Here is a 48,363-nt window from a genome sequence, read left to right as displayed (position 1 = left end):
TTTAATAAATGTTGTAATAATAAAAAGTTATCATTATTTATTTGTTCTTTATAATCATATAGAACAAAATATTTTTTTTTATCTAAAAAATATGTTTTAAATAAATAAAAATATGATTGCTGAATGTTATTTTTATTATGATAACAATTAAAATTAACTTTTTTAACATTAACATTGTCATTGTAAAAATTGTACTTTTTATTCATTTGATATAAATCAAAAAAAATTTTTTTTTTATTTAAAAAAACATTTTTGTGATAAAAAAAAATATTTTGATTAATATTTTGTTTTCTCATAAAATGATTTTTGTTTCTTAATACTTTGTTATTTATATTATTATTTTGATTTAATTGTTTAAGATTCTCATTATAATGTTTTAAAACAAATTTATTTTTTTTTATTTGATTCGTTGTTTTTTTTAAATAATGTTTTTCATGATACTTTTTATTTATATTATAAATAATTTCTTGAAATGTTTTTGATTTATCTATTAATGTTTTAATATTATCTTCTTCTTTTTTTTCAATATAATCTAAATTTTTATTTTTTATAATATTTACAACAAAAGTTTCATCTTGATAACAAATAGTTTTATTCATAGCTTCAATCTTTTATACATAAAAATTTTATTTTAATTAATTTAAAAACAATATTATTGTTGTATAACATTACATAACATTTTTAACACAAAATAATAAATTCATCTCTTCTAATTGTTCTTGTTCTTGAATTTCATTGTTTAATAAAAATGTGTCCTTCATTTTTTTTAACAAAAATTTCCATATCATCTCATTTTTTTTTACAAATATAAGTTGTTTTAAATAAATATCAATTTTTTTTTGTAACAAATTTTTATTTTTTTTTTGTAATCGAATATTTTTTTCCAACATAATTAAAAAATCATTTAAACTATGCCATTTTATATTTGTTATTCCATTTTTTTTTTCTTGAAAAGAAATATTGTGATATTCTAATTGATATTTTTCTAAATTTACAATAGAATTGCAACAATTTTTTTTATGCAAAGAAAAATAATTTATTTTTTTTATTATATTAAAAATTTTTTTTATATTTATATTATTCAAAATCTTTAAACATTTTTTCGTAATCATATTATTTCCTGAATTTAAAATTAAAATTATAATAAAAATCATTATTTATCCAATAATTTTTATTAATTGTTGATAAGAACTATGATATGAACTTTTTTCATGCATATTTTGTGTTAAAAAAGTTAATAATTTAGGCCACAATTTTATTGAATGATCTAATATCACATCAGTTCCGTGAACATATGCTCCAATATTTATTAAATCAATATTACGATTATATGAAGATATTAATTGCTTTATATAACAAGCTTTTTTAAAATGTTCCTTATTAACTAAATTGAACATAGTCCGACTAATTGATTTTTCAATATTAATTGCTGGATAATAACCAGATTCAGCATAACTCCTAGAAAGAACAATATGACCATCTAAAATAGATCTTGCTGTATCAGCCACTGGATCGATTAATCCCTCTTCTTCCGTTAAAATAGTATAAAAAGCACTAATAGTACCAGTTTCATTATGTTTACCAGTGCCACATCTTTCTATAAAAAATAACAATTTAGAAAGTACTGAAGGAGGATACCCTTTAGAAGATGGAATTTCTCCTAAAGATAAAGCAATTTCTCGATGTGCCATAGCAAACCTTGTTAAAGAATCAAAAATTAATAAAACACTTTTTCCTCTATCTCTAAAATATTCTGCAATACAAACAGTATACAATGCAGCTTGTATCTTAGATACAGATGGAGCACTAGCAGGAGCTACTACAACAATAATTTTGTTCATATTCACACTATTGATTAAATCATCTATAAATTCTTTAACCTCTCGACTACGTTCTCCAATTAAACCAATTACTACAACATCAGAATCAGTAAATTTGGATATCATCCCTAATAACACACTTTTTCCTACGCCAGATCCTGCAAATAAACCTATTCTTTGACCTTTACCAATAGTTAACAATGCATTAATAGATCGAATTCCAGTATCCAAAATACTATCAATTGGGGCTCTTTTGAATGGATTAATAATGTGAAATTGATTAATATCAGTATATACTTCTGTTTTTATTTTATTTAATCCATCTAATGGATTACCAAAACAATCAATCACTCTTCCTAATAAATTATATCCTATTGGTAACATTTTTCCTAAAAAATGTATATTATTATCTGTACATTTAGGATAAACTTTAGCCCCAAAAAATAAACCGGAAACATCTTTTAAAAGTATTGCAAACATCGTATTTTTTTTAAATCCTATAATTTCTGCTAATACATAACATATTTCTTGCGAATGACATTGTACTTCTATCATACATTGCGAACCAACAGGAAAAAAAATACCTTCAATTTCTAATACTGAACCAGTATAACTTGTCACATATCCATATTGAGAAATTTTAGAAAAATTTTTAATTCTATGAGAAAAAGCACGTATTTTATACATCCATTTATCAAATCGATGCAACATAATTATTCCTCAAATTGAGCAATACGATACAGTTCTTTCCATAAACTAGATAATGTTTTATCTTTACAACCTAAATTAGTTACCGCTTTACAACCTTCAACATCAATACTCATATCATATTCAATATTCCAATTATATAATTTTATTAAAGAATTATATTTTTCTTCAATTAAGACTTTATTTTTAGGATGTAAGATAATTTTTTTATGTAATGCATTTGTAAATTCATGAAAAATCACTTTTTTTATAGTATTTAATAAAAAATCCCGATTAGAAATCGGAGTAATACCTATAATTTCTTTGAAAACTACCAAAGATAATTCTAATAAAAAATCTGCAAAAGTAGAATCTAATTGATCTAAAGATTGTTGAAAATTCAAGAATATTTTTTCTATTTTGCTATACTTTTTTTGTTCTAATTGTACTAAATTTTGTATTCCTGCTTTTTTACCTTTTTCAAAACCAATAATTTCCCCCTCTTTTAAACCTTCTTGAAATTGTTTTTTCATTGCTTTTAATATTTTTTTTTCTTGAAAAATATTTTTATTTAACTCTATTTGATCTATTTTTTTTTTATGTAATATAAAAATATTATTGTTTTTTTTACAATCACTATTATTAGTACAATCATTTAAAATGTTCAATTCTTCTGGACACCATTGTTTCCATTTATTATCATAAATATCCTTCATGATTTTTCTCCAATTCTATAATTTTAATTTCATTAGAAATAATCATATTTTTCATACATGTAACAAATAAATTTTGTTTTTCTTTAATTAATTGAGGAGTATAAACATTTTTTTTATAAAAAAAATCTTGAAATACAGAATATTGATGTTTTGTTAAAAATTGCATAATATAATTTTTATAATCTTGTTTCTGGTTATATAAAGATATATATAAATCTTCTATTGTTAGAAGATCAATAATTTTATTAATATGTTTTTTTTGTAACACAAAAAAATCATCAAATGTTATTAAATTAATCATTAATTTTTTTGACAATTCTTCATTTTTTTTTTCAATATTAATTAAAGAAATTTTATTATTTTTTAATTTAATAATTTTTAAGATTTCTAAAACGATATTAAGTCCTTTTTGTTTTAATAAATAAGATTGATGATATTCTAACAAACATTCCACAATTTCATTAAATTCTTTATTTAAATTAATACTTAAACTATTATATTCAGTAATATGAATAATAATATCAGATTGTTTTGATGTAGGGAAAAGTAATAATATTTCTGCTGCTATTGCGCGATGTAATTTTACTAAAATTATAGAAACAATTTTTAAAGGTTCATTTTTAATAAGATTAAAAAGAACATTAATATTCATTTCATTTAATGATGTAATATTTTTTTTAAATCGAATATCATATTCTATTTCTTGATATGATTTCAATAAATTTTTTGTCAACATTTTTTTCTTTAATTTGTTAAGATAAAAATCTTTTTTTTCTTTATTAAAATCAAAAAATGTATCAAATAAAAATTTATATTGAACAAATATTTTTTTTAACTTTTCATATTCCATATAATGCATAGATAAACTATATAAAACTAAATGATCTATTTCTTTTAAATTTAATTTTTTTAATACTTTTAAACTTTTTTTAATATCCATTGATAAAAGTAAAGCTATACATTTCTGTATTCCATTAAGATTCATTGTTGTCATTCATCCATTGTCGAATAATTTTTGTAACCTCATCAGTACTATTTTTTGATATTAAATCATCTTTTTTTGAATAATGAAAATTATTAACTGTGTCATGTTCTCTTTTAGAACTATCCTTATTTAAAATGATATCTTTTTTTTGATTCACAACTACATTTTTATCTTTTTGAGGTTGTATCATTAAATTATTATTAATTAAACTATGAACATTTGAAAAAAACAATTTTTTTATAAAAAACATCAAAATAATAAAAAAACAAAAATACAAAATTTTATTAAAAATATCATGAATAAACTCATTATGTTGTATTAATAATATTTTATCATTTATCTTGGAATTCTTATCAACAAAAGAAGCATGAACAATACTAAAAGAATCACCTCTTTTTTTAGAAAAACCAATAGAATCTTGAATTAAATATTGAATATCTTTCAATTGATTTTTATCATAATTCATCATTACACTATTTGTACTTTTATTTGAATTAATAATTACAGCTACAGATAATTTTTTTATTTGACCAATATTAATTTTAGTACGCATCGTACAACGATTTAATTCATAATTAATCATATTATTATTATTAATATTTGTATGATATAACAAATCACTATTGTCAGATTCATTATATTTAACATTTTTTTTTTGATTACTGTTTACGATATTTTTTTGATATTTTGTTTTCATTATTTTATTATCATTAGATACAACATCATTTAAAGTATTTGTTTGTTCATTGGGATTAAAATTTTGAATAATTTGTTCAGATCTTATAGCTTTATCTGGAGTGAAATAATTAGGCTTATATTGTTCTTCAAATTTTTCTTGAGTATTAAAATTAATATCAGCATTAATTTTTACTTTAAAATTATCAACTCCAAATAATGGAATTAACAATGCCTCTACTTTACTACTTAAAAAATTTTCCACAGTGTTAGAATATTTTAAATAACTATTATTCACCAAATTCAAATCATTATTTGAAGAATGTAGAAGATGACCATGTTGATCAATCACTGTAATTTTCTCTGGTTTTAATTCAGACATAGTACCTGAAACTAAATGTATTACTGAATTGACTTGATAATCTGTTACTAACTCTCCATTATCTGTTGATAAAAATATAGCAGCTGAATATGCTAATTTTTCATTTTCAAATATTGATTCTTTTGGTTTTGATAAATGTACACGTGCAATTTTGATACCATCAATTAATTGAATAGTGCGTTCCAATTCACCTTCTATCGCTCTGTAATAATTTATATTTTCATGAAATGCACTAGTATTAAACTTTTCTTTATCAAATAATTCGAAACCTGATTCGTGATATATATTAGAATATATAGGTACAGTATAAAAAAAAGCTTTTTCTAACTGATTACGTGGAACTAAAATCGATTGTGACTCATGATTAAAATGATAAGGAATATTTTTATTAATTAATTTATTAATTATTTGACTCGATTTCTCTTGAGAAAGATGAGAATACAATTCTTTATAACTTGTATTATTAACACTAAAAATCAAATAAAAAAAAATTGCTAATATGGTTGACGATAACAATAAAAAAAATTTAAGTTGTTTATTTATAATCAAAAAAATATTTTGTATAAAACTACTTGTAACATCTTTGAACTCTTTTGTATTCATAAATAATCCTAAAAAAGAATTTATATTTTATAAAAAATAAATCCTATTTTTTTAAAAAACATATATTTTAATAAAAAAAATTTATTTAATGATTTTAATATATTTTCATACATGATATAAACATTAAACTACTTATAATAAATCATACATCATGTAATTTAATATAAATAATTTTTTTTAATACAATTAATACACTAAAAAAATAAAAAAATTAAATTCTATAAAAAATAATTTTTATTATTAAAATAAATCATTTGGAGAAAATTGTCATGTTTCAAAAAGTTTGGAATAATATTGAAAATTTAATACATAATACATACTTTAAAATAAAAAACAATAATATAAAAAATATACAATCATCTAAAAAAATGTCACAAGCTTCAAAAATTAAAATAGATAATTTTAAAAAAGCTTTACTAATTAAAAAAGATGCATTAAAAACAAATAAATCTAACAAAGTAAAAAAATATACAAAAATGGAAATTCAAGAAATAATTAATAAAATGAGAAATAAAAACAAAAAACATGCAGCAACAGTACAACATACATTAAATATTAGTCAACTTTTTATAGAACTAGAAAAAAAAGCATTATCCTTAAGTATCATTAGTTCTGTTAAGAAAAAAATTATTGATGCTTATCAAGAAATACAACATACATCAATATAGCTGAAGAAAAAAATTGTTTTTCTGTTGAATATTAAAAACATATATAATCAATAAAAATTACTTAAAATAAAAATCTACATACAGTCATAAAATTATTTTAGTTTTATGACTGTATATTTTATAATATTATATTAATATATTTGTATATTTATGTTTATTCTAAATAATACTAGAATCAAAAATAATAAGCGCTGAAAATTATATATTTAATAAAAACTTTATATAAAAATAATCATTATATATTAATTATTCTTAATGAATTGAATACAATTCTTAATCCTTTTTAAAGTAAGTGTTTTACCTAAAATAAAAATAATTTCAATTATACTAGGAGATATATCACTACCAGTTAAAATTATACGCAAATTCATATACACATCTTTCGTAAAAAAACATTGTTCTACTATTGTATTTTTTATACATCTTTGAATATTTAATATACTCCAATTTTGTAAAAGATAAAATTTTTTAAAAAAAATACATGTAATATTTTTACATAATTTATGTACATAGTTTTGTGATAGAAGAATAAAATTAATATGAAAATCAGAATAAAAAAATTTACTACCATCTATAATTTCATTTATAGTAGAACATCTTTTTTTTAATAATCTAATAATATTTATTTGATTAATATCAAAATGAATATTTATTTTCTTTTTTTTTAATAATTTTTTAAATTCAATAACGACATATTTTTCTGGTAAAGTATTTAAATAATAATGATTTATCCATAATAATTTACGTGTATTAAAAATACTCGGAGCTTTATTTACTTTTTTTAAAGAAAACAATTTAATCATCTCATTTAATGAAAAAATTTCTTGATTTCCATGTGACCAACCTAATCTTACTATATAATTTAACAATGCTTCAGGAAAAAAACCTTGATTTTGATAATATGTCATTTCGTAATTTTTATTACGTTTTGATAATTTTTGTTTATTTTTATCTATAATCATTGATACATGAGCATATTGTGGAATTTTAAAATTTAAAGATTTATAAATATTAATTTGTCTCGGTGTATTATTAATATGATCTTCACCTCTAATAACATGAGTAATATTCATCCTATGATCATCAATTACAGAACAAAAATTGTATGTAGGTATACCATTTGTTCTTTGTATTATTAAATCATCTAACTCCTCATTATTTACAGAAATATTACCTCTAATACAATCTTGAAATATAACCCGCCCTCTTTCAGGATTCTTAAAACGTACAACATATGGTTTACATAAATCTTTAGTAATATTTTTACATGTCCCATCATATTTAGGTTTATCTCCATTAATAATTTGTACATCTCTAATTTTCTTTAAATGTTCAGAAGAACAATAACATTTATATGCTTTTTTTTGAGTAATTAGTTGTAAAATTATGTCGTTATAGAATTTTAAATTATGACTTTGAAAATATGGACCTTCATCCCAAGATAAACCTAACCAATTTAAAACATCCAAAATAGATGAACTATATTTTTGATTCGAAGTATTAAAATTAGTATCTTCAATTCTTAAAATAAATTTACCACTATAATGTTTAGCAAATAACCATGCATATAAAGCTGTTCTGATATTTCCAATATGTAATAAACCAGTAGGACTAGGAGCAAAACGCGTTACTACTTTCATCTTTAATCCTTTTTTTTAACATCAGAAATTTTAAATACACATTTATATATCAAAATTTAGATAAAATAAAACAAATTTAAATTAAAAATACAAAAAAAAATTTTTATAAAAAAAAGATTGACTATGTTGATTTAACCTTTACAATATATAAATTAGGGTGATTAGCTCAGAGGTTAGAGCTCCTCTTTTACAAGGAGGAGGTCGGCGGTTCAAATCCGTCATCACCCAAATTTTGTATTCAATATTAGGGTCGTTAGCTCAGTTGGTAGAGCAGTTGACTTTTAATCAATTGGTCGCAGGTTCAAATCCTGCACGACCCATAAAAAAAATACTATATTTTCTTCATTAAACTATCTTCATTAATCATTAACATCTTCATTTTTTTTGCTTTTAAAAATTTCATACCTGGATTTTCTCCATATATCAATATTTCAGTATTTTTAGAAATATTTGAATACAATCTTGCTCCTTTTTTATATAAAACTTGTTTTATTTTATGTCTAGAAAAATTTCTTAATCGACCAGTCAGCACAACTTTTTTTTTCCAAAAAAAATTTTTTGGAATTTCTTCTAAAGATTCTAATGGTTGTATACAAACATAACTAACTAAATTTACAATATTTTCTTGAAAAGAAATATTCTGAATGTAACGAAAAATACGATTTGCAACAATATTTCCTATTTTAGGAATACTTGTTAATTCACTAATAGAAGAATGTATAAAACAATCAATTTTTTTAAAAAAAATAGCTAAATTATTTGCAGTAACAATTCCAATATCTTTTATTCCTAAAGCATAAATAAAACGATGTAAAGATATGTTTTTAGATCGTTTTATTTCTAAAAGAATTTTTTCTGCTTTTTTTTTATTTATATATTTTAGCATCATTAAACTAGATAAATCTAATTTAAAAAAATCTATTGGTTGACTAACTAATTGATGAGTTAATAATTGATTAACAATTTTTTCTCCTATTCCTTGAATATTAAATGCTTCTTTAGAAACAAAATGTAATAATATTTTTTTTTTTTGACCAAAACAATTTAATTCATTCGTACATCTCATCGTTTTTCCATCATTGAACTCAATAATTTTTGAAGTACACATAGGACAATATATTGGAAATTCAATAATCTTTTTTACAGCATGAATATGTGTTGAATATAAATTTTCATTAAATACCTGAACTATATAAGGTATAACGTCTCCTGCTCTATGCACAATAACTTTTGCTCCAATAAAAACACCTAACCTTTGTATTTCGTATTTACTATGTAAAGAAGCGCTTTTAATTATTACACCTCCTATTTTTATTGGAGCTAACTTAGCTACTGGAGTAATTATCCCAGTCCTACCTACTTCAAAACTTATTCCAATAATTGTAGTAACATTTTCAGAAGGTGTAAATTTTACAGCTATAGCCCATTTAGGATATTTATTAGTATTACCTAAAATTGTTTGATCAAAAATATTATCTACTTTTACGACTATCCCATCAATTTCATAATCAAATTTTGTTCGATTATTTTGTATATTTAAAAAAAATTTTTTTATATCATTAATATTCTTAGATAACACAATATTTGAATTGATAGGAAAACCATATTTCTGCATTTTTTGCAAAAAATTAAAATGACTAACAAAATTATTTTTTGGAACACATAATCCAAAACCATAACAAAAAAACATTAAATTCCTATGTAACGTAACTTCTGGATTATTATGTCTTAAAGAACCGGCAGCAACATTTCGAGGATTAGAAAAAGTAAATTTTTTGTTTTTTAATAATACATTTAATTTATAAAATTCTGATAACGGAATATAGACTTCCCCTCGTATTTCTAAAATATCAGGAATATTAAAATTTTGATTTAATATTTTTGGAATATTTTTAATATTAAACGCATTTAAAGTAACATCTTCTCCTTGAACACCATCCCCACGAGTTAAAGCACGTATTAAAATTCCTTTCTTATACAATAAACTAATTGCTACACCATCAATTTTTAACTCACAACAAAAATTATGTTGCTTATTTAAAAAGAAACGTTTATTAATTTTTTTTTCAAAATTACTTAATTCATTAATATTATAAATATTATCTAATGACAACATAGGAACAAAATGTTTTTTTATTTTAAAATTTTCTAACATTAAACTACCTACCTTTTCAGTAGGAGAAATATCCTTAAAATCTTGTGTTTTTTTTTCTAACAAAATTAGTTCTTTAATTAAATTATCATATTCAAAGTCTGATATTATTGGAGAATCTAATGTATAATATAGATATGCATGATAACAAATAACATTTCTAAGTTGATTTAAATCAACATTTTTTTTTTTCATAAAATTACAACCAACTATTTTAAAAATAAGTATATATTTCTTTATATATACTATATTTTGTGTTTTAAATACTTTTTGATATATAAATAAATATGAAACGGTGCCATTAAAACAATCAAATATCTTTAATATATCATCGCTGATGATAAAATTAATACTTTAAATTGTTACATATTAATTTATGTATAATTGTATTATAAATAAAAATATACACAATTTATATTACATATTCATGTATAACATTTATCCAGATTTTTCTATAATTATTTATATCAAAAGGTACAATATCATGCATAAAATATACCAAGATAATTCTTTTACTATAGGAAATACCCCTTTAGTTCAATTGAATCACATTGGAGAAAAAAAGATATTTGCAAAAATTGAATCTCGTAATCCTAGTTTCAGTGTTAAATGTCGAATTGGTTCCAATATGATTTGGGAAGCTGAAAAGACAGGATTATTAACTAAAAAAAAAATTTTAGTAGAAGCAACAAGTGGTAATACTGGAATTTCTCTTGCTTATGTAGCAGCAGCACGAGGTTATCAACTAATTATTACTATGCCCGAAACTATGTCAAACGAACGAAAAAAATTATTAATTGCATTAGGAGCACATTTAAAAATCACTGAAGGAAAATATGGAATGAGAGGGGCAATTGAAGCAGCACATACAATTACACAAAAAAACCCTCATACACATCTTATGTTAAAACAATTCGAAAACCCTGCAAATCCAGAAATTCACAAAAAAACAACAGGTCCTGAAATTTGGAATGACACCAATGGAGAAATAGATATACTAGTTTCTGGAATAGGAACTGGAGGTACTATTTCCGGTATTAGTCAATATATTAAACTCATTCAAAAAAAACAAAACTTAATCAGCGTAGGAGTAGAACCAATTAAATCACCTGTTATTACACAGTTTTTATCTGGAAAAAAAATACGTAGTCAACCTCATAAAATTCAAGGCATTGGTGCAGGTTTTATTCCAAAAAATTTAGATCTAAATATATTAGACAGAATTATTACCGTTTCTGAAGAAGATTCTATAAAAATGGCTAAAATACTTATGAAAAAAGAAGGAATTTTATCTGGCATTTCTTCAGGAGCAGCAGTAGTTGCAGCATTACAAATACAAAACGAACGTCAATTTAAAAATAAAAAAATAATAGTAATTCTTCCTTCTTCTGGAGAAAGATATTTGAGTACTGAATTATTTCAATAAAAAAATACTAAAAATTTTTAAAAAATTTGTAATTTAAATCACAAAATATCATTTATTTAAGGAATAAATATATGTTTTCCACAGATATTACAATCCTTTCCCCAAATGGATTGCATACTCGTCCAGCTGCTCAATTCGTAAAAGCAGCTAAAGAATTTTCATCTGAAATTACTATTACTTTTAATAATAAAACAATTAATGCAAAAAGTTTATTTAAAATTCAAACATTAGGATTAACATATGGAACAAAAATAAAACTATCCGCCAACGGAGAAGATGAACAAAAAGCTATAAAAAATCTTTCTCAACTTATACAAAACTTAGTTTAAAATATTTTAAAATTTTGTATGTTAATTCATTTATCAACTTCAAATAAATATGTCATTCAATTATCATGTATTACATTAAATTAAATTATTATGAATATTAAAGGTAACATTATGATTTCAGGTATTTCAGTATCACCAGGGATCGTTATTGGAAAAGCGTTGTTAATACAAGAACAACAATTTTTTATTAACAATAAAAAAATATTAAAAAAAAATATCGATCAAGAAATCAAAAAATTTTTTGAAGCTCGAAAAAAAACAATTAAAGAAATTGAATTAATACAAAAAAAAAATTCAAAAAAAATAGAAAAACATCAATGTTCTATTTTTGAAGGACACATCATGCTTATTGAAGATGAAGAATTTGAACAAGAAATTCTACTTTTAATTCAAAATAAACATTATTCAGCAGAATACTCTGTTAATCAAGTCATCGAAAAACAAGCATTAGAATTAGAAAAATTAAAAGACGAATATTTAAAAAATAGAGCAATAGATATACAAGATATCGGAAATCGATTAATAAAAAATATTTTAAATATTGAAAATATTAATTTAGAAAATGTTGACCACAATACTATTTTAGTTAAAAGAGATTTAACTCCATCAGAAACAGCTCAAATTAATTTAAAAAAAATTATTGGATTAATTACTGATTTAGGCAGTCATACTTCCCATACTTCTATCATTGCTTGTTCATTAGAAATACCTACTATTGTTGGAACAACTAATGCTACTCAAAAAATCAAAAATGGAGACATTATCATACTAGATAGTATTAATAATGAAATACATATTAATCCTGAAGATACTACAATTACATTAAAAAAAGAGATTAAAAAAAAATTTTTATATCAAAAACAACAATTAAAAAAAATAAAAAACTTATTTGCTATTACTCTTGATAAACATAGAGTAGAAATTGGCGCTAATATCAGTACTCCTCAAGATATTGAAGGAGCAATCAACAATGGTGCAGAATGTATTGGATTATATAGAACAGAATTTTTATTCATGGGAAGGCAACACCTACCTTCAGAGAATGAACAATTTGAAGTATATAAAATGGTTGCTACAAAAATGGAAAAAAAACCAGTAATTATTAGAACAATGGATATTGGAGGAGACAAAAACTTACCATATATAAAACTACCAAAAGAAGAAAACCCTTTTTTAGGATGTAGAGCAATACGTATTTCTATGATGAAAAAAGAAATATTATATGATCAAATTAAAGCTATTCTTAGAGCATCTATTTTTGGTAAATTAAAAATTATGTTTCCCATGATAATTTCAGTAGAAGAAGTAAAAATTTTAAAATTAGAAATAGATAAAATTAAACAACAATTATATGAAAAAAAATGTTTATTTGATGAATCTATTAAAATAGGTGTAATGATAGAAACTCCTGCAGCAGCAATGTTGTCACATCATTTAGCAAAAGAAGTAGACTTTTTTAGTATTGGAAGTAATGATTTAACACAATATACTTTAGCGGTTGACCGCGGTAACGATTTAATTGCAAATTTATACGATCCAATGAGCCCTTCTGTACTGAACTTAATTCAAACAGTCATACATTCTGCTCATAAAGAAAAAAAATGGGCTGGAATATGCGGAGAATTAGCTTCAGACGAACGAGCTACAGCATTGTTATTAGGAATGGGGATAGATGAATTTAGTATGAGTGCTTCTTGTATTCCAAAAATTAAAAATATCATTAGAAATAGTAACTTTCAACAATGCAAAAAAATAGCAGAAAAAGCGTTAAAACAACCAACTTCACAAAAGTTAATATCTACTATTCAACCTTTAATAAAGAAGTACGATGAAATATCGTTTTAAATAAATACAAATGTTCAGGATAAAAATATGAGTTTCTTTTCAAATTTTTTACAATCAAATACAACAAATTCAAAAAAAACTGTAAAAATAATTGCACCTTTATCTGGAAAAATAATAAATATCGAAGATGTTCCAGATGCAGTATTTGCAGATAAAATCGTTGGAGATGGTATAGCTATTGTTCCTACAGGAAATACAATAGTGTCCCCAGTAAATGGGGAAATTAAAAAAGTGTTTAATACTTTACATGCAATTTCTATAAAATCAAATGAAGGCATTGAATTATTTATACATTTTGGCATAGATACAGTAAAACTAAAAGGAAAAGGTTTTTGTAATATTATTCAAGAAAAAAAAACAGTAAAAAAAGGAGATATATTAATTAGTTTTGATTTAGAATTTTTAAAAAAACAAGCAAAATCTGTAATTACACCAATTATAATTTCTAATATAGAACAATTAAAAAAATTGGAAAAAATGTCAGGGGTAGTTATAGCAGGAAAAACAACTATTATGGTTGCACACATGTAATTTATTTGTATAAACGGCACCTTAATCGTGCCGTTGTTAATATTAAAATAAAAAATAATAAAAATAATGATTCATTTATAAAATATCTTCACTAAAATATAAATTTTATACAAAATTCAATTTAATACAAAACTTGAAATAATTTAGTAAAAATATACTGATATAGAATCAATATTTATTTTATTTATCTCAATGTAGATATCAAAAAATTTCAAAAAAAAAACTCATAAAATTCTATAAAACATTTTCACTATGCACACATGTTTAATATTAATATTTACTCCTCCATTTTTGGAGAACATATACTCTTCTTTTAAATAATTCATCACTTATTTGTTTTCCCCGAAAACCCTCATCTAAAATTTTAGAAATAGAAACAGATTGAGCAATACAAAACGACTTTCTTAAAAAACCAATATCTACAATAGAAATTTGATTTCGTGTCTCAAAATAATTCATAAAATTTTTTAAATAAATTTTCATTAATATACAAAAAGAATTGATAATCTTAGGATTTCTCCAAGCTCCTATAGAATAAAAAAAATTTAAAATATCTTGAGAAGATTGATATTGTATATTCATTATAAAATAATGATATTTAAAAACAAAAAGTGACAAATTTCTAACATAAATAGGAAAACATAATCTTTTAAAAAATTTTTTTAAAATAAAAATATAATTTTTATTGTTAAAATCTTTTTTAATTAAATGATTATTTAATAAAGAAATATGTTGAATTTGAAATAAACTAGCAAATCTTATTTCAATTTTATTACTTATTTGAGATATTAAAGCTAAATTTCTTAAAAAAAAATTATCTTTTATAAAATTCTTATAATATAAAAATGAATGATTCCATAACATATATAATTCAGGAAATAAATGATTTACTGCACAACATCTTTGTAAAGTCATGAAATAAACATGTGGATTTTTGGTTTTCATAGCTTTTTCAGTTTCTTTCCATATACGATAAGGTTCTAAATATACTAATTCTTTTGTCTCAACCATATAACATATCAATTTAAAAGTTTCTTGAGCAATAATAAATCCCATATGAAAAAATTCTGCTAAAAAACGTGCTACTCTTAAAATTCTTAAAGGATCTTCTGAAAAAGCAGGGGATATATGTCTTAAAACTCTTAAATTTAAATCTTGTCTGCCATTAAAAGGATCTAAAAAATTATTCTTTTCATCCCTTGCTATAGCATTAATCGTTAAATCTCTACGATATAAATCTTCTTTTAAAGTAATTGAAGAAGAAAAATTAACAGAAAATCCACCATAACCTAAACCAGATTTTTTTTCTGTTCTAGCTAAAGCATACTCTTCATTTGTTGTAGGATGTAAAAAAACTGGAAATTGTTTACCAACTTTTTTATATTTTCTTCTCAAAAAATAATCTGGTGTAGCACCAACTACTACCCAATCATTATCAGTAATTGAAAGACCTAACAAAAAATTACGTACAGCTCCTCCAACTAAATATATTTTCAATATTATTACCTAAGTATTGTTATGTAATTATATTTTAATGCATATAACACTTTTTACAAACTTGTATATATAATAAATAAATTTTTATAAAAAATGAAAAATAAAAAAATGTACTTGGTAAAAATAATACTATACTGATATAATTTTTGTCAGTAATATATTTAACCATTTTTCATCAAAAAAAAATTTTTTTAATATTACAATTAATCCATTCTTAATTAAAATTATTTATATGAAAAAAAAATTAAAAACAATATTTGGATGTCCTCACCAACGCATTAAAAATGCAATTTACGCGATTCAATCAGGAAAAGGAGTAATTTTATTAGACGATGAAAAAAGAGAAAATGAAGGCGATTTAGTATTTGCTGCAGAAACTATGACAGTAGAACAAATGGCTTTGACCATTAGACATGGAAGTGGAATCGTATGTTTATGTATTACTGAATCTAAAAGAAATCAACTAGAACTACCAATGATGGTGACTAACAATACTAGCGCATACCAAACTCCTTTTACAATATCTATAGAAGCAAAAAATGGAGTTACAACAGGAGTATCTGCACAAGATAGAATTACTACAATTTTAACAGCAAGCTCTATTAATGCACAGCCTCAAGACTTAAACAGACCTGGTCATATATTTCCACTATGTGCTCATAAAAAGGGGATACTAGGCAGACCAGGACATACTGAAGGGTCTATAACTTTAGTGCAATTAGCTGGATTTCAACCACTAAGTGTAATATGTGAATTAACCAATCCAAACGGTTCCATGGCAAAAACAGAAGAAGTAATTTATTTTGCAATTAAAAATAACATGCAAGTTTTAACAATAAATGACCTAATTCTTTATTTATTATAATGAAGTAATAATTAATGAAATTAAATAATTTAACAAAATTTGTGAGGTACAATTAAAAATAATATTAGTAGTAAATATAATATTAAAATTTAAATTTTTTTAACAAATAATTTAAATTAATTAATTATCATTAAAAATTTTAAAAAAATAAATTTAAAAAGTAGTTACATCAGATATACTCCATTTCGGATAAACTCTGATTTTTTTAGAAAAAGATAAAGATTCTTTTAATCTTAGCAATCCAACATAAGCAATCATCGCAGCATTATCTGTACAAAAATTATGATTTACAAAAGACACCGTACCTTTTAATTCTGTTACCTTTTGAAATAAAGTAGAACGTAATAAATCATTAGAGCTAACTCCGCCTGAAACAACTAAATTAAATAAATTAAGCCGATTCATAGCTCGTTCACTTTTAATTACTAAAGTATCTATCCATGCTTCTTGAAAATATTTTGATATGTCAGCATAAGAATATTTACGACTACTAATAGCAGTAAAAACACTAGTTTTTAAACCAGAAAAACTAAAATCTAAACTATTGGATTTTGTCATCGGACGAGGAAAAACATATTTTTTTTTCCCATTGCTTTTCTTAGCTAATTTAGATAAAATAACACCGCCAGGGTAGCCTAAACCTAGGAAACTTGATACCTTATCTATTACCTCACCAACAGAATCATCTTTAGACTTTCCTATTACCTCATACTCACCACTGCTTTTAGCGTGCACTAGCTGTGTGTGTCCTCCAGAAACTATCAAACCTATAAATGGAAATTTTTTTTTTATTTCAAAAATATTTTTTTTTTCTATCCCAAAAGATAGAAGATGAGCTTCTATGTGATTTACTAAAATTATAGGGATATTGAGTGCATATGCTAAAGAATGACCTAATGCTGCTCCAATCATTAAAGATCCTGGTAATCCAGGTCCTGCTGTGTAAGCTATAGCATCTATATCTGAAAATTTACAAGAAGATTCCTTTAAAGCCTTTTTAATCAATGGTACTATATGTATTAAGTGTTTTCTTGCTGCTATCTCTGGAACTACACCTCCATATTTTGAATGTGAATAAGCTTGGTTATGTAGTTGATTGTTTAACAAACCTAAATTATCATCATATATTGCAATACCTGTATCATCACAGGATGTTTCAATTCCAAGAATACGCATAAAATTTTAGCCTTCAGAATTAAATTTTTTTGAGGGATATTTCAAAATTTATATTTTTATATTATATTATACATTATAAAATTTATAAAAAATTTTATAAATTATAACTGCAATTATAAGGTGTTATATTATTTATGCCAATTATTAAAATAAGAGAAAATGAACCTTTTGATGTTGCTTTAAGACGTTTTAAACGTTCTTGTGAAAAAGCTGGTATTTTAGCTGAAATGAGAAGAAGAGAATTTTATGAAAAACCTACAACTGAAAGAAAAAGAGCAAAAGCATCTGCAATAAAAAGGTTAGCTAAAAAATTATCTCGAGATAATTCGAAAAGAATACGTCTATATTAATAATTAATTATCACAGTGTGTTATGTATGACCGTTCTACATTAAAAAAGTTCGGTCTATATATCTATATATTTAATTTTCAAGGAGTATATGTTAGAAAAAATACCTCAAGAATTTATCAGAGAACTAGTTTATAAGACAGACATAGTTGAAATAATTAGTCCTTATTTAAAATTAAAAAAAAAAGGTTATAATTTTTTAGCACATTGTCCATTCCATTCAGAAAAAACTCCTTCTTTTACTGTTAATCTAAAAAAACAATTTTATTATTGTTTTGGATGTCATGAACATGGTAATGTTATTGATTTTTATATGAAATTTCATAATCTAAAATTCTTAGAAGTAATAAAAGAATTGTCAATTATGCATGGAATGGAAGTATTCTTTAATAATTTTTTTAAAAAAAAAAAAAATAAATATAAAAAAATCGATATTCTCTATACAATAACTAAGATTGCATGTAAAATTTATCAAGAAAATTTGTTTTTAAATACTAATAAAAATGTTTTAAATTATTTTATTAAAAGAGGAATTACAGAAAATATTCTAAAACATTTTTGTATTGGGTATTCTGATTCTAATATTGACTTTTTTTTAAGTAGATTTTTAAAAAAAAAACAGGATATCAATAATTTATTGAATGTTGGTTTACTAATAAAAAATAATCAGATATTTTTTGATAGATTTCAAGAAAGAATTATGTTTCCTATTCGGAATTATTATGGTAAAATTACTGGTTTTGGTGGTAGAGTGCTAAATGATTCTTCCCCGAAATATATTAATTCTCCGGAAACATTGATTTTTAGTAAAAAAAAGCAATTATATGGATTGTACGAAGTAAAAAAAAAATATTCTTTTTTAGAATATTTAATCATAGTTGAAGGCTATATCGATGTTATTACTTTAGTGCAATTTGGCATTTACCGTGTTGTATCCATTCTTGGTACAACTATTTCTAGTAATCATTTAAAAACTTTATTTCGTGAAACTGATACATTAATTTATTGTTACGATGGAGATATTTCTGGAAAAAAAGCTGCATGGAGAGCTTTAACTAAAACTTTATCTCATCTTTTTGATGGAAAAGTAGTAAAATTTATTTTTTTACCTAAAAATGAAGATCCTGATAGTTATATAAAAAGATATGGAAAATGTTCTTTTAAAAACAAAATTAAAAATTCAGTTTCTTTATCTGATTTTCTTTTTTATGTCTTATTAAAAAAAATAAACTTAAATTCAATTGATGAACGTAGTAAACTAGTAGTAAGAATACTACCTTTGCTTTCTAAAATTCCTAGTAAAACTACACAAATCTTAATGAAACAAACGTTATTAAAAAAATTAGGAATTCTAGAAACGTATCGTTTTTTTTTAGAAAAAAATAAAAAAATTATTTTAAATAATAATTATGAAAAAAAATTTTTAAAACATACTACTTTACGAATCTTAATAGGTTTGTTAGTTCAAAATCCTTGTTTATCTATTTTAGTAACTAATATGTCTAATTTGAAATCAAAAAAATTCTTAGGTTTATCTTTTTTTTTGGAAATTGTACAATTATGTCAAAAAAACTATAATATGAATACTGGACAACTCATAGAGCTATATAGACACAATACTAGGTTTGCTATTATAAAAAAAATTGCAAAATGGAATCACATGATTCAAAAAAAAAGTGAAAAAACTGTTTTTTTAGATGCTTTAAAAGATTTAGAACGAAAAATTTTAGAATATGACTACAATATTCTTTTAAAAAAAGAACGTTTACATGGTCTTGAACATAGTGAAAAACTTGCATTATGGGATTTAAACAAAAAATTATACATGTTAAAAAAATAAAAAGTTTTAATTTTAATTATTATGTAATTATTAAAATTTATTTGTTTATTTTTACATTTGTATATTATACTAATTATAAAAAATTATTTATTATACTATAATTGATTTATCAATAATTATTTAATCATTTATAAAAAATTTGGTAGATATATATTATGAAACAAAAATCACAATCTCAATTAAAAATACTTGTATTACATGGAAAAGAACAAGGGTACCTTACATATTCTGAAATTAATGATCATTTACCAGAAGATTTAATTGATTCTGCACAAATTGAAAATATTATTCATATGATAAATGATATGGGTATCAGAGTATTAGAAAAAGCTCCTGATTCTGATGATTTAATTTTAAACGAGACTGTGTTACCGAATACTGATGAAGATGTGGTAGAAGCAGCAACACAGGTACTATCAAATGTAGATTCTGAATTAGGTAGAACGACTGATCCTGTTCGCATGTATATGCGCGAGATGGGTAGTGTCGAATTACTTACCAGAGAAGGTGAGATTAATATTGCCAAACGCATTGAAGAAGGAATTAATCAAGTACAATGTTCTGTTGCTGAATATCCAGAAGCTATTACGTATTTTTTAAATCAATATAAAAAAGTTCAATTGAATGAATTACGCTTATCTGATTTAATTACGGGATTTGTTGATCCAAACGTTGATGAAATATTAAATCCTTTTTCTATACACATTAGCTCCGAATTTAGTCAATATGATTTAAAAGAGAATATTGATGTACTACATGATGTAGTGGAAAATGTAGAAGAGGCGGAAGATGAAAATGCTATCGATCCAGTATTAGCACAAGAAAAATTTTTTATACTTCAAAAACAATATGAAATTACTTATCATAATTTAAAATTAAAAAAAAGACATCATAATGATTCTATAAAATCTATAAAAGATTTATCAGAAATTTTTAAACAATTTCGACTTGTTCCAAAACAGTTTGATGCTTTAGTAAAAAATATGCGTTCAGTTTCAACTACAATAAAAAATAAAGAGAATAAAATTGTTGAAATATGCGTAGATAAATGTCAAATTCCAAAAAAATTTTTTCTAAAATATTTTTTAGATCACAATATTTATTTTAGTTGGTTGGATATTTTAATAAATATGAAAAAAAATTGGTCTGTAAAATTGTTATTTGAAAAAAAAAATATCACGAAAATACTTTCACAATTATCTGATATTGAAAAAAAGACTGGTTTAACTATTCATGAAATAAAAGATATCAATAAAAGAATATTGATTGGAGAAGAAAAAGCAAAAACTGCAAAAAAAGAAATGGTGGAAGCTAATTTAAGATTAGTAATTTCTATTGCAAAAAAATATACTAATAGAGGATTACAATTTTTAGATTTAATACAGGAAGGAAATATTGGTTTAATGAAAGCAGTAGATAAATTTGAATATAGAAGAGGTTATAAATTTTCAACATATGCAACTTGGTGGATTAGACAAGCTATTACTCGATCTATTGCAGATCAAGCTCGAACTATACGAATTCCTGTACATATGATTGAAACTATAAATAAATTAAATCGTATTTCTCGTCAAATTTTACAAGAGATAGGGAGAGAGCCTACTCCGGAAGAATTATCTAATAGAATGTTAATTCCTGAAGAAAAAATTCGTAAAGTACTTAAAATTGCAAAAGAACCTATTTCTATGGAAACTCCTATAGGAGATGATGAAGAATCACATTTAGGAGATTTTATTGAAGATACTAATTTAGAACTTCCTCTACAATCTGCTACTTCTGAGAGTTTAAGGTCTGCTACACATGAGGTATTATCTGGATTAACTCCAAGAGAAGCTAAAGTATTACGAATGAGATTTGGAATTGATATGAATACAGATCATACTTTAGAAGAGGTAGGAAAACAATTTGATGTTACTCGAGAACGTATTCGACAGATAGAAGCAAAAGCTTTAAGAAAACTTAGACACCCTAGTCGTTCTGAAGTATTAAAAAGTTTTTTAGATGATTAATAATGAATTTTATTGAAATAAAATAAATTTTGTTTAAAAGGAGTAAAGCTTCCTCAAAATTGGGAGCTTTATTTTTATTAAAAATGTATTTTGTATTAAATACCTGATCCGTTATTAAATTTTTCTTGTTTATATTTTGATAAATAATGTTTTTTTTGAAAAAAATTAATTTTATTTGTTTTAACATTATTTTTTTGTAATGTTGTACCAATTATTTTTGCAGGAATGCCTGCAACAATGGAGTACGGTTTTACTGTATTTAATACTACTGATCCAGCTCCTATAATAGAATGAGTTCCAATTTCTATATTTCCAATAATTTTTGCTCCTGCCCCAATGATTACTCCTTTTTTGATTTTTGGATGTCTATTTCCAGGTAGTGCATGTTTACCTCCTAAAGTAACAGAATGTAAAATAGAAACATTATCTTCAATAATAGTAGTTTCTCCTATAACAATTCCAGTGGCGTGATCTAACATTATTCCACTTCCAATTTTTGCAGCTGGATGTATATCCACTGAAAAAATAGTAGAAATTTGGTTTTGTAAATATAATGCTAAAGATATTCTATTTTGATTCCATAAAATATTACTAATTCGATATGCTTGTAATGCATGAAAACCTTTAAAATATAATAGTGGAACATGATAATTTCTTACAACTGGATCGTGATGAATAATATATTGTAAATCTTTTTTTATTTTATATTCTAATATTGAACGATAAGATTCAATAGATTGAATAATATTTTTCATGTTTTGAGTGGTAAAAGTATTTGTTTTTAATTTATTTGATATAATATGTATTAATGAATCAAATATACTATCATGATTCAGTAAATTTATTTGATAAAAATTTTTTAATTCTTTTTCTTTTTCTAAAATAGAATATATTTCTTTTTTTATTTTAAACCAAATATAATTTAAATTAAAATTGTACATGGAATGTTTCCGAATTTTTAATGAAAATATTAATTATAGTAATTATTATTATAGAATAATTTCAATAATTATTTACATACATGTGAAAGTACAATAGAATTAAATAATTCAATATTATTGAATTATTTAAATAATACTATATCTAATTTAAATTTTACAATATCTGTTTTTTTGCATTATATATTGCAATTAAAACTTGTTCTTTAGAAGTTCCTCCATGAGATTTATATTTTTCTATAGAATTTTTTATAGAAATATAATGAAATACATCTTTTTGAATTAAAGGGCAAAATTTTTGAAATATTTTTAAATCTAAATTATCTAATGATAATTTCTTTTCAATAGCTTTTAACACTATTTTTCCAGTAATATGATGAGCATCACGAAAAGCTATACCTTTTGACACAAGATAATTGGCTAATTCTGTAGCATTACTATAACTTTTTTTTGCTGATTGATAACATACCTTATCATTAACTTGTACTTTTTTTATTACTAATGTAGACATAATTAAACAATCTTTCCATGTTTTTATAGCATCAAATAATCCTTCTTTATCTTCTTGTAAATCTTTGTTATATGCTAATGGCAAACCTTTTAGTACAACTAATATACTTATTAGTGAACCATATACTCTTCCACATTTAGATCTTATTATTTCTAATATGTCGGGATTTTTTTTTTGAGGCATTAAAGATGATCCAGACGTTATGGAATCTGAAAAAGTAACATAATTAGCTTCACCTGAATTAAAAAAAATTAAATCTTCTGCAAATCTTGATAAATGTGACATGCTTATGGAAGCATTAGATAAAATTTCTACTACATAATCTCTATCTGAAACTGAATCTAAACTATTGTTAGTTGGGTTTATAAAGTCTAAATTTTTAGATAATTGAAATCGGTCAATACTCCAACTATTTCCAGCTAAAGCTCCTGAACCTAATGGACATGTGTTTAAACGAATTAACGAATCTTTTAATCGATATACATCTCTTGTAAGCATTTCATAATATGCTAGACACCAATGAGAAAACCGTATAGGTTGTGCTCTTTGTAAATGTGTATAACCTGGCATAATAATATCTATATTTTTTTCAGCTTTTTTAATTAATTTTTTTTTGAATGTATAAATAATTTTTATTAATTCTTTAACTTGAAATCGACACCATAATTTTAAATCTGTAGTCACTTGTTCATTTCTACTTCTACCTGTGTGTAATTTTTTTCCTAATATACCTAATTTTTCAACAATTTTTTTTTCAACCCATGAATGTATATCTTCACTATTACTTAATGCAATTTTATTAATATTTTTTTTTACAGATGTTAATATTATAGTTAATGTTTTTTCAATTTTTATTTGTTCTTCTAAAGTAATGATATTTCTTTTTTTTAAAGTTTTTGACCACATAATAGAAGAAATAATATCTTCTTTTGCTAAAATATAATCGAAATGAATAGATTTATTAAATTCTTCAAAAAGCTTATTTGTGGAATTTGAAAATCTACCTCCCCATAAATTCATAATTTTTTTTCCTTTTATCAAAATAAAAATTAAATATATGTTTATATTTGAATAAATTATAGCAATTAAATTTTAATTTTTATTTTTATTTTTTAATGCTCTAATTTTAGCAGGTAATGTAAAAATACGAATAAATCCTTGTGCATCAGTATGATTATAATTTTTATTATCTTCAAAAGAAGCATATGTTTCTGAATAAAGAGAATATGGAGATTTTTTTTTTAAAACAGTAATATTACCTTTAAATAATTGTATAACTATTTCACCAGTCATTCTTTTTGTAAATGATTTCATTGAATCTATTAATGATTGATTTAAAGGAGAAAACCATTTTCCATCATACACTGTATATGACATTTCTAAACCTACTTGTTTTTTCCATTTTAAACTTTCTCTATCTAATATTAATTGATCTAAAGATTGTAATGCTTTTACTATGATAGAACCACCTGGAGTTTCATAACATCCTCTAGATTTCATTCCAATCAATCTATTTTCTACAATATCAATTCTCCCTATTCCATGTTTTGATCCGATTTGATTTAATTTTTTTAAAGATTTCAAATAAGAATATTTTTTTTCATTTATAGAAATAATGTAACCGTTTTTTATTTTTAAATGAATTTCTTCTGGAGTATTAGGAGCTAAAATAGGATCAGTAGTCCAACACCAACAATCTTTTTTTGGTTGATTCCATATATTTTCTAGTATTCCACCTTCTGTAGAAACATGCCAAATATTTTCATCTCGACTATATATTTTTTTAAAAGTAATTTCGGTTGGAATATTTTTTTTTTTTAAATAATTAATGATATCCGAACGAGAATTTAAATCCCATTCTCTCCATGGTGCAATGATTTGTAGTTGTGGAGCGAATGTTGTATAAACATTTTCAAATCGTACTTGATCATTTCCTTTTCCAGTAGCTCCATGACATAAAGCATGAGCATTTAATTGTAACGCTAATTCAATTTGTTTTTTAGCAATGATAGGGCGTGCCATTGCTGTTCCTAGTAAATATTCACCTTCGTATAAAGCTCCAGTATGCAATACAGGATATATATATTTTTTTACAAACTCTTCTTTTAAATCATAAACATAAGCACTAATTGCTCCTGATTGTAATGCTTTTTTTTTAATTTGTATTAAATCTTGTTCAGATTGACCAATATCAGCTATAAAAGCGATAACTTCAAACTTATATTTTTCTTTAATCCAAGGGATAATAGCTGACGTATCTAATCCACCAGAATATGCTAAAACTACTTTTTTTTTATTATTTTTATTCATATGCAATATATCCGAGAATTTAGTGATTTTTAAATGTACGTTGATTAAATTAAGGAATTATTGTAGTTCCAATGGAATGATTTTTAAATAGTAATTGATCTAAGTTTTTATCATTATAACTAGCTATTTCAATTGATTTTTTTAATATTATGGAAGCATTTAATGCTGCTTGTACTTTAATTATCATTCCGTTTTGTATAATTCCTTGTTGAATTAAATTTTTTATTTCTTTTTGATTAATTTTTTTAATTCTTTTTCCTTTTCCATCTAATACTGCAGAAACATCCGAAAGAAAAATTAAATTAGCATTTAGACTACAAGCTAACGCTGTTGCTGCAAGATCAGCGTTAACATTCATTATATTGCCAGATTTCGTAATTCCTATTGAATTAATAATTGGAAGAAGATTATTTTGGCATAATAACTGTAAAAAAAATGGATTTCCAGGATGTGGTATTCCTACATATCCTAATTTTACATCTGTAGTTTTTTTTATGATTACACTATCTCCATCAGATAAACATAATCCTACTGCATTAATATTATTTTTTTTTGCTTGAGAAAGGATTATTTTGTTAGCTGTGCCTGATAAGACTCCTGTAATTAAATCAATATTATTTTCATCTGTGATTCTTATTCCTTCTTTTTTTTTTATTGGTATTGATAAACGATTCATTAAATCATCTACTAAACAACCTCCTCCATGGATGATTATAATTTTTTTGTTTTTGAGTACGGATTGATTAGAATTTAAAATTGAAAAAAAATTATTTATAAATTGCTGTTTCTTTAAAAAAATGCCGCCAAATTTAATAATTATATTATTCATTCATAATGTTTCCAAGAAGTTTAAATTAAAGATGTAGTTTCAATACTTCCAAATTTTATATTAAAACATTGAATTGCTTGAGAAGCAGCTCCTTTTAATAAATTGTCTTCAGTGACTACTATAACAATATATTGTTTTTTTGTAATAAACCCAAGATCACAAAAAGGTAATCCAATAACAGAAATTAAATTAGGTATATTATCTTCATATAAACGTATTAAAGGTTTATTTGAATAATAATTATAGTATGTTTGAAAAATTTTTTGTTTTTGTATTTTTTTCTTTAAACGACATGTTATTGTTGCAATAATTCCTCTACAAAAACTTCCTAGATGAGGATTAAATATAATTGGTATTCCTAAATGAGTTTCTATTTCAGGTTGATGTCGATGTTGAAATAATTTATAAGGAGTTAAACCGGTTTCACAAGAACTATTTTTAAATGGAGGATTTTTACCTGCACCACTAATTCCACTTATTGCATTTACTACAGGTAAATAATTTAAGTCTAATAAGTTTGATAAAACTAATGGTTTTAGTCCAATTTGTATTGCTGTAGGGTAACATCCTGGGATAGCAATTAACGATTTTTTTTTTATTTCGTTAACATTTACAAATTCTGCTAATCCATATATTGCGGAATTTAATAGCTCAGGATGCTGATGTTGAAAATTATAAAATTGTGTATATATTTCTTTTTTTTTTATTCTAAATGCTCCAGAAAGATCAAATACTATACATTTATAGGAAAGAAAAAGAGGAACTAATGTGTGACTAACTATATGATCAGTGGCAAAAAAAACGACGTCAACATTTTTTGCAAATTTTTCTGGTTTTATTAAAGGTTCTAATTTTAAATTTATGATGTTTTTTAATTTTTTATGTATTTTGTCAATAGTAAAATGAGCATCCTTACTATTTTTTGAAACAGATAAAGTAATGTTACTCACTTTAGGATGTTTCGATAAATAAATGGCTAATTCTACTCCAACATAACCACTTGCCCCAATTATTAATATTTTTAACATTCAAAATACCTTATTTGGAAAAATTTTATATTTTGTATTATAAAATTTTTTTTATTTATTTTTTAATGATAAAATTGATCTACAATATAATAATAAATATATAAATATGATAAAAAGACATCAACATTTCATAGAGATTTTGAAATCACTAGTTAGTATTTCAACAGTGAGTTCTAATAATTTAAAGTACGATTGTAGTAATAAAAAATGTGTTGAAGTTATTGCAAATTATTTATATGATTTGAATTTTGAAATTGATATAACAAAAATTCCGAATAGTAATGAAAAATTTAATTTATTAGCTTGTACAAAGAATCATCAAATAAAATCTGAAGGAGGTTTATTATTATCTGGTCATACAGATACAGTTCCATGCGATGAATTTTTGTGGAATTATAATCCCTTTAAATTAATAAAAAAAAATAATAAATTATATGGTTTAGGAACAACAGATATGAAGGGTTTTTTTGCATGTATTATTAGTTTAATTACAATTATGAATTTAAAAAATATAAAAAAACCATTATATATATTGGCTACTGCAGATGAAGAAACTTCTATGCAAGGAGTAAAATATTTTTCTCAAAATACTTGTATTAAACCAGAATTGTCTATTATAGGTGAACCTACTAATCTTCAAATAGTACAATCTCATAAAGGTTATATATGTAAAAAAATTCAAATAACAACTCTTTCAGCTCATTCAAGTAATCCAGATCAAGAAAAAAATAGTATTGAGATTATGTATGAAGTGATTGGTGTTTTAATGTGTTTCAAAAATTTTTTGAAAAAAAATTTAGACTTAAATTTTAAAGTACCTTATTCTACTATGAATTTTGGTTGTATTCAAGGAGGTGACGCTCCAAATAAAATTTGTGCTTCATGTATTTTAGAATTAGATATTAGATTTATATCTTCTTTTTCTATTAAAAAAATTAATTTTTTATTAAAAAAATCTTTAATATTAGTAGAAAAAAAATGGAACATTAAAATTAAATTAAAAGATATATATGATGGTATTCCGTATTATCAATTTAAAAATTACGATTTGTTAAAAAAAGTTAAAAATACTATATCAAAAAAAAGTATTTTTGAAGATTACTGTACTGAAGCACCGTTTTTAAATTCTATTTTCCCTACTATCATTTTAGGACCTGGTTGTATTAAGCAAGCACATCAAGTCAATGAATTTATTGATATGAAATATATTATCCCCACACATACAATTTTTTCTTCTTTAATTCATAAATTTTGTTTTTAAATATTATATATATTTTATTAATATTAATTTTTTACTAAGTTTTAATTAATTTATAGCATTAATATTTTTTAATAAATTACACATAGCAGTAATAGTTATAAAATCATTTAATGTATAAAAATGAAAATGACGTACACCTTCTTGATATAATTTTTTTATAATACAAAAAGTAAAAATAGATCCAATAATATTATTATATTCGTTGTTATTGTTATTTTTTGTATTAAAAATTTCATGTATATCTTTTGGAATATGTACATTAGTTAATTTAGAAAATTTTTTTAATTGTAATAAATTTTTTATAGGCAAAATTCCTGGTATAATGTTTTTTGTAATTCCAATTTTTATACATTGTTCTCGAAAATATAAGTATTTGTCAACATCGAAAAAAAATTGAGTAATTGCTCTATTAGCCCCTGCTTCTATTTTCTGTTTTAGAAATAATAAATCTTGTTTTTTAGAGATAGCTTCGGGGTGCATTTCAGGATATGCAGCAACTGTTATGTCAAAATTTGCAATATTTTTCAATAGTTTTACTAAATCTATTGCATACATTTGATTTTGATTGAAATTTTTATTTATTATATCTCCTCTTAAAGCTACAATATTGTGAATTCCGTTCTTCCAATAATTTTTTATAATAGTAATTAAATCTTCTTGAGATATTTCTGTACAAGTTAAATGAGCAGCGGTAGGAATATTTGTTATTTTTTGTATTTTTAAAGCCATATTTTGTGTTCGATATCTATTTTTATGAATAGGACTATATGTAATTGAAAAAAATGAAGGTTCATATTCAGATAATTTTTTTGCAATAACTTCTAATTGTATGTCATTTTCTATATTTTTTGGAGGAAAAAATTCAAAAGAAAAATATATTTTTTCAGATAAATTTGAAAATCCATTATAATATATTTTTTTTATTTTTTGTTTTGTAATCATACATGATTCCTTTAAAAATTATTTTGATATATAAATGATTTATGTATTTTGATACACTAATATATTTGATATTATCACAATAATTCAAAATTTTTTATAAAAATATAATTTATTGTATTATTTTTTAAAAAAGTATACATTTATGTATATAGATTTTTTTTAAAAGTCTATTAAATAATAATATTTTTTATCAAAATATTAATTAATATACAATTTATGTATATTAAATCTTGAAAAAACAGTAAAAACATACTATCATATAAAATGTTAATTTTATGTTTAGTACAAATTTTATTTTTTTTATATAATTAAGGCCGGCTTAGCTCAGCAGGCAGAGCAACTGACTTGTAATCAGTAGGTCACCAGTTCGATTCCGGTAGCCGGCATAATTTTTTTCATTTGTAAATCAATTGAGAGGTGGGATTCCCGAGTGGTTAAAGGGAGCAGACTGTAAATCTGCCGTCGTTAGACTTCGAAGGTTCGAATCCTTCTCCCACCAAAAAAGATTGCGGACATCGTATAAAGGCTATTACCTTAGCCTTCCAAGCTGATGATGCGGGTTCGATTCCCGCTGTCCGCTATAATAAAATAATAAATATTATCATTTTATAAAAATTTTATAAAATTTTATAAATTTTATAAAATGCTGATATAGCTCAGTTTTGGTTAGAGCACTTTCATGGTAAGAAAGAGGTCCCTAGTTCAAATCTAGGTATCAGCAAATATATAAAATATTTAATAATAAATATTGTTGATAACTAATCTAAAAATTCAAATATATTGTTTTTATATTACACAAATTTCATATTTACAATACACTTTTTCTATAAAAAAATTTTTTTCAAAATTCTTAAAAAAAAGTAAAATATATATAATTTTATATATTATTTGAAATATTATATAAATATATATCATAAATTAATATTTTTTACGAATATAAAAATATTAAAATGTTACATTTTTATATTTTTAAAAATAATTGACCATAGCATTTTTTTTAGGAAGAATATGAAGAATAGACATCATAGAAAAAAAAATAAAAAAATGATTATACCTTTTTTTTTAAAAGGTTTGTCTTTTATTTCTTTTTTTTTAACTTGTATTGTTTTGCATATTTTACATACTAATATATATATATATATTTTATGTATTTTATTCGGATTATTAGTTTTTTTTATGTCTTTTTTTATGACTAATTTAGGAAAAACACTGAAGAATTTTATAGATTCTGTAAATAATGAACGGAAAAAAATTGTATACCCAAATTATTGGGAAACATTATATGTTACATTTATTATAATAGCTATTACAATCTTTATTTCATTAATTTTATGGGGATTAGATAATTTATCTTTTTATTTAATTTCTTATATAATAATGTTGAGGATATAAAAATGGTTTCTATAAGAAAACGTTGGTATGCTTTACAAGCTTTTTCTGGTTGTGAAAATAGAATAGCGAATTCTATTAAAGAATATATTCATAATAATCATCTTGAATCAATTATTGGAAAAGTTTTAGTACCTTCAGAAGAAGTTATAGAAATTAAAAAAGGTCAAAAAAAAAAAAGTGAGCAAAAATTTTTTCCAGGATATGTATTAATACATATGATTATGAATAATGAAACATGGCATTTAGTTAAAAGCATTCCTCATGTTATGGGTTTTGTTGGAGGTAATTCAGATTGTCCTTCTGTTATCAGTGATGCAGAAGTTGAAAAAATTATAATAAAATTAAATCAATTAGAAAAAAAACCGAGACCAAAAATTTTATTTGAACCTGGAGAGACTATTCGTGTAATTAACGGTCCTTTTTCTGATTTTAATGGTATTGTAGAAAAATTAGATTATGAAAAAAATAGATTAACAGTTTCCATATCGATTTTTGGTCGATCTACTCCAGTGGAATTAGATTTTGATCAAGTGGAAAAAAGTTAATATTTTTTTATATTGTATAATTTATTATATAGGTGAAATATAGTGGCAAAAAAAATACAAGGTTATATAAAATTACAAGTTTCTGCGGGGATGGCAAATCCTAGTCCTCCTATTGGACCAGCATTAGGACAAAAGGGATTGAATATTATGGAATTTTGTAAATTATTTAATACACAAACTCAAAAAATTGAAAAAGGTTTACCTGTTCCTGTTGTTATTACTGTGTATGCGGATAAAACTTTTAGTTTTATTACTAAAACTACACCAGCTTCAACTTTATTAAAAAAAGTATTAAATATTAAAGCTGGTTCTAATAATCCAAAAGAAAAAAAAATTGGATCTATTTCATACAAACAATTATATGAAATTGCAGAAATGAAAAAATCTGATATGACTGGTAATGATATAAAAAAAATGGCAAATTGTATTGCAGGTACAGCAAAATCTATGGGTATAACAATAGAGACATAATATGGATAAAAGAATTAGAACAATACGAAATTTAAAAAAAAATATAGATTTAAAAAAACCATATTCTTTTGATGAAGGTTTATTGTTTGTTAAAAAATCTGCTATAGCAAAATTTGTTGAAAGTATTGATGTTTCTATACATTTAGGAATTGATCCAAAAAAAACAGATCAAAATGTTCGTGGTACAACTGTATTACCTCACGGTATTGGACGTAATGTTACTGTTGCTGTTTTTACTAAGGATACTAAATGTGTTCAAGATGCTTATAAAGCGGGAGCTGATTTAGTAGGAATGGAAGAATTAGCACAAAAAATTAAACAAGAAAATTTAGTTTTTGATATTGTTATTGCATCTCCTGATGCCATGAAAGTGGTAAGTACTATTGGTTCTTTCTTGGGTCCTAGAGGTATTATGCCTAATCCAAAACTAGGAACAATTACAACCAATATTTTTCAAGCTGTTACAAATGCTAAATTAGGTCAAATAAAATATAAAAATGATAAAAATGGAATATTACATGCTACTATAGGAAAAGCTAATTTTACTGATATAAAATTAAAAGAAAATTTTTTGACGTTAATAAAATCTATTAAAAAAAATAAACCTAATCATTCAAAAGGTTTTTTTTTAAAAAAAATAATTCTTTCATCTACAATGGGAATATCGATAATTTTAGATCATTCTCATTTAATTTAAAAAAATTACTTTACTAAAAATTAAAAATAATTTATAGTCTTAAAAATCAAAAATATTAACTTAAAAAATTTTTATTATTCTTATTTCGACAATTATTTTTTTATTTTTTTTTATAAGATGAGTGATTGAAAAACAGAATTTTATATAAAAATATATTGTATATAGTTCAACTCTATTAAATACTAAAAATTTATATTTAAATATAAATTCAGAGGTTAAGTGAAACAATGGCGTTAAACCAAGAAGATAAAAAAAAAATTATACAAAAAATTAATAAAATTAGTAATTTAGCGCTTTCGGTAGTAATAGTAGAATTTAAAAAAATATCAGTTAATACAATTAATAAACTACGAAAAGAAGCATTTAATAATAATGTTTTTATTAATATTACACGTAATACTTTGTTAAAGCTAGCCTTTCAAAATACTGAATTTGAATGTTTAAATGCTGTATTACAGGGATCAATCTTAATTGCTTTTTCTATGAAACATCCCGGTACTGCTGTGAGAATATTAAAGAAATATGAAGAATTAAGTAATAACAATTTTAAAATTATACATGCTTCATTTGAAGGAAAATTACTTTCAAAAGAAGAAATTATTCAATTAGCTTTAATGCCAACTTATGAAGAATCGATAATGCGTTTTATGTTTACTATACAAGAAGCGTCAATAGGAAAATTTGTTCGGATTTTACATGCTATTTATCATCAAAAAAAAATTGTTGCAATATAAAAATTTAATTAGCTATTTTGAGCATGAATTATTTACGCACTATATTTAGGAATAATTGTTATGTCTATCACAAAAGAACAAATTATAGAATCTATTTCTGAAATGTCTGTAAAAAATGTAGTTGAGCTCGTTGAAGCGATGGAAAAAAGATTTGGGGTTTCTGCTTCAATATCTATGAATCAAGTTCAAGGTTCTAATCAATTAAAAAAAGAAGAAAAAACAGAATTTGATGTTTTTTTAAAAAAAATTGGACCAAATAAAGTTTCTGTCATTAAAGCTGTACGTACTGCAACTAGTTTGGGATTAAAAGAAGCAAAAGATCTTGTTGAATCAGCTCCTACTGTTATTAAAGAAAAGATTAATCATGATGATGCTCAAAAATTAAAGAAAATTTTAGAAGAAACGGGTGCTGAATCTGAAATTAAATAATATGTGGTTGCTATTACATCTCGAATAACAAATTAAATATTTTTCAATTTTTTTGTTTTTCGTGATTCTGGTGGCTACACTATTTTAAGTCACCAGTTCATGAAATAAGGTGTTTTAACTATATAAATATATATTTATAAATTATGTTTACAATATAAATTATAAATATGTTTTTTATTTTTATAAAAAAAATATGTATACAAAAAAATGAATATTTATTATAAAAAATATTTTATTATTTATTCACAAGTAATATATCGATTATATATCGATTTAAAAATATCTAATAGATTTATTTGTCATCCCAACGAGGAACCCTAATGGTTTACTCTTATACTGAAAAAAAAAGAATTCGTAAAGATTTTGGAAAACGACCTCAAGTTTTAAATATACCTTATCTGCTTGCTATTCAAAAAAAATCTTTTAAAAATTTTATTCAGTTAAATTCGAAAAATGTATGTGGATTAAATTCAGCTTTTCTCTCTGTATTTCCGATAAAAAGTTATAATAATATTGCTGAATTGCAATATATCAGTTTTCGTATTGGTGAAAAAATTTTTAAGGTTCATGAATGTAGAATTAGAGGATTAACTTATTCTGCTCCTTTAAGAGTAAAATTACGTCTTATTATTTATGAAAGAGATTCTTTTACTCCGACTATAAAAGATATAAAAGAACAAGAAGTATATATGGGAGAAATTCCATTAATGACGAGCACTGGAACTTTTGTAGTAAATGGAACAGAGCGAGTAGTAGTATCTCAATTACATCGTAGTCCAGGAGTTTTTTTTGATAGTGATAAAGGTAAAACACATTCTTCTGGAAAAATCTTATATAATGCTCGTATTATTCCATATCGTGGCTCTTGGTTAGATTTTGAATTTGATCCTAAAGATCATTTATTTGCACGGATTGATAGAAGAAGAAAATTACCAGTTACAATTATATTAAGAGCATTAAATTACAATACTGAACAAATATTAGATATTTTTTTTAAAAAAAATGTTTTTTATATCAAACAGAATACAATTGAATTAGCATTAATTCCAGATAGATTAAGAGGAGAAACCGCTGCTTTTGATATAGAATATTTAGGTATTAAGTATGTTGAAAAAGGAAAAAGAATTACAGCTAGACATATACAAAATTTAAAACAGAATAATGTCAATATTATTACTGTTCCTGAAGAATATATGTTTAAAAAAATTGTTGCTAAAGATTATATACATCCGATTACAGGTGAAACTATTATTTCTGCGAATACAGAATTATCATTAGATATCATTCAAAATATTAAAAAATCTGGTTTTGAAGAAATTGAAACAATATTTACTAATGATTTAGATCATGGTCCTTATATTTCTGATACTCTTAAAATTGATCCTTCTTGTGATAAATCAACTGCATTAATAGAAATTTATAGAATGATGAGACCAGGAGAACCTCCAACAAAAGAAGCTTCAGAACATTTATTTGATAATTTATTTTTTAATGAAGAACGATATGATTTATCTCCTGTAGGTAGAATGAAATTTAATCGTTCTTTATTTCAATCTACATCTGACGGTTTAGGAATTTTAAATCACAAAGATATTATTGGTGTAATTAAAAAACTGATTAATATTCGCAATGGTAAAGGGGATATTGACGATATAGATCATCTAGGTAATAGAAGAATAAGATCAATTGGAGAAATGGCAGAAAATCAATTCCGCATAGGATTAGTTCGAGTGGAACGAGCAGTAAAAGAACGATTATCTATTGGAGATATTGAAACTGTTATGCCTCAAGATATAATTAATGCTAAACCTATTTCTGCTGCAATTAAAGAATTTTTTGGATCTAGTCAATTATCACAATTTATGGATCAAAATAATCCTTTATCTGAAATTACTCATAAACGTCGTATTTCTGCATTAGGTGTTGGAGGTTTAACACGAGAAAGAGCAGGTTTTGAAGTAAGAGATGTACATCCAACACATTATGGAAGAGTATGTCCAATAGAAACTCCAGAAGGTCCTAATATCGGTTTAATTAATTCTTTAGCGGTATATGCAAAAACTAATAAATATGGTTTTTTAGAAACACCTTATCGTACAGTACATTTAGGATCAGTGAGTAATGACATTCATTATTTATCTGCTATAGAAGAAGGTAATTATGTTATTGCACAAGCTAATACAGATTTAAATGATTCAGGATTTTTTACTGATGATTTTATTACTTGTAGATATAAAGGGGAGTCAGGTTTATTTCATTGTGATCAAGTTCAGTATATGGATGTATCTAATCAACAAATTGTATCGGTTGGTGCTTCTTTGATTCCTTTTTTAGAACATGATGATGCAAATCGAGCATTAATGGGTGCAAATATGCAAAGACAAGCTGTTCCTACTTTAAAAGCTGAAAAACCATTAATAGGGACAGGAATGGAGCGTGTAGTAGCAGTTGATTCTGGAGTTACAATTGTTAATAAAAGAGATGGAATAGTACAATATGTAGATGCTTCTAAAATTATTATAAAAGTACATGAAAATATGTTGAATGTTGATGAATCTGGGATAGATATCTATCACTTAACTAAATATGCAAGATCTAATCAAAATACTTGTATTAATCAAATTCCTTGTGTTTTTTTAAATGATATAGTAAAAAAAGGTGATATTATTGCTGATGGTACTGCAACAGATTTAGGAGAATTGGCATTAGGACAAAATATGCGAGTTGCTTTTATGCCTTGGAATGGATACAATTTTGAGGATTCTATATTAATTTCTGAAAAAATTGTTAGAGAAGATCGATTTACTACAATACATATTCAAGAATTGTCATGTATATCTCGTGATACAAAACTAGGTCCTGAAGAAATAACGGCAGATATACCCAATGTAGGAGATTCTTCTTTAGTAAAATTAGATGAATCTGGAATTGTTTATATTGGTGCTGAAGTTACTGGTGGTGAAATTTTAATAGGTAAAGTTACCCCTAAAGGTGAAACACAATTAACTCCAGAAGAAAAATTATTAAGAGCTATTTTTGGTGAAAAAGCTTCAGATGTAAAAGATTCTTCTTTACGTGTTCCTAATGGAACTTCTGGAACGGTCATTGATGTACAAATCTTTACTAGAGATGGAATTAAAAAAGATACAAGAACTTTAGAAATTGAAAAATTAGCATTGCAAGATGTACAGAAAAAATTAAAAAAAGAATTAAAAATATTTGAGTTTAATTTATTTTTAAGAGTAAAAAAATTACTTTTAAGTGAAGGTATTTCTTTAATTTTATTAAATAGTTTACCATATGAAAAATGGTTAAATATTTCTTTGAAATGTGAAGAAAAAAAAGAAATGTTACATCAATTTGTTATTCAATACAATAATTTAAAGAAAAATTTTAAAAAGAAATTATTGCTACAACAAAAAAAAATTGTTCAAGGAGATGATTTAGCTCCTGGAATTTTAAAAATTGTAAAGGTATATTTAGCTGTGAAAAGAAACGTGCAAACAGGAGATAAAATGGCTGGTAGACATGGAAATAAAGGAGTTATTTCTAAAATTAATCCTGTTGAAGACATGCCCTATGACGAACATGGAATTCCTGTAGATATTGTATTAAATCCATTAGGTGTACCATCTAGAATGAATATAGGTCAAATATTAGAAACACATTTAGGTATGGCTGCAAAAGGTATTGGAGATAAAATTAATTTACTTCTGAAAAGAAATAGTGAAATCATAGATTTAAGAAATTTTATACAAGAAGCGTATAATATTGGATCTAATTTGCGTCAAAAAATTGATTTAACTTGTTTTTCAGATGAAGAAATTATAATATTGGCTAACAATTTAAAATATGGTATGCCAATTGCTTCTCCTGTTTTTGATGGAGCACAAGAAACAGAAATAAAAAAATTTTTACACTTAGCAGGACTTCCAACTTCAGGACAAATTCAATTATTTGATGGACGTACTGGAGAAAAATTTGAACGCCCTGTCACTGTCGGGTATATGTATATGTTAAAATTAAATCATTTGGTTGATGATAAAATGCACGCTAGATCTACTGGTTCTTATAGTTTAGTAACTCAACAACCATTAGGAGGAAAAGCACAATTTGGAGGACAACGTTTTGGAGAAATGGAAGTTTGGGCGTTAGAAGCTTATGGTGCTTCTTACACATTGCAAGAAATGTTAACTGTTAAATCTGATGATGTTAACGGAAGAACAAAATTATATAAAAATATAGTAGATGGAAATTATCATATGGAACCTGGTATGCCGGAATCTTTTAATGTATTAATAAAAGAAATTCGATCTTTAGCTATTAACATTGAGTTAGAAAATGAATAAAAAAATTTTTTAATTTACACCACTCCACACACAATTAGATCAATTCGAAATTTTCTATTTCTCCGAGAGCACTAATCTGTGAAAGATCTATTAAAAATCCTACAAATACAAAATAAAAATGAAGAATTTGATTCAATAAAAATTGCATTATCTTCTCCTGATATCATTCGTTCGTGGTCTTTTGGAGAAGTCAAAAAACCTGAGACGATTAATTATCGTACTTTCAAACCTGAAAAAGACGGACTTTTTTGTGCAAAAATTTTTGGACCAGTGAAAGATTATGAATGCCTATGCGGTAAATATAAAAGATTAAAACATAGAGGAGTAATTTGTGAAAAATGCGGTGTTGAAGTAACACAAAGTAAAGTGAGAAGAGACCGAATGGGGCATATTGAATTAGCTGCACCTATTGCTCATATATGGTTTTTAAAGTCTTTACCTTCTCGAATTGGTTTATTATTAGATATGCCTTTAAGAGATATTGAAAGGGTACTGTATTTTGAGTCTTATGTTGTCATAAATGGAGGTACTACTAAATTTAATAGAGGAAAAATTTTAAATGAAGAACAATATTTAAATGCTTTAGAAGAATTTGGAGATAGTTTTACTGCAAAGATGGGGGCAGAAGCAATTCAATTGCTTTTAAAAAGTATTAATATTAAACCAGAATGTAAAAAATTAAAATTAGAATTACATTCTAGTCATTCGGAAACAAAACGTAAAAAATTAACAAAAAGAATAAAAATATTAGAGTCTTTTTTACAATCTTCTAATAAACCTGAATGGATGATTCTTACAGTGTTACCTATTTTACCTCCAGATTTAAGACCTTTAGTACCTTTAGATGGAGGAAGATTTGCTACATCAGATTTAAACGACTTGTATCGTAGAGTTATTAACAGAAATAACAGATTGAAAAGATTATTAGATTTATCCGCACCAGATATTATTGTTAGAAATGAAAAAAGAATGTTACAAGAATCTATAGATGCATTACTGGATAATGGTCGTAGAGGAAAAGCGATCACAGGTTCTAATAAAAGACCTTTAAAATCTTTAGCAGATATGATTAAAGGAAAACAAGGAAGATTTCGACAAAATTTATTAGGAAAAAGAGTAGATTATTCTGGTCGTTCAGTAATTACTGTGGGACCATATTTAAGATTAAGTCAATGTGGTTTACCAAAAAAAATGGCTTTGGAATTATTTAAACCGTTTATATATGGGAAACTTGAGTTGCGTAATTTAGCAAATACCATTAAGTCTGCAAAAAAAATGGTAGAAACAGAAGAACCGATTGTATGGGATATTTTAGATGAAGTTATAAAAGAGCATGCAGTACTTTTAAATCGTGCTCCTACTTTACATCGGTTAGGTATTCAGGCATTTGAGCCTATTTTAATAGAAGGAAAAGCAATACAGTTACATCCTTTAGTATGTGCAGCTTATAATGCTGATTTTGACGGAGATCAAATGGCAGTGCATGTTCCTTTAACTGATGAAGCTCAATTAGAAGCTCGTGCTTTAATGATGTCGACTAATAATATTCTTTCTCCAGCTAATGGAGAACCAATTATTGTACCATCTCAAGATGTTGTATTGGGATTATATTATATGACACGAGAGAAAAAAGATGCAAAAGGAACAGGTATGATTTTAGGGAGCATAGCAGAAGCTGAAAAAGTATATCAATTGGGTATTGCTGAATTACATGCTTCTGTCAAAGTAAGAATAAAAGAATATGTTAAAAAAACAGATAGTACTTTTAAAAAATATGAAAGAGTAGTTTTAACAACAATTGGAAGAGCAATTTTGTGGATTATTATACCTAAAGGGTTACCATTTTGTATGATTAATCAAGTTTTGGGTAAAAAGTTGATTTCTAATATGTTAAATACATGTTATAGAATACTAGGTTTAAAGGCCACTGTTTCATTTGCAGACCAAATTATGTATACGGGTTTTAATTATGCTACTAAATCAGGAGCATCTGTTGGAATTAATGATATGATTATTCCAAAAGAAAAAGATGAAATTATTTCAGAAGCGTTAGATGAAGTGTCTGAAATTCAAGAACAATTTCAATCTGGATTAGTAACTTCTGGAGAGAGATATAATAAGGTAATTGATATTTGGTCTGTTGCAAATGAACGAGTTGCCAAAGCTATGATGAACAATTTATCTACAGAAAATATATATAATGAAAAACAAGAATTGTTAAGACATACATCTTTCAATAGTATTTTTATGATGGCTGATTCAGGAGCTAGAGGTTCTGCAGCACAAATTAGACAATTAGCTGGAATGAGAGGTTTAATGGCAAAACCAGATGGTTCTATTATTGAAACCCCCATTACTGCAAATTTTAGAGAAGGTTTAAATGTATTACAATATTTTATTTCTACTCATGGAGCGCGCAAAGGATTAGCAGATACAGCTTTAAAAACAGCTAATTCTGGTTATTTAACACGAAGATTAGTAGATGTAGCTCAAGATTTAGTAGTAACTGAAGATGATTGTGGAACTAATAAAGGAATAATCATGACTTCGGTTATTGAAGGTGGCGATATTAAAGAGCCTTTAAGAGAGAGAGTATTAGGTAGAGTAACTGCGGAAATAATATATACACCTGGATCAAAGAAACAAATTTTAATTGAATGTGATGTTATGTTAAATGAAGAATTATGTGATTTATTAGAAATTAATTCAATTGATATTATAAAAGTACGTTCTGTTGTACATTGTGAAACAAATTTTGGAGTTTGCTCTTATTGTTATGGTAGAGATTTATCGAGAGGAAGTTTAGTAAATAAAGGTGAAGCTATTGGAGTCATAGCTGCTCAATCTATTGGAGAACCTGGAACTCAATTAACTATGAGAACTTTTCATATTGGAGGAGCAGCTTCTAGAATAGCAACAGAATCTCACATACAAGTTAAACATACTGGAAAAGTACAATTACATTGTGCTAAATTTGTTAAAAATTCTTTTGGAAAAACAATAATTACTTCAAGAAATTCAGAATTAAGAATGATTGATGAATATGGACGTGTTAAAGAAAGTTATAAAACACCGTATGGTGCAATTATTGAAAAAGAACATGGTTCTATAGCAAGTTCTGGAGAGATTATTGCTAAGTGGGATCCTCATACGATGCCTATTATTACTGAAGTTAGTGGTTTTATAAAATTTATTGACATGATTAATGGACAAAGTATTATCAGACAAACAGATGATCTAACTGGTTTAACTTCAATAATTGTTTTAGAAACATCTGAAAGAAATATTTTAGGAAAAGATTTACGACCGGCATTAAAGATTGTTGATAAAAATGGAAACGATGTTTTACTTCCTGGAACAGAAGTATCTGCACAATATTTTTTACCTGGTAAATCTATAGTTCAAATAAGTGATTCTAGTAGTATTAAAGTAGGTGATACTTTAGCTAGAATTCCTCAAGAATCTTCTGGTACTAAAGATATTACTGGGGGGTTACCAAGGGTAGCAGATTTATTTGAAGCTAGAAGACCAAAAGAATTGGCAATTTTAGCTGAAATTAGTGGAATTATTTCTTTTGGTAAAGAAACAAAAGGAAAAATACGTTTGATTATTACTTCAAGTGATAGTGATATACTTCCATATGAAGAAATGATTCCAAAATGGAGACAATTAAATGTATTTGAAGGAGAGCGAGTAGAAAAAGGAGATATTATATCTGATGGTCCTGAATCTTCTCATGATATATTGAGATTGAGAGGTGTTCAATCAGTTACACAGTATATTGTGAATGAAGTACAAGATGTATATCGATTACAAGGAGTTAAAATTAATGATAAACATATCGAGGTCATTATACGTCAAATGTTGAGAAAAGCAACGATCATATCATCAGAAGATTCAGATTTTTTAAATGGAGAACAAGTTGAATTTTCTAAAATTAGAATGGAAAATAAAAGATTATCTCTTTTAGGAAAAAAAGTAGCAATTTATAATAGAGATTTACTCGGTATTACAAAAGCATCTTTAGCAACAGAATCTTTTATATCAGCTGCATCTTTTCAAGAAACAACTCGTGTATTAACTGAATCAGCAGTTGCTGGTAAAAAAGATGATTTAAGAGGTTTAAAAGAAAATGTTATTGTTGGTCGTTTAATACCAGCAGGTACTGGTTATTCTTATCATAAAGAACGTTTTTTATATAGAAAAAGTCAATTTGATCAAAAATTATTAAATAAAAATCATATTGGTCTTACTTCGTTATCTTCAGTTGAAGAGGCATCAGCTAATTTATCAGAAATGTTAAATTCTGACCTTAATTCAGAATAAATAATAGTCAAAATTTTTATATTGTTGTTTTTTTATTGATGGAATATTTATAAAATAGTTTATGTATATTTTTTAACAATTTTTTAAAAATAGATTTTTTTTTAAAAATCTATTTTTATTTCAAAAAAATAATCTTATTATAGTGAACTAAAATATGCCATATTTAAAAAAAAATAATGCATTAATTAGTGTATTTGATAAAACTAACATTATTGGTATTGCTCAAAAGTTAAAAAAAAATGATTTTAACATTTTTACTACTGGAAATACTTATGAATTTTTATTAAAAAATGGAATTCAATCGGAAAAAATTACGAATTATATTGATTTTCCTGAAATTATGAATGGTAAAATTAAAACACTTCATCCAAAAATATTTGGAGGTGTATTATATGATTATTCTCAAGATAAACAAGTGATTCAAGATTATAACTTAATTACATTTAATTTAATTATTGTTAATTTTTATTCTTTTCCTATTTGCAAATCAATTAATAATATTGATATTAAAATCATTGAAAATATTGATATTGGAGGTCCAGCATTAGTTCGAGCAGCATCAAAAAATTATAAAAATGTAATGGTAATTACGGATATTAACGATTATTCTATTATTGATCATTGTTTAAAAGAAAAAAATAATCGTGTATTTTTTGATTGTAATGAAAAAATTCAATTAAGATTAGCAGCGAAAGCTTTTAAATATGTTTATTTGTATGACAAAGTGATTTATAAATATTTTTTAAAAATAACTTCAGAAAAAATTAATATTTCTTTTCCTGAAAATTTTTCTGTATATTTAAAAAAAAAAATGGATTTGAGATATGGTGAAAACCCTCATCAAAAAGCTGCTTTATATATTGAAGAAGATGTATTAGAAAAATGTTCTATTATAAATTCTAAAAAAATACAAGGTAAAGAATTATCTTATAACAATTTGTTAGATGGTAATGCTGCTTTAGAATGTCTTAAAGAGTTTAGAGAACTAGGAGAATGTACTTGTGTTATCGTTAAACATAATAATCCGAGTAGTATTGCGATCAGAAAAAATATTCTTGACGCTTATAAATCGGCTTATTGTAATGATCCAATTTCCTCGTTTGGGGGTATAATTGCTTTCAATCAAATTTTAGATATAGACACTATAAAATATATAGTAAAAAATCAATTTTTAGAAATGATCATTGTTCCTGAAATATCTAAAATAGCATGTAATTTTTTATTAAAAAATAAACCAATGATTCGAGTTTTAATTGTTAATAATTTATATATGAAAAATAATAATATAAATAACCAATTATATGAAATGAAACAAATTAATGGGGGTATGTTAATACAAAATGTTAACAATGTTTGTCATACAAAATATGTAAAAGAATGGTCTGTGGTTAGTATGAAATATCCATCTCAATTTGAGATGCGAGATTGTATTTTTGCTATAAAGGTTGTTAAGTGTATTCAATCTAATGCTGTTGTTTATGTGAATAATCTTCAAACACTGGCAATTGGAGGGGGGCAAACTAGTAGAATTGATTCAGTAAATTTAGCGAATCAAAAATTAAACAATAATAAAATTGATAAAAAATTTAATTCTTTAGTGTTAGCATCTGATGCTTTTTTTCCATTTAAAGACTCTATTGAAAGTGCTTTTTTAAAAGGAGTGACATGTATTATTCAACCAGGAGGATCGGTAAGAGATCAAGAAGTTATTCAAACAGTTAACAAATTAGGAATGAGTATGATTTTTACTCATAAAAGATATTTTAGACATTAATTTTTTTTAAATATTTTTTTTATGAAAAAAGATGATATCTAAAATTAGATATTTAGAATTTTTTTCTATATTACTTCTTTTAAAGTAATATAGAAAATTTTTAGTATTTTTAATTTTTTTATAATTTATTTCTAATATTAATAGCTGCTTGTATCATAGCTTTTATCGATAATTTTGTTTCATCCCAACTTCTAGTTTTTAAACCACAATCTGGATTAACCCATAATCGATTTATATCTATACAATTTATTGCTTTTTTTAAAAGTTGTTCTATACATTCTATTGTTGGAATATTAGGAGAATGAATGTCATATACTCCTGGTCCTATTTCATTTGGATATTGAAATTTTTTAAATATTTCTAATAATTCCATATCAGATCGTGAAGTTTCTATTGTAATAACATCTGCATCTAATTGAGTAATGGCATTCATAAAATCGTTAAACTCACAGTAACACATATGTGTATGAATTTGTGTAGAATCTTTAACTCCATAATAACTTAATTTAAATGCGTTTATTGCCCATTTTAGATATGGTTCCCATTCTTTTTTAATTAATGGTAATCCTTCTCTTAGTGCTGGTTCATCAATTTGAATAATATTAATTCCTGATTTTTCTAATTCTAAAACTTCGTCTTGTAACGATAAAGCTAATTGTGTAGCAATTTTTTCTTTAGAAATGTCTTCTCTTGGAAATGACCATTGTAAAATTGTAACAGGTCCTGTTAACATTCCTTTTATTGGTTTTTTTGTTAAACTTTGGGCATATTTTGTAAGTTTTACAGTAATGTCTTTTTTTCTACTAACATCTCCTATTATAATAGGAGGTTTTACACAACGTGATCCATAACTTTGTACCCATCCATTTTCAGTAAAAGTAAAACCATTTAAATTTTCTCCAAAATATTCTACCATATCATTTCTTTCTGGTTCACCATGTACTAATACATCTAATCCTAATTTTTCTTGTTCTTCTATATTTTTTTTAATTATTTTCTTAATTTCATTATTATAAATATTTTGATTTATTTTTGAATTTTTAAAATCCATTCTTATTTTTCTTAACGCATTAGTTTGAGGAAAAGAACCAATTGTTGTTGTTGGTAGAATGGGTAAATTTAATAGTTTTTTTTGTTCTAAAGAACGTATGTAATATTTATTATATCTTTTTGGAATACATAATACATTTTTTTTTATTCTATTTTGTACATTTGTATCATTGACGATATTTGATTGATGTCTTTCAATAATTGGTTGTGTCCACGAAACTAATTTTTCAATATTATCTTCTTTTAACGCATTTTTTAATAAAAATAATTCATGACATTTTTGAACAGAGAAGGCAAACCATTTTTTAATTTCTGTATTTATTTTTTTTTCATATTGTACATCTATTGGACAATGTAACAAAGAGCAAGATGAACTTAAAAATATTTTTTTTCGTTCATTGTATATTTTTTTAATCTTTTGAAACCAATATATTAAATCAGATTTCCAAATATTTCTTCCATTAATTATTCCTAATGATAATAGCCAATCTTTTGGAATTTTTTTGTGTAATGTATATAATTCACTTTTACAATTAATTAAATCTAAATGTAAACCTTGTATTGGTAAATTAACAATAGTTTCAAAGTTATGTGTTATATCTCCAAAATAAGTGGTTAATATGATATTATTTTTATTGTTTTTATTAAAAAAATTATAAGTATAAAAAAATGCATTAAGCCAACTTTCTGGCAAGTCTAACGATAATATTGGTTCATCAATTTGAACCCAATCAATATTTCTTTTTTTTATTTTTTCTAAAAGTAATTGATATATAGGTAAAATATTGTTTAATAATTCTAATTTATCAAAGTGTTTTCCTTTGATTTTTCCTAACCATAAATAGCTTAAAGGACCTAAAACAATAGGTTTTGCTTTATAACCATATGATATAGCTTCATCCAATTCATCAATTAATTGAGTCCATTGATATTGAAAAGTATTATTTTTAATAAATTCAGGAACAATATAATGATAATTAGTGTTAAACCATTTTGTCATTTCGGAAGCTGAAGTTTTAGGGCCAGTTGGAGCAGTTCCTCTTGCTATACGAAATAAAGTATCTATATTTATAATATGATTATTGTATTGATGTCTTTTTGGAATATTACCTAACATCATTGTTGTACTTAAAACATGGTCGTACCATGCAAAATCACCTACCGGTATTAAATCAATACCTAATTTAATTTGTTGTTCCCAATGTGTTTTTCTTAGTTTTTTTCCTATTTTAAATAATTCTGTTTGAGATATTTTTTTTGCCCAATATTTTTCTTGTGCTTGTTTCAGTTCTCTATTTATTCCTATTCTTGGATAACCTAAAATAGTATTAGAAATGTTCATTTGATTTTTTTTTCTCCAATATATTTTTTATATAAAAAATCTAGTATAAAAATATATTTTTTTTATAAAAATGTTTTGGATAAAATTAAAATTTGTATTGTAATATATTTATTTTTTAATCAATATGAATACAGTGATACACAAAAATTAATTAAATATTATATATTAATTTAATTATATATTATGTATATAGATGTTTGAAGAGTCATTATATGAATAACATTTTTCTGATAATTTTTAATTATATGATTGAATTTTATTGTAATATTTTTTTAAAAATAATGTAATAGTTAAAATTTTTTTAATTATTATTATATAAAATTATTTTTATATTAAAAAATTATAATTTTATGTGTTTATATTTTCATTATTAAAATAGGATAACTTCATTTTTTTTTCAGAGAAATATTTTTTTAAACGTTTTTCAATTCCATCATGATTATGACTATCTATCATACTTAAAAAGGTAATTTATTTTTTAATTTTTTATCTCCATTATTCATAATAAAACTTATTCCTGACATAGATAACATATCATAATTATTGAACCCATCTTCAAAAGAAATACATTTTTTAAATGATAAAGTTAATTTTTTTAGTAAAAATTTTAACGCTTGTCCTTTAGAAACATTAAAATGATTAATTTTAAACATCCAATATTATAAAAAATAGCATTAATTTTTTGATTTCATTTTTTATTATGATTAATTTTAATTGATTTAATTTTAAATAATTTCACGACGTAAAAAATATTTTTCTACTTATTTTTATAAAGAAATTTTTTTCATATATATGATAATTTGTATAAAAAGATTGAAAAATTTTAGATGGAATATCATCAATCTTATTGATATACCAATTATTTTTATAATATTATTGAGTAATAACTTTTATATCTGAATAAACTATTTGACTTAATTCATAAGTTAGTTCTTTAATTAATATTATCAGAGTATATATTTTTTTTTGATGTAAAGCATATATTTCAGATACATTACCAGTAATCATATATGCATTAATTTTGAATAGACTTAGAATATTTTGTGTATTAATCAATTCTTTGCCTGTATCAATAATAAAAATAATGTTTTTTTCTATAATTTGTTTTAGAATTTTTATAGTATAGTCACTGATATTATAATCAGAGTTGAGTAATGTTCTATTTCAATCATAAGATATAGTTTGATATATATATTTATTTCTTTGTTATAAATTCATAATAATAATTATATTATTACAAT

The 48,363-nt window shown here is 24.1% G+C and carries 37 protein-coding genes, 6 tRNA genes and 1 pseudogene; 25 read left to right on the top strand and 19 right to left on the bottom strand.

Going from position 1 to position 48,363, the window contains the following annotated elements:
- From D9V80_RS00345 to fliF, 6 genes are all read right to left on the bottom strand, one after another.
- Positions 1 to 599 (bottom strand): hypothetical protein (locus D9V80_RS00345; protein ID WP_187306498.1); only part of this gene is annotated, 599 nt, incomplete at its 3' end.
- 69 nt (positions 600 to 668) lie between these two features.
- The gene (locus D9V80_RS00340) at positions 669 to 1,112 is read right to left on the bottom strand and encodes a flagellar FliJ family protein (protein WP_187306497.1); all 444 of its coding nucleotides are present in this window, start codon (positions 1,110 to 1,112) and stop codon (positions 669 to 671) included.
- Positions 1,113 to 1,157: 45 nt separating this feature from the next.
- Entirely contained in the window at positions 1,158 to 2,531 is a 1,374-nt protein-coding gene (locus D9V80_RS00335) for a FliI/YscN family ATPase (RefSeq protein ID WP_158353110.1), read from the bottom strand.
- A gap of 2 nt (positions 2,532 to 2,533) precedes the next feature.
- A complete protein-coding gene (locus D9V80_RS00330; protein WP_158353108.1) occupies positions 2,534 to 3,223 on the bottom strand; it encodes a FliH/SctL family protein in 690 nt (229 codons plus the stop codon).
- A complete protein-coding gene (locus D9V80_RS00325; RefSeq protein WP_187306496.1) occupies positions 3,207 to 4,208 on the bottom strand; it encodes a FliG C-terminal domain-containing protein in 1,002 nt (333 codons plus the stop codon). Before D9V80_RS00325 ends, D9V80_RS00330 begins: the two co-directional genes overlap by 17 nt.
- On the bottom strand, positions 4,198 to 5,868 hold the full coding sequence (fliF, locus tag D9V80_RS00320; RefSeq protein WP_158353104.1) for a flagellar basal-body MS-ring/collar protein FliF: 1,671 nt from the start codon (positions 5,866 to 5,868) through the stop codon (positions 4,198 to 4,200). The genes D9V80_RS00325 and fliF overlap by 11 nt, the downstream gene beginning before the upstream one ends.
- A gap of 269 nt (positions 5,869 to 6,137) precedes the next feature.
- Between fliF and D9V80_RS00315 the strand changes: the two genes are divergently transcribed.
- The gene (locus D9V80_RS00315; protein WP_158353101.1) at positions 6,138 to 6,536 is read left to right on the top strand and encodes a flagellar hook-basal body complex protein FliE; all 399 of its coding nucleotides are present in this window, start codon (positions 6,138 to 6,140) and stop codon (positions 6,534 to 6,536) included.
- A 242-nt stretch (positions 6,537 to 6,778) separates the two neighbouring features.
- Here the strand turns inward: D9V80_RS00315 and gltX are convergent, their stop codons facing one another.
- Positions 6,779 to 8,176: a glutamate--tRNA ligase gene (gltX, locus tag D9V80_RS00310; RefSeq protein ID WP_158353099.1), complete on the bottom strand. Its 1,398-nt coding sequence runs from the start codon at positions 8,174 to 8,176 to the stop codon at positions 6,779 to 6,781.
- A gap of 155 nt (positions 8,177 to 8,331) precedes the next feature.
- Here gltX and D9V80_RS00305 point away from each other — a divergent pair.
- Together D9V80_RS00305 and D9V80_RS00300 are read left to right on the top strand one after the other, a co-directional pair.
- Positions 8,332 to 8,404 (top strand) — tRNA-Val (locus D9V80_RS00305).
- A 19-nt stretch (positions 8,405 to 8,423) separates the two neighbouring features.
- Positions 8,424 to 8,496, top strand: a tRNA-Lys gene (locus D9V80_RS00300).
- A gap of 11 nt (positions 8,497 to 8,507) precedes the next feature.
- Here the strand turns inward: D9V80_RS00300 and ligA are convergent.
- A complete protein-coding gene (ligA, locus tag D9V80_RS00295; protein WP_158353097.1) occupies positions 8,508 to 10,523 on the bottom strand; it encodes an NAD-dependent DNA ligase LigA in 2,016 nt (671 codons plus the stop codon).
- 289 nt (positions 10,524 to 10,812) lie between these two features.
- On the opposite strand from ligA, the gene cysK reads away from it, so the two are divergent.
- The 4 genes from cysK (at position 10,813) to crr (ending at position 14,459) form a co-directional block, all read left to right on the top strand.
- Complete coding sequence (gene cysK, locus D9V80_RS00290; protein ID WP_158353095.1) at positions 10,813 to 11,754, top strand: cysteine synthase A; 942 nt, start codon at positions 10,813 to 10,815, stop codon at positions 11,752 to 11,754.
- A 71-nt stretch (positions 11,755 to 11,825) separates the two neighbouring features.
- Entirely contained in the window at positions 11,826 to 12,083 is a 258-nt protein-coding gene (locus D9V80_RS00285) for an HPr family phosphocarrier protein (RefSeq protein ID WP_158353093.1), read from the top strand.
- A 111-nt stretch (positions 12,084 to 12,194) separates the two neighbouring features.
- Positions 12,195 to 13,928: a phosphoenolpyruvate-protein phosphotransferase PtsI gene (gene ptsI / locus D9V80_RS00280; RefSeq protein WP_158353091.1), complete on the top strand. Its 1,734-nt coding sequence runs from the start codon at positions 12,195 to 12,197 to the stop codon at positions 13,926 to 13,928.
- Between the two features lie 27 nt (positions 13,929 to 13,955).
- A complete protein-coding gene (gene crr, locus D9V80_RS00275) occupies positions 13,956 to 14,459 on the top strand; it encodes a PTS glucose transporter subunit IIA (RefSeq protein WP_158353089.1) in 504 nt (167 codons plus the stop codon).
- 270 nt (positions 14,460 to 14,729) lie between these two features.
- Here crr and D9V80_RS00270 read toward each other — a convergent pair whose 3' ends face one another.
- On the bottom strand, positions 14,730 to 15,956 hold the full coding sequence (locus D9V80_RS00270; RefSeq protein ID WP_158353087.1) for a tRNA CCA-pyrophosphorylase: 1,227 nt from the start codon (positions 15,954 to 15,956) through the stop codon (positions 14,730 to 14,732).
- Between the two features lie 232 nt (positions 15,957 to 16,188).
- Between D9V80_RS00270 and ribB the strand changes: the two genes are divergently transcribed.
- Positions 16,189 to 16,821, top strand: coding sequence for a 3,4-dihydroxy-2-butanone-4-phosphate synthase (gene ribB, locus D9V80_RS00265; protein WP_158353085.1), 633 nt, complete (start codon positions 16,189 to 16,191; stop codon positions 16,819 to 16,821).
- 153 nt (positions 16,822 to 16,974) lie between these two features.
- Here the strand turns inward: ribB and tsaD are convergent, their stop codons facing one another.
- Positions 16,975 to 17,997: a tRNA (adenosine(37)-N6)-threonylcarbamoyltransferase complex transferase subunit TsaD gene (tsaD, locus tag D9V80_RS00260; protein WP_158353083.1), complete on the bottom strand. Its 1,023-nt coding sequence runs from the start codon at positions 17,995 to 17,997 to the stop codon at positions 16,975 to 16,977.
- Between the two features lie 134 nt (positions 17,998 to 18,131).
- Between tsaD and rpsU the strand changes: the two genes are divergently transcribed.
- The 3 genes from rpsU to rpoD all read left to right on the top strand — a co-directional run bounded on the left by rpsU (position 18,132) and on the right by rpoD (position 22,194).
- The gene (gene rpsU, locus D9V80_RS00255) at positions 18,132 to 18,347 is read left to right on the top strand and encodes a 30S ribosomal protein S21 (RefSeq protein ID WP_158353081.1); all 216 of its coding nucleotides are present in this window, start codon (positions 18,132 to 18,134) and stop codon (positions 18,345 to 18,347) included.
- Positions 18,348 to 18,436: 89 nt separating this feature from the next.
- Positions 18,437 to 20,185, top strand: a complete 1,749-nt coding sequence (gene dnaG, locus D9V80_RS00250) for a DNA primase (protein ID WP_158353079.1) — start codon at positions 18,437 to 18,439, stop codon at positions 20,183 to 20,185.
- Positions 20,186 to 20,340: 155 nt separating this feature from the next.
- A complete protein-coding gene (gene rpoD, locus D9V80_RS00245; RefSeq protein WP_158353077.1) occupies positions 20,341 to 22,194 on the top strand; it encodes an RNA polymerase sigma factor RpoD in 1,854 nt (617 codons plus the stop codon).
- Between the two features lie 95 nt (positions 22,195 to 22,289).
- On the opposite strand, the gene cysE is transcribed toward rpoD, so the two are convergent.
- The 5 genes from cysE to argC all read right to left on the bottom strand — a co-directional run bounded on the left by cysE (position 22,290) and on the right by argC (position 27,810).
- The gene (gene cysE / locus D9V80_RS00240) at positions 22,290 to 23,135 is read right to left on the bottom strand and encodes a serine O-acetyltransferase (protein ID WP_158353075.1); all 846 of its coding nucleotides are present in this window, start codon (positions 23,133 to 23,135) and stop codon (positions 22,290 to 22,292) included.
- Between the two features lie 154 nt (positions 23,136 to 23,289).
- Positions 23,290 to 24,663, bottom strand: a complete 1,374-nt coding sequence (gene argH / locus D9V80_RS00235) for an argininosuccinate lyase (protein ID WP_158353073.1) — start codon at positions 24,661 to 24,663, stop codon at positions 23,290 to 23,292.
- Between the two features lie 72 nt (positions 24,664 to 24,735).
- A complete protein-coding gene (locus D9V80_RS00230) occupies positions 24,736 to 25,953 on the bottom strand; it encodes an argininosuccinate synthase (RefSeq protein WP_158353071.1) in 1,218 nt (405 codons plus the stop codon).
- Between the two features lie 49 nt (positions 25,954 to 26,002).
- On the bottom strand, positions 26,003 to 26,782 hold the full coding sequence (argB, locus tag D9V80_RS00225) for an acetylglutamate kinase (RefSeq protein ID WP_158353068.1): 780 nt from the start codon (positions 26,780 to 26,782) through the stop codon (positions 26,003 to 26,005).
- A gap of 20 nt (positions 26,783 to 26,802) precedes the next feature.
- Complete coding sequence (gene argC / locus D9V80_RS00220; RefSeq protein WP_158353066.1) at positions 26,803 to 27,810, bottom strand: N-acetyl-gamma-glutamyl-phosphate reductase; 1,008 nt, start codon at positions 27,808 to 27,810, stop codon at positions 26,803 to 26,805.
- A 106-nt stretch (positions 27,811 to 27,916) separates the two neighbouring features.
- On the opposite strand from argC, the gene argE reads away from it, so the two are divergent.
- The gene (argE, locus tag D9V80_RS00215; RefSeq protein WP_158353063.1) at positions 27,917 to 29,071 is read left to right on the top strand and encodes an acetylornithine deacetylase; all 1,155 of its coding nucleotides are present in this window, start codon (positions 27,917 to 27,919) and stop codon (positions 29,069 to 29,071) included.
- A gap of 45 nt (positions 29,072 to 29,116) precedes the next feature.
- On the opposite strand, the gene D9V80_RS00210 is transcribed toward argE, so the two are convergent.
- Entirely contained in the window at positions 29,117 to 30,013 is an 897-nt protein-coding gene (locus D9V80_RS00210) for a methylenetetrahydrofolate reductase (RefSeq protein ID WP_158353061.1), read from the bottom strand.
- 313 nt (positions 30,014 to 30,326) lie between these two features.
- On the opposite strand from D9V80_RS00210, the gene D9V80_RS00205 reads away from it, so the two are divergent.
- The 13 genes from D9V80_RS00205 (at position 30,327) to purH (ending at position 44,730) form a co-directional block, all read left to right on the top strand.
- Positions 30,327 to 30,399 (top strand) — tRNA-Thr (locus tag D9V80_RS00205).
- 30 nt (positions 30,400 to 30,429) lie between these two features.
- Positions 30,430 to 30,512: transfer RNA gene (locus D9V80_RS00200), tRNA-Tyr, on the top strand.
- Positions 30,513 to 30,521: 9 nt separating this feature from the next.
- Positions 30,522 to 30,593, top strand: a tRNA-Gly gene (locus D9V80_RS00195).
- Positions 30,594 to 30,658: 65 nt separating this feature from the next.
- A tRNA-Thr gene (locus D9V80_RS00190) sits at positions 30,659 to 30,734 on the top strand.
- Positions 30,735 to 31,021: 287 nt separating this feature from the next.
- Entirely contained in the window at positions 31,022 to 31,405 is a 384-nt protein-coding gene (secE, locus tag D9V80_RS02515) for a preprotein translocase subunit SecE (protein WP_158353059.1), read from the top strand.
- A gap of 2 nt (positions 31,406 to 31,407) precedes the next feature.
- On the top strand, positions 31,408 to 31,950 hold the full coding sequence (gene nusG / locus D9V80_RS00180; protein WP_158353057.1) for a transcription termination/antitermination protein NusG: 543 nt from the start codon (positions 31,408 to 31,410) through the stop codon (positions 31,948 to 31,950).
- A gap of 42 nt (positions 31,951 to 31,992) precedes the next feature.
- Complete coding sequence (rplK, locus tag D9V80_RS00175; protein ID WP_158353054.1) at positions 31,993 to 32,421, top strand: 50S ribosomal protein L11; 429 nt, start codon at positions 31,993 to 31,995, stop codon at positions 32,419 to 32,421.
- Position 32,422: 1 nt separating this feature from the next.
- The gene (gene rplA, locus D9V80_RS00170; protein WP_158353052.1) at positions 32,423 to 33,118 is read left to right on the top strand and encodes a 50S ribosomal protein L1; all 696 of its coding nucleotides are present in this window, start codon (positions 32,423 to 32,425) and stop codon (positions 33,116 to 33,118) included.
- A gap of 227 nt (positions 33,119 to 33,345) precedes the next feature.
- On the top strand, positions 33,346 to 33,852 hold the full coding sequence (gene rplJ / locus D9V80_RS00165; RefSeq protein ID WP_158353050.1) for a 50S ribosomal protein L10: 507 nt from the start codon (positions 33,346 to 33,348) through the stop codon (positions 33,850 to 33,852).
- Positions 33,853 to 33,912: 60 nt separating this feature from the next.
- A complete protein-coding gene (rplL, locus tag D9V80_RS00160; protein WP_158353048.1) occupies positions 33,913 to 34,281 on the top strand; it encodes a 50S ribosomal protein L7/L12 in 369 nt (122 codons plus the stop codon).
- Positions 34,282 to 34,601: 320 nt separating this feature from the next.
- A complete protein-coding gene (gene rpoB / locus D9V80_RS00155) occupies positions 34,602 to 38,630 on the top strand; it encodes a DNA-directed RNA polymerase subunit beta (RefSeq protein WP_158353046.1) in 4,029 nt (1,342 codons plus the stop codon).
- A 78-nt stretch (positions 38,631 to 38,708) separates the two neighbouring features.
- Entirely contained in the window at positions 38,709 to 42,956 is a 4,248-nt protein-coding gene (rpoC, locus tag D9V80_RS00150) for a DNA-directed RNA polymerase subunit beta' (protein WP_158353043.1), read from the top strand.
- 154 nt (positions 42,957 to 43,110) lie between these two features.
- Positions 43,111 to 44,730 carry a bifunctional phosphoribosylaminoimidazolecarboxamide formyltransferase/IMP cyclohydrolase gene (purH, locus tag D9V80_RS00145; RefSeq protein ID WP_158353041.1) on the top strand — a complete coding sequence of 540 codons (1,620 nt, stop codon included), beginning with the start codon at positions 43,111 to 43,113 and terminating at the stop codon, positions 44,728 to 44,730.
- Positions 44,731 to 44,848: 118 nt separating this feature from the next.
- Here the strand turns inward: purH and metE are convergent, their stop codons facing one another.
- From metE to D9V80_RS02500, 3 genes and pseudogenes are all read right to left on the bottom strand, one after another.
- A complete protein-coding gene (metE, locus tag D9V80_RS00140; protein ID WP_158353039.1) occupies positions 44,849 to 47,122 on the bottom strand; it encodes a 5-methyltetrahydropteroyltriglutamate--homocysteine S-methyltransferase in 2,274 nt (757 codons plus the stop codon).
- 458 nt (positions 47,123 to 47,580) lie between these two features.
- The gene (locus tag D9V80_RS00135) at positions 47,581 to 47,775 is read right to left on the bottom strand and encodes an HAD hydrolase family protein (RefSeq protein ID WP_158353037.1); all 195 of its coding nucleotides are present in this window, start codon (positions 47,773 to 47,775) and stop codon (positions 47,581 to 47,583) included.
- Positions 47,776 to 47,995: 220 nt separating this feature from the next.
- Positions 47,996 to 48,268 (bottom strand): annotated as a pseudogene (locus D9V80_RS02500) (HAD hydrolase family protein); the annotation flags it as partial.
- Positions 48,269 to 48,363 lie beyond the last annotated feature (95 nt).

Source organism: Buchnera aphidicola (Thelaxes californica) (genome assembly GCF_005080825.1).
Taxonomy (GTDB): Bacteria; Pseudomonadota; Gammaproteobacteria; order Enterobacterales; family Enterobacteriaceae; genus Buchnera_I; species Buchnera_I aphidicola_V.
This window is presented reverse-complemented; position numbering and strand designations above follow the sequence as displayed.

What these genes read in the sequence shown, in the direction of transcription:
- D9V80_RS00340 (WP_187306497.1), bottom strand. Translation starts at nt 1,112, where the DNA reads ATGATTACGAAAAAATGTTTAAAGATTTTGAATAATATAAATATAAAA.
- D9V80_RS00335 (WP_158353110.1), bottom strand. Translation starts at nt 2,531, where the DNA reads ATGTTGCATCGATTTGATAAATGGATGTATAAAATACGTGCTTTTTCT.
- D9V80_RS00330 (WP_158353108.1), bottom strand. Translation starts at nt 3,223, where the DNA reads ATGAAGGATATTTATGATAATAAATGGAAACAATGGTGTCCAGAAGAA.
- D9V80_RS00325 (WP_187306496.1), bottom strand. Translation starts at nt 4,208, where the DNA reads ATGAATCTTAATGGAATACAGAAATGTATAGCTTTACTTTTATCAATG.
- fliF (WP_158353104.1), bottom strand. Translation starts at nt 5,868, where the DNA reads ATGAATACAAAAGAGTTCAAAGATGTTACAAGTAGTTTTATACAAAAT.
- D9V80_RS00315 (WP_158353101.1), top strand. Translation starts at nt 6,138, where the DNA reads ATGTTTCAAAAAGTTTGGAATAATATTGAAAATTTAATACATAATACA.
- gltX (WP_158353099.1), bottom strand. Translation starts at nt 8,176, where the DNA reads ATGAAAGTAGTAACGCGTTTTGCTCCTAGTCCTACTGGTTTATTACAT.
- ligA (WP_158353097.1), bottom strand. Translation starts at nt 10,523, where the DNA reads ATGAAAAAAAAAAATGTTGATTTAAATCAACTTAGAAATGTTATTTGT.
- cysK (WP_158353095.1), top strand. Translation starts at nt 10,813, where the DNA reads ATGCATAAAATATACCAAGATAATTCTTTTACTATAGGAAATACCCCT.
- D9V80_RS00285 (WP_158353093.1), top strand. Translation starts at nt 11,826, where the DNA reads ATGTTTTCCACAGATATTACAATCCTTTCCCCAAATGGATTGCATACT.
- ptsI (WP_158353091.1), top strand. Translation starts at nt 12,195, where the DNA reads ATGATTTCAGGTATTTCAGTATCACCAGGGATCGTTATTGGAAAAGCG.
- crr (WP_158353089.1), top strand. Translation starts at nt 13,956, where the DNA reads ATGAGTTTCTTTTCAAATTTTTTACAATCAAATACAACAAATTCAAAA.
- ribB (WP_158353085.1), top strand. Translation starts at nt 16,189, where the DNA reads ATGAAAAAAAAATTAAAAACAATATTTGGATGTCCTCACCAACGCATT.
- tsaD (WP_158353083.1), bottom strand. Translation starts at nt 17,997, where the DNA reads ATGCGTATTCTTGGAATTGAAACATCCTGTGATGATACAGGTATTGCA.
- rpsU (WP_158353081.1), top strand. Translation starts at nt 18,132, where the DNA reads ATGCCAATTATTAAAATAAGAGAAAATGAACCTTTTGATGTTGCTTTA.
- dnaG (WP_158353079.1), top strand. Translation starts at nt 18,437, where the DNA reads ATGTTAGAAAAAATACCTCAAGAATTTATCAGAGAACTAGTTTATAAG.
- rpoD (WP_158353077.1), top strand. Translation starts at nt 20,341, where the DNA reads ATGAAACAAAAATCACAATCTCAATTAAAAATACTTGTATTACATGGA.
- cysE (WP_158353075.1), bottom strand. Translation starts at nt 23,135, where the DNA reads ATGTACAATTTTAATTTAAATTATATTTGGTTTAAAATAAAAAAAGAA.
- argH (WP_158353073.1), bottom strand. Translation starts at nt 24,663, where the DNA reads ATGAATTTATGGGGAGGTAGATTTTCAAATTCCACAAATAAGCTTTTT.
- D9V80_RS00230 (WP_158353071.1), bottom strand. Translation starts at nt 25,953, where the DNA reads ATGAATAAAAATAATAAAAAAAAAGTAGTTTTAGCATATTCTGGTGGA.
- argB (WP_158353068.1), bottom strand. Translation starts at nt 26,782, where the DNA reads ATGAATAATATAATTATTAAATTTGGCGGCATTTTTTTAAAGAAACAG.
- argC (WP_158353066.1), bottom strand. Translation starts at nt 27,810, where the DNA reads ATGTTAAAAATATTAATAATTGGGGCAAGTGGTTATGTTGGAGTAGAA.
- argE (WP_158353063.1), top strand. Translation starts at nt 27,917, where the DNA reads ATGATAAAAAGACATCAACATTTCATAGAGATTTTGAAATCACTAGTT.
- D9V80_RS00210 (WP_158353061.1), bottom strand. Translation starts at nt 30,013, where the DNA reads ATGATTACAAAACAAAAAATAAAAAAAATATATTATAATGGATTTTCA.
- secE (WP_158353059.1), top strand. Translation starts at nt 31,022, where the DNA reads ATGAAGAATAGACATCATAGAAAAAAAAATAAAAAAATGATTATACCT.
- nusG (WP_158353057.1), top strand. Translation starts at nt 31,408, where the DNA reads ATGGTTTCTATAAGAAAACGTTGGTATGCTTTACAAGCTTTTTCTGGT.
- rplA (WP_158353052.1), top strand. Translation starts at nt 32,423, where the DNA reads ATGGATAAAAGAATTAGAACAATACGAAATTTAAAAAAAAATATAGAT.
- rplJ (WP_158353050.1), top strand. Translation starts at nt 33,346, where the DNA reads ATGGCGTTAAACCAAGAAGATAAAAAAAAAATTATACAAAAAATTAAT.
- rplL (WP_158353048.1), top strand. Translation starts at nt 33,913, where the DNA reads ATGTCTATCACAAAAGAACAAATTATAGAATCTATTTCTGAAATGTCT.
- rpoB (WP_158353046.1), top strand. Translation starts at nt 34,602, where the DNA reads ATGGTTTACTCTTATACTGAAAAAAAAAGAATTCGTAAAGATTTTGGA.
- purH (WP_158353041.1), top strand. Translation starts at nt 43,111, where the DNA reads ATGCCATATTTAAAAAAAAATAATGCATTAATTAGTGTATTTGATAAA.
- metE (WP_158353039.1), bottom strand. Translation starts at nt 47,122, where the DNA reads ATGAACATTTCTAATACTATTTTAGGTTATCCAAGAATAGGAATAAAT.
- D9V80_RS00135 (WP_158353037.1), bottom strand. Translation starts at nt 47,775, where the DNA reads ATGTTTAAAATTAATCATTTTAATGTTTCTAAAGGACAAGCGTTAAAA.